37 protein-coding genes and 5 tRNA genes are annotated in these 43,952 nt (G+C 55.0%); 26 read left to right on the top strand and 16 right to left on the bottom strand.

Annotation, left to right across the window (positions count from 1 at the left end):
- Positions 1-219 precede the first annotated feature (219 nt).
- The gene (locus PUZ33_RS22545) at positions 220-2,250 is read right to left on the bottom strand and encodes an alpha-amylase (protein WP_058681636.1); all 2,031 of its coding nucleotides are present in this window, start codon (positions 2,248-2,250) and stop codon (positions 220-222) included.
- A gap of 314 nt (positions 2,251-2,564) precedes the next feature.
- Between PUZ33_RS22545 and PUZ33_RS22540 the strand changes: the two genes are divergently transcribed.
- On the top strand, positions 2,565-3,389 hold the full coding sequence (locus tag PUZ33_RS22540; RefSeq protein WP_014830204.1) for a protein bax: 825 nt from the start codon (positions 2,565-2,567) through the stop codon (positions 3,387-3,389).
- 37 nt (positions 3,390-3,426) lie between these two features.
- On the opposite strand, the gene xylR is transcribed toward PUZ33_RS22540, so the two are convergent.
- The 4 genes from xylR to xylF all read right to left on the bottom strand — a co-directional run bounded on the left by xylR (position 3,427) and on the right by xylF (position 8,404).
- Positions 3,427-4,605, bottom strand: coding sequence for a D-xylose utilization transcriptional activator XylR (gene xylR / locus PUZ33_RS22535; RefSeq protein WP_014830205.1), 1,179 nt, complete (start codon positions 4,603-4,605; stop codon positions 3,427-3,429).
- 33 nt (positions 4,606-4,638) lie between these two features.
- Complete coding sequence (gene xylH / locus PUZ33_RS22530; protein WP_020686536.1) at positions 4,639-5,820, bottom strand: xylose ABC transporter permease XylH; 1,182 nt, start codon at positions 5,818-5,820, stop codon at positions 4,639-4,641.
- Positions 5,798-7,339, bottom strand: coding sequence for a xylose ABC transporter ATP-binding protein (locus PUZ33_RS22525; RefSeq protein ID WP_013094962.1), 1,542 nt, complete (start codon positions 7,337-7,339; stop codon positions 5,798-5,800). Before PUZ33_RS22525 ends, xylH begins: the two co-directional genes overlap by 23 nt.
- A gap of 72 nt (positions 7,340-7,411) precedes the next feature.
- Positions 7,412-8,404, bottom strand: a complete 993-nt coding sequence (xylF, locus tag PUZ33_RS22520; protein WP_013094963.1) for a D-xylose ABC transporter substrate-binding protein — start codon at positions 8,402-8,404, stop codon at positions 7,412-7,414.
- Between the two features lie 370 nt (positions 8,405-8,774).
- Between xylF and xylA the strand changes: the two genes are divergently transcribed.
- The 4 genes from xylA (at position 8,775) to PUZ33_RS22500 (ending at position 13,174) form a co-directional block, all read left to right on the top strand.
- Positions 8,775-10,097 (top strand): xylose isomerase, encoded by a 1,323-nt coding sequence (gene xylA, locus PUZ33_RS22515; protein WP_014830210.1) that lies wholly within the window; start codon positions 8,775-8,777, stop codon positions 10,095-10,097.
- A gap of 59 nt (positions 10,098-10,156) precedes the next feature.
- The gene (xylB, locus tag PUZ33_RS22510; RefSeq protein WP_047024125.1) at positions 10,157-11,611 is read left to right on the top strand and encodes a xylulokinase; all 1,455 of its coding nucleotides are present in this window, start codon (positions 10,157-10,159) and stop codon (positions 11,609-11,611) included.
- 103 nt (positions 11,612-11,714) lie between these two features.
- A complete protein-coding gene (locus PUZ33_RS22505; protein ID WP_058681637.1) occupies positions 11,715-12,254 on the top strand; it encodes an isochorismatase family protein in 540 nt (179 codons plus the stop codon).
- Positions 12,254-13,174 carry a GlxA family transcriptional regulator gene (locus PUZ33_RS22500; RefSeq protein ID WP_058681638.1) on the top strand — a complete coding sequence of 307 codons (921 nt, stop codon included), beginning with the start codon at positions 12,254-12,256 and terminating at the stop codon, positions 13,172-13,174. Before PUZ33_RS22505 ends, PUZ33_RS22500 begins: the two co-directional genes overlap by 1 nt.
- On the opposite strand, the gene PUZ33_RS22495 is transcribed toward PUZ33_RS22500, so the two are convergent.
- Positions 13,167-14,162 carry an acyltransferase gene (locus PUZ33_RS22495; RefSeq protein ID WP_013094968.1) on the bottom strand — a complete coding sequence of 332 codons (996 nt, stop codon included), beginning with the start codon at positions 14,160-14,162 and terminating at the stop codon, positions 13,167-13,169. The two genes, PUZ33_RS22500 and PUZ33_RS22495, sit on opposite strands and share 8 nt — an antisense overlap.
- Positions 14,163-14,345: 183 nt before the next feature.
- Here PUZ33_RS22495 and PUZ33_RS22490 point away from each other — a divergent pair, with 183 nt between their 5' ends.
- The 4 genes from PUZ33_RS22490 to PUZ33_RS22475 all read left to right on the top strand — a co-directional run bounded on the left by PUZ33_RS22490 (position 14,346) and on the right by PUZ33_RS22475 (position 19,654).
- A complete protein-coding gene (locus PUZ33_RS22490; protein ID WP_023620070.1) occupies positions 14,346-14,651 on the top strand; it encodes a YsaB family lipoprotein in 306 nt (101 codons plus the stop codon).
- A 159-nt stretch (positions 14,652-14,810) separates the two neighbouring features.
- Positions 14,811-15,722, top strand: a complete 912-nt coding sequence (gene glyQ / locus PUZ33_RS22485; RefSeq protein ID WP_003860141.1) for a glycine--tRNA ligase subunit alpha — start codon at positions 14,811-14,813, stop codon at positions 15,720-15,722.
- A gap of 9 nt (positions 15,723-15,731) precedes the next feature.
- Positions 15,732-17,801: a glycine--tRNA ligase subunit beta gene (gene glyS, locus PUZ33_RS22480; RefSeq protein WP_013094970.1), complete on the top strand. Its 2,070-nt coding sequence runs from the start codon at positions 15,732-15,734 to the stop codon at positions 17,799-17,801.
- 233 nt (positions 17,802-18,034) lie between these two features.
- Positions 18,035-19,654, top strand: a complete 1,620-nt coding sequence (locus PUZ33_RS22475) for an ABC-F family ATP-binding cassette domain-containing protein (RefSeq protein WP_062676826.1) — start codon at positions 18,035-18,037, stop codon at positions 19,652-19,654.
- A 46-nt stretch (positions 19,655-19,700) separates the two neighbouring features.
- Here PUZ33_RS22475 and PUZ33_RS22470 read toward each other — a convergent pair whose 3' ends face one another.
- Positions 19,701-19,988, bottom strand: coding sequence for an HTH-type transcriptional regulator (locus PUZ33_RS22470; RefSeq protein ID WP_013094972.1), 288 nt, complete (start codon positions 19,986-19,988; stop codon positions 19,701-19,703).
- 331 nt (positions 19,989-20,319) lie between these two features.
- On the opposite strand from PUZ33_RS22470, the gene PUZ33_RS22465 reads away from it, so the two are divergent.
- Together PUZ33_RS22465 and cspE are read left to right on the top strand one after the other, a co-directional pair.
- The gene (locus PUZ33_RS22465) at positions 20,320-21,030 is read left to right on the top strand and encodes a DUF3053 domain-containing protein (RefSeq protein WP_013094974.1); all 711 of its coding nucleotides are present in this window, start codon (positions 20,320-20,322) and stop codon (positions 21,028-21,030) included.
- Positions 21,031-21,276: 246 nt separating this feature from the next.
- Positions 21,277-21,489 (top strand): transcription antiterminator/RNA stability regulator CspE, encoded by a 213-nt coding sequence (cspE, locus tag PUZ33_RS22460; protein WP_003860775.1) that lies wholly within the window; start codon positions 21,277-21,279, stop codon positions 21,487-21,489.
- Between the two features lie 58 nt (positions 21,490-21,547).
- On the opposite strand, the gene ghrB is transcribed toward cspE, so the two are convergent.
- The 6 genes from ghrB to PUZ33_RS22430 all read right to left on the bottom strand — a co-directional run bounded on the left by ghrB (position 21,548) and on the right by PUZ33_RS22430 (position 27,549).
- Positions 21,548-22,522, bottom strand: a complete 975-nt coding sequence (ghrB, locus tag PUZ33_RS22455) for a glyoxylate/hydroxypyruvate reductase GhrB (protein WP_058681640.1) — start codon at positions 22,520-22,522, stop codon at positions 21,548-21,550.
- A 26-nt stretch (positions 22,523-22,548) separates the two neighbouring features.
- Complete coding sequence (locus PUZ33_RS22450; RefSeq protein WP_013094976.1) at positions 22,549-23,829, bottom strand: MFS transporter; 1,281 nt, start codon at positions 23,827-23,829, stop codon at positions 22,549-22,551.
- Between the two features lie 115 nt (positions 23,830-23,944).
- Complete coding sequence (locus PUZ33_RS22445; protein WP_013094977.1) at positions 23,945-24,883, bottom strand: sugar kinase; 939 nt, start codon at positions 24,881-24,883, stop codon at positions 23,945-23,947.
- Between the two features lie 3 nt (positions 24,884-24,886).
- Positions 24,887-25,636: a sugar phosphate isomerase/epimerase family protein gene (locus PUZ33_RS22440; RefSeq protein ID WP_058681641.1), complete on the bottom strand. Its 750-nt coding sequence runs from the start codon at positions 25,634-25,636 to the stop codon at positions 24,887-24,889.
- 104 nt (positions 25,637-25,740) lie between these two features.
- Positions 25,741-26,757: a LacI family DNA-binding transcriptional regulator gene (locus PUZ33_RS22435; RefSeq protein ID WP_013094979.1), complete on the bottom strand. Its 1,017-nt coding sequence runs from the start codon at positions 26,755-26,757 to the stop codon at positions 25,741-25,743.
- A gap of 129 nt (positions 26,758-26,886) precedes the next feature.
- Entirely contained in the window at positions 26,887-27,549 is a 663-nt protein-coding gene (locus tag PUZ33_RS22430) for an OmpA family lipoprotein (protein ID WP_013094980.1), read from the bottom strand.
- Positions 27,550-27,713: 164 nt separating this feature from the next.
- On the opposite strand from PUZ33_RS22430, the gene PUZ33_RS22425 reads away from it, so the two are divergent.
- Positions 27,714-30,035 (top strand): molybdopterin guanine dinucleotide-containing S/N-oxide reductase, encoded by a 2,322-nt coding sequence (locus PUZ33_RS22425; RefSeq protein WP_072203710.1) that lies wholly within the window; start codon positions 27,714-27,716, stop codon positions 30,033-30,035.
- On the opposite strand, the gene PUZ33_RS22420 is transcribed toward PUZ33_RS22425, so the two are convergent.
- The gene (locus PUZ33_RS22420; RefSeq protein ID WP_058681642.1) at positions 29,998-30,444 is read right to left on the bottom strand and encodes an N-acetyltransferase; all 447 of its coding nucleotides are present in this window, start codon (positions 30,442-30,444) and stop codon (positions 29,998-30,000) included. The genes PUZ33_RS22425 and PUZ33_RS22420 overlap by 38 nt on opposite strands.
- The gene (gene tag, locus PUZ33_RS22415) at positions 30,422-31,003 is read right to left on the bottom strand and encodes a DNA-3-methyladenine glycosylase I (RefSeq protein WP_020686549.1); all 582 of its coding nucleotides are present in this window, start codon (positions 31,001-31,003) and stop codon (positions 30,422-30,424) included. Before tag ends, PUZ33_RS22420 begins: the two co-directional genes overlap by 23 nt.
- Before the next feature lie 159 nt (positions 31,004-31,162).
- On the opposite strand from tag, the gene PUZ33_RS22410 reads away from it, so the two are divergent.
- From PUZ33_RS22410 to dppF, 9 genes are all read left to right on the top strand, one after another.
- Complete coding sequence (locus PUZ33_RS22410) at positions 31,163-31,861, top strand: autotransporter domain-containing protein (RefSeq protein ID WP_023620076.1); 699 nt, start codon at positions 31,163-31,165, stop codon at positions 31,859-31,861.
- A gap of 238 nt (positions 31,862-32,099) precedes the next feature.
- Positions 32,100-33,302 carry an L-lactate MFS transporter gene (locus tag PUZ33_RS22405; RefSeq protein WP_058681643.1) on the top strand — a complete coding sequence of 401 codons (1,203 nt, stop codon included), beginning with the start codon at positions 32,100-32,102 and terminating at the stop codon, positions 33,300-33,302.
- Positions 33,303-33,559: 257 nt separating this feature from the next.
- On the top strand, positions 33,560-35,251 hold the full coding sequence (eptB, locus tag PUZ33_RS22400) for a kdo(2)-lipid A phosphoethanolamine 7''-transferase (protein ID WP_038418417.1): 1,692 nt from the start codon (positions 33,560-33,562) through the stop codon (positions 35,249-35,251).
- A 91-nt stretch (positions 35,252-35,342) separates the two neighbouring features.
- Positions 35,343-35,419: transfer RNA gene (locus tag PUZ33_RS22395), tRNA-Pro, on the top strand.
- A 620-nt stretch (positions 35,420-36,039) separates the two neighbouring features.
- Entirely contained in the window at positions 36,040-37,647 is a 1,608-nt protein-coding gene (gene dppA, locus PUZ33_RS22390) for a dipeptide ABC transporter periplasmic-binding protein DppA (RefSeq protein WP_058681644.1), read from the top strand.
- A gap of 161 nt (positions 37,648-37,808) precedes the next feature.
- Positions 37,809-38,828, top strand: a complete 1,020-nt coding sequence (dppB, locus tag PUZ33_RS22385) for a dipeptide ABC transporter permease DppB (protein WP_014830232.1) — start codon at positions 37,809-37,811, stop codon at positions 38,826-38,828.
- A 9-nt stretch (positions 38,829-38,837) separates the two neighbouring features.
- Positions 38,838-39,740: a dipeptide ABC transporter permease DppC gene (gene dppC, locus PUZ33_RS22380; RefSeq protein ID WP_020684504.1), complete on the top strand. Its 903-nt coding sequence runs from the start codon at positions 38,838-38,840 to the stop codon at positions 39,738-39,740.
- 10 nt (positions 39,741-39,750) lie between these two features.
- A complete protein-coding gene (dppD, locus tag PUZ33_RS22375; RefSeq protein ID WP_013094994.1) occupies positions 39,751-40,734 on the top strand; it encodes a dipeptide ABC transporter ATP-binding protein in 984 nt (327 codons plus the stop codon).
- Positions 40,731-41,744, top strand: a complete 1,014-nt coding sequence (dppF, locus tag PUZ33_RS22370) for a dipeptide ABC transporter ATP-binding subunit DppF (RefSeq protein ID WP_014830234.1) — start codon at positions 40,731-40,733, stop codon at positions 41,742-41,744. The genes dppD and dppF overlap by 4 nt, the downstream gene beginning before the upstream one ends.
- 43 nt (positions 41,745-41,787) lie before the next feature.
- Here the strand turns inward: dppF and coaA are convergent, their stop codons facing one another.
- Positions 41,788-42,738 carry a type I pantothenate kinase gene (gene coaA / locus PUZ33_RS22365; RefSeq protein WP_013094996.1) on the bottom strand — a complete coding sequence of 317 codons (951 nt, stop codon included), beginning with the start codon at positions 42,736-42,738 and terminating at the stop codon, positions 41,788-41,790.
- A gap of 317 nt (positions 42,739-43,055) precedes the next feature.
- Here coaA and PUZ33_RS22360 point away from each other — a divergent pair.
- The 5 genes from PUZ33_RS22360 to PUZ33_RS22340 form a co-directional block, all read left to right on the top strand.
- Positions 43,056-43,131 (top strand) — tRNA-Thr (locus PUZ33_RS22360).
- An 8-nt stretch (positions 43,132-43,139) separates the two neighbouring features.
- Positions 43,140-43,224, top strand: a tRNA-Tyr gene (locus tag PUZ33_RS22355).
- A gap of 119 nt (positions 43,225-43,343) precedes the next feature.
- Positions 43,344-43,418: transfer RNA gene (locus tag PUZ33_RS22350), tRNA-Gly, on the top strand.
- Positions 43,419-43,424: 6 nt separating this feature from the next.
- Positions 43,425-43,500, top strand: a tRNA-Thr gene (locus PUZ33_RS22345).
- Between the two features lie 118 nt (positions 43,501-43,618).
- Positions 43,619-43,952, top strand: a 334-nt coding sequence (locus PUZ33_RS22340; RefSeq protein WP_227647127.1) for a GTP-binding protein, incomplete at its 3' end; no start/stop codon positions are given.

The raw sequence follows: 43,952 nt of genomic DNA, 5'->3' as shown, positions 1-43,952 counted from the left end.
TATCGGGGACGGGCGGATGTAACGTCCCTGTAAAGCCGCCCTCTCGGCGCATCCATGCGCCTCGCCCCGGCCTGCAGGAAACGCCTCAGCGATTTACAGCCGGACCAGGGCGTCGCTGTAAGTCATTCATTTTCCTGAAGCAACATTCATCGCTTCCGGTAAAAAATTACTGGGGATGCCTCAGCCGTAAGGGAGAGGGAGAAAACCGCGATGAGGGGGCTATTGGTTCCCCGCCCAGACGACCATGACTTTATCGCCATCATGTTCACGTACGAATCCATACCCCTCTTTCAGTGAAAGCGTGGTTTGCTTGCCTTCACCTATCGCCGGATGGCGGGCGCGGAACTGACCCAGCGTTTGCCAGTGGGCGACGGTTAACGCCTGTTTGCCCGTCACATCCTGCCAGTTCATATCCGAGCGTGTTCCCTGCAGAGGGTCGGAACCCGTCGGCCCGAACGGACGCTCTGATTCATCCCCATAATAGATTTGTACGCTGCCTGGCGCTAACAGCAGCAGTTCTGCCGCGCGCTGGCCCCCTTCGCGGAACAGGCGGGTGTCATGCGAAGAGAGATAGCTCAGAACGTTAAAGCTTTGCAGTTTTTCCGCCATCTGCTGCCAGGTCAGATCGATATCGGCCAGGCAGTTCACCGCTTTTGCCGCCTGCTCCTGATAATCGAAGTTAATCATCGCATCGAAGCCGTGGCGGTAATAATCGCTCTGCATGACCCCGTGGCCCCAGGATTCACCCGTCATCCAGAACGGCGCATTGTCGAGTTTTTTGTCCGGGTGAGCACCTTTCCAGGCCGCCAGCGCCTGGCTTGCCTGGTCCTTCAACTGCTGCCAGGCCGCCAGTTCCACGTGTTTTGCCGTATCAACACGGAAACCGTCAATGCCATACTCGCGTACCCACTGGCTGAGCCAGTGGGTCAGGTAATCGCGCGGGGTGTATCCCGGGATAGCTTTTGCCTGGGTATCGGGCTTGTGCTGATAGAAGTTTGGCAAACCGGACGGCGTGGTGGATTCCGTTTTCAGGTCGGGTAAAAACGCCAGTGACATGGTCAGGTCGTCAAAGCCCGGGTTGTTGTAATCGCCAATATCGGTGCGGATCCATTTTTTACCCCACCATTTTTCCCATGCGGCTTTATCGCTGAAGTTGATGTAATCATTAAAGCTGTGCCAGCTTTGTCCCGTGCCCGGCTTCCAGTCGGTCCAGCGTTCACCCAGCGTCTTCTTCAGCTCATCATCCTGCAGATAGAGCGCGCCAAACTGGTACTCCTGCATGTCGGCAAGCGTTGCGTAACCCACATGGTTCATGACGATATCGAACAGAATGCGGATGCCGCGCTTGTGCGCTTCATCGACGAGATGACGTAAATCATCTTCGGTGCCCATATTGGCATCAAGCCTGGTCCAGTCCTGCGTGTAGTAACCATGGTAGGCGTAGTGGGGGAAATCCCCTTTAGTGCCACCGCCGACCCAGCCATGGATCTGCTCAAGCGGGGAGCTTATCCAGAGCGCGTTTACCCCTAGTTGCTGCAGATAATCAAGCTTGCTCGCAAGCCCTTTCAGATCGCCGCCGTGGAAAGTGCCAATCTCCTGCATGCCGTCTTTGTGGCGGCCATAGCTGTTGTCATTCGTGGGGTCACCATTCACGAAGCGGTCGGTCAGCACGAAATAGACCGTAGCGTTTTGCCAGCTAAACGGCGCGGGTTTGTCGGTTTCGGCGCGCTCAAGCAGCAGCAGGCCGTTGCTGTTGGCGGCAGGCTGAAGGGTAATTTTTCCCTGCTGCACCGTCGCGGTTTGTTTGCTGTAGAAATCTCGCACCACGGAGCCTTCCGGGAAGGTGTTTCCCACCTCCAGCGTCAGGGGTTTTCCATCCCATTTTGGGCACTGGCGGATAACGTCTGCCACCGGTTGTTCTGCTGCGCTCTTGATGGTCAGCATCAGGGTTGGCGTGCCGGAACGGGTATCGACACGCATCTGGTACTCTCCGTCGCGGAACAGACGCCACTGCGGCGGCGTGCCGTCACACGGTTTGAGCGACAGCATCTCGTTGAGTTTTATCGCTTCTGTTGGCTGCCAGCACGTGTTGTCAAAACTCACTGTTAAAGGACGCGTACCCTTCGCAAGCTTTGCCTGGCTGGTGAACATTCCGGTGCCTTCGGCGCTGAATGCGTTAAATCCCGGCGATGACCAGTCAGCGTGTGCCAGTGCGGGTAACATCAGAAAAGCTACGGCGGTGCGTTTCATTCCATCTTCCTGTCGCGGCATTTTTGACCAGTGTGCCATCAGGTGAGGCGTAAAAACTCATCCCCCGGCGCTTTCTACAAGGATGACGCGAGAGGATGAGTGATCCCGCGCAAAATTAGGCAGTTATCTGCGAGATCGCACACAAATTTTCAGAATTGATGCTTAAGTGAGCACGTTTAAGGTGACATAGTTTCGGAATTGGACTATTTCTATACGTGCTCTTGAAGTCTATTTTTGATATGATTTGAGATTCCGCTCTCAAATTTGTGAAAAAAATAAGGTGTTGGAATGTTTATATCCGACCAGGAGACCTAATGATATCGACTCCCATTCGACGATATGGGGCCGCGATACTCATGTTACTCACCACGACATTTTCGGGTGGGGTGCTTGCAAAGACGCACACGGATACAACGAGTAAGAAAGCCCACGTAATAAAGACGACAAGCAGTAAGGTTAGCAGTAAACAAGAGTATTCTCGCAATAGTGCAAAGAGTAGTTCACTTCCTGATTTGCGAAAATACCCTTCCGGAACACCAAGGAAAAAAGCGTTTCTCCGGACAGTAATGCCTTACATCACAAGTCAAAACGCCGCGATTACGGCAGATCGTAACTGGTTGATCGCCAAACAGTACGATAGCCGCTGGACGCCGTCCGAGCGCGCGCGCCTGAAAGATATCGCAAAGCGCTACAAGGTAAGCTGGAACGGTAACACCCGTCGTGTGCCGTGGAACTCGCTCCTTGAGCGTGTCGACATCATCCCGGGCAGCATGGTTGCGACAATGGCTGCAGCCGAAAGTGGCTGGGGCACCTCGAAGCTGGCACGCAACAACAACAACCTCTTCGGCATGAAGTGTGTGAAGGGGCGTTGTAAAAATGCGCCGGGCAAGGTGAAGGGCTACTCGCAGTTTGAATCGGTGAAAGACTCAGTAAATGCCTATGTGGTAAACCTGAACACCCATCCGGCCTACTCGTCGTTCCGTAAGTCACGCGCACAGCTGCGTAAAGCGGATCAGGAAGTGACGGCCAGTACGATGATCCACAAGCTGAAAGGTTATTCCACCCAGGGTCAGCGCTATAACAACTATCTGTTTGCGATGTACCAGGATAACCAGCGACTTATCGCCGCCCATATGTAATCCCAATAACGCCTTCCACTGGAAGGCGTTTTCTTTTCTACATCATGACTTCGCTGTGGCGTTCCCGATACTCTTTCGGCGTGTTGTCGTATTCTTTACGGAACACCGAATAAAAATACTGCAGCGACGGATAGCCGCACATCTGCGAGATTTCGTTGATCGACAGCGACGTGGAGATGAGCAAACTGCGCGCTTTCTCCAGCTTCTCTGCGTGAATGACCGCATGAATGGTTTCGCCCACTTCCTCTTTAAAACGCTTCTCCAGATTTGAACGGGAAATACCCACGGAATCCAGCACCTGATCGACCTTGATACCTTTGCAGGCGTGGTTGCGGATAAAGTGCATCGCCTGAATGACTGCCGGGTCGTTTAAGGAGCGGTAATCCGTTGAGCGACGTTCTACCACGCGGACCGGGGGAACCAGCAGGCGCTGAAGCGGCAGGGATTCGTTATCCAGCAGACGATGCAGTAATTTTGCGGCCTGATACCCCATCTGTCGGGTGCCCTGCGCCACTGAGGAAAGGGCCACGCGAGAAAGGTAGCGGGTCAGCTCTTCGTTATCGATGCCAATCACGCACAGCTTCTCCGGCACCGGAATGTGCAAATGCTCGCAGACCTGCAATACGTGACGCGCGCGAGCGTCCGTCACGGCAATAATGCCGGTTTGCGGCGGCAGCGTCTGCAGCCAGTCAGCCAGACGGTTTTGCGCGTGCTGCCAGTTTTCCGGCGCGGTTTCCAGCCCCTGATAGACCACGCCGCGGTACTTCTCCTGGGCGACAAGCTGACAAAAGGCGTGTTCGCGCTCAACGGCCCAGCGCTTGCCGCTGGAGGCTGGTAAACCATAGAACGCAAAGCGATGGACGCCTTTCTCCTTTAAATGCAGAAACGCGCTTTCAACCAGCGCATGGTTATCGGTGGCGATATAGTGGACGGGAGGATAGTGCTCGGGCGAATGGTAAGAGCCGCCGACGCCCACAATCGGGACGTCGACGTCAGTCAGTAACTGCTCAATGACCGGGTCGTCATAGTCAGCGATGACGCCATCGCCCAGCCAGTCTTTGATGTTCTCGAGTCGGGTGCGGAAATCCTCTTCGATAAAGATATCCCACTCAGATTGCGACGCCTGCAAATATTCACCAACGCCCTCTACCACCTGTCGGTCGTAAGCTTTGTTGGCATTGAATAACAACGTAATGCGGTGACGCTTTTCAAACATGGCTCGCTTCCCAAATAAGTCACAATACGGTTATCAGGTACGCCGCTTGGTGGCAGAGTCCATCCACACTGCCAGCAAAAGAATGGCCCCCTTGACGATATACTGCCAAAACGTCGGGACGTCCATCATACTCATCCCGTTATCCAACGAAGCCATGATAAATGCCCCCATCACCGCACCCGCCACGCTGCCGACACCGCCCGCGAGGCTGGTACCGCCAATGACACAGGCGGCGATAGCATCCAGTTCGGCAATGTTCCCGGCTGACGGGGAACCCGCCCCGAGACGCGAGCTGAGGATCAACCCGGCGATAGCAACCATCAGACCGTTAATGGCAAAGACCGCCAGTTTGGTGCGCTCTACGTTAATGCCCGACAGACGGGCGGCCTCAAGGTTACCGCCGATGGCGTAAATACGGCGGCCAAACGCGGTGCGCGTGGCCATAAACATGCCGCCCAGCAGCAGGAGGGCCAGCAGGAGAACTGGCGTAGGGACGCCGCGATAGTCATTCAGGAGCCAAATCGCGCCGAGCACGATCACCGCAGTCAGTGCCTGACGTCCCACCACGGATGTTGATGGGGAGGAGGCCAGCCCCAGCGACTGACGGCGCATACGGCCACGCCATTGCCAGGCCACGAACGCCAGCAGCCCGACCACGCCGATGGTAAAGCCCACGCTGTCCGAGAGGTAGCTCTGACCAATCTGCGACATGGCGGCGCTGGTGGGAGAGACGGTGGTGCCGTTGGTGATGCCAATCAATACGCCGCGGAAGGCCAGCATTCCTGCCAGAGTAACAATGAACGACGGGACCTTCCGGTAGGCAACCCACCAGCCGTTCCAGGCACCCAGCACCAGACCTAATACCAGCGTCACCGCCACGGTCAGCGGCAGCGGCCAGCCGAGCCAGACGTCAAAAATGGCCGCGACGCCGCCGAGCAGGCCCATCATCGACCCCACCGACAGGTCGATTTCCGCCGAAATAATGACGAAGACCATGCCCACGGCCAGAATGCCGGTGATGGCAGTCTGGCGCAGCAGGTTAGAGACGTTACGCGCGCTCAGGTAGGAGCCATCGGTCATCCAGGTAAAAAACAGCATGATGGCGATAATGGCCGCGATCATCACGAATACCTGCAGGTTCAGCGCTTTTAACCCCGCGAATGCGCCGGGCGTCTGAACAGCGACTTTGATATCAGACGGATTGCTTTTCGACATGACGTTCGCTCCTTAAAGCGGCTTCCATCACCTGCTCCTGCGTCAGGTTCTGGTTAATCAGATTGGCTTTCAGTTTGCCCTCGTGCATGACCAGCACACGGTCGCTCAGGCCGAGCACTTCGGGTAATTCAGAGGAGATGACAATGACGGCGATCCCTTGCTGTACAAGCTGATTAATCAGTTTGTAGATTTCGTACTTTGCACCGATATCAATGCCGCGCGTCGGCTCATCCAGGATCAAGATGCGTGGATTGAGGAGCAGACAGCGCGCCAGAATGGCTTTTTGCTGGTTGCCTCCGCTCAGGCGCCCAATGGCCAGTTCCGGTGAGGATGTTTTCACTTTGAGGCGGGCGAGAGATTGCAAAATGCACTGCTGCTCTGCGGCATCATCAAGGCTGCTCAGCGCGCCGGAGAACTGATCGAGTGCCGCGAGCGTGATGTTTTTACCCACCGCCATCACCGGCACGATGCCGTCTTTTTTGCGGTCTTCCGGCACCATGGCAATTCCGTGGGCAATTGCCTGCTGGCAGTTGTCGATTTTCACCGGCTTGCCATCAATATAAACCGTGCCTTCCCAGCGCCCTGGCCAGACGCCGAACAGGCACTGCACGGCTTCAGTACGTCCGGCGCCGACGAGCCCGGCAACACCGAGAATTTCACCCCGGTGCAGGGAAAAGGAGATGTTGTTTACGCGTTTGATATGGCGATTTACCGGGTGCCACGCGGTCAGGTTTTCTACGCGTAACACTTCATCACCCGTTGTGTGAGGTTCATTCGGGTAGAGCGCCGTCAGTTCGCGGCCCACCATCATGGTGATGATGTCATCCTCGCTCATGCCTTCGGCTTCGCGTGTGCCGATGTGTTGACCATCGCGGATCACGCAGATGGTGTCCGAAATGGCTTTGACCTCGTTGAGTTTGTGAGAAATGTAGATGCAGGCGATACCGTGATTTTGCAGATCGCGGATGATATCCAGCAGGACGGCCGTTTCCTGTTCGGTGAGAGAGGCCGTGGGTTCGTCGAGGATCAGCAGCCTGACCTGTTTGTTCAGCGCCTTAGCGATTTCAACCAGCTGTTGCTGCCCCAGACCCAGGTCTCCCACGCGGGTATCCGGCGAAATGGCCAGACTGACCTGCGCCAGCAGTTTTTCACAGCGTAGCGTCATGGTGTCGTAATCCAGCACGCCGTGGCGCGAAATTTCGGCCCCGAGGAAAATGTTCTCCAGCACGGTGAGATGCTTCACCAGCGCCAGCTCCTGGTGAATGATGGCGATACCCTTACGTTCAGTATCGCGAATGTGGGTGGCCTGAATGACCTCGCCGGCAAAGACAATTTCACCTTCGTAGCTGCCATGCGGATAGATCCCGCACAACACTTTCATAAGCGTCGACTTACCCGAACCGTTTTCGCCGCAGAGCGAAACCACTTCACCAGGATTTAGCCGCAGGCTCACGTTATCGACCGCTTTCACCGCGCCAAAACGCTTGGTGATGCTCTTCATTTCAAGTAAATAAGGCATAACTGCTCCACATGACCCGAGGTAAAAACAGTACAAGTCGATGCGCCCCCGCAGGGCAGGGGCTGCGCTGGATTACAGTTCACTCTTCTTGTGGAAACCGTCTTTGATAACGGTGGCGTCAATGTTCTCTTTATTGACTTCAATTGGCGTGAGCAGGCGTGCCGGCACATCTTTCAGACCGTTGTTCAGCGTCGCGTCGGCTTTCGGTTGTTTACCGTTCCCCAGCTCTACGGCGATCTCTGCAGCCGTGTTGGCCAGTTCAGTGATGGGCTTATACACTGTCATGGTCTGGGTGCCCGCAATGATGCGTTTTACACCGGCGAGATCCGCATCCTGGCCTGAAATGGCCACTTTCCCGGCCAGCCCCTGCGCGCTCAGCGCCTGAATGGCACCCCCGGCGGTGGCGTCGTTGGAGGCGACGACGGCATCAATTTTGTTGTTGTTCGCGGTTAGCGCGTTTTCCATAATTTTTAGCGCGTTTTCAGGCAACCAGCCGTCCGCCCATTGATCGCCAACCACTTTAATCTTGCCGCTGTCGATATACGGCTTGAGGACTTTCATCTGGCCTTCACGGAACAGTTTGGCGTTGTTATCCACCGGTGAGCCGCCCATCAGGAAATAATTGCCCTGCGGCACTTTATCGACCAGGCTTTTTGCCTGCAGTTCGCCCACTTTTTCATTGTCGAACGAAATATAATAATCAATGTCCGCATTATTAATCATGCGGTCATACGCCAGAACTTTAATCCCTTCTTGCTTCGCTTCTTTCACGACGTTACTTAATACCTGGCCGTTATAAGGGATAATGACCAGTACATCAACGCCACGGTTAATCATATTCTCAATTTGCGACATCTGCGTTTCTTCGTTGCCATTTGCAGACTGCACAAACACACTTGCGCCAAGTGATTCCGCTTTTTTTACAAAAATATCGCGATCTTTTTGCCAGCGCTCCAGACGCAGGTCGTCAATCGCCATGCCAATTTTGACCTCTTTGGCATGTCCTGCAAAGCTTGCAAGGAGGAGAGTAGTGCAGAGCGTTAGGGTAAGGTTCTTTATCTTCATAATTATTAGGCCTTTTGTAGGGGTATGTGTTGCTGAGATAAAAGAAACATTCACTGCTTAGACGCAGCAAATTTTTAACGCGGAAAGGCGGGCTGGCAATTACAGATTTTTATCTTCTCATTACGATATTTGGTTTATTTCTGAATTTATGACCGCGATCGGATTTTAAAATACGTAAGGTCTTAATTACATTTGATTATGGAATCTGCGCCGAAAAATAGTTTGCTTGCGCATTATTTTGCGAGCCAGCGCACAGTTGCGCATTCTCTCAATAGCAGTGTGAAATAACGTAATTGAGCAACCCAAAATGTCTATTCACTATTACTCCTGTATCAACGACTCGCCGCATACCCTGATTATGGAGCTCAATATGCAAGCTTATTTCGACCAACTCGATCGTGTTCGTTACGAAGGCCCGAAAACGACCAATCCTTTAGCATTTCGTCACTACAACCCGGATGAGCTGGTGCTGGGTAAGCGCATGGAAGATCATCTGCGCTTTGCCGCCTGTTACTGGCATACCTTCTGCTGGAACGGCGCCGATATGTTCGGTGTGGGTTCCTTTGACCGCCCGTGGCAACAGCCGGGAGAGGCTATCGAGCTGGCGAAGCGCAAAGCGGATGTGGCATTTGAATTCTTCCACAAGCTGAACGTGCCGTATTACTGCTTCCATGACGTGGATGTGTCGCCGGAAGGCGCATCGCTGAAAGAGTACCTGAACAACTTTGCGCAGATGGTGGATGTGCTGGCGGCGAAGCAGCAGCAAAGTGGCGTGAAGCTGCTGTGGGGCACGGCTAACTGCTTCACGAACCCTCGCTATGGTGCCGGGGCAGCAACAAACCCGGATCCAGAAGTATTTAGCTGGGCGGCCACGCAGGTCGTGACCGCAATGAACGCCACGCATCAGTTGGGCGGCGAGAACTATGTTCTGTGGGGCGGACGTGAGGGTTATGAAACCCTGCTGAATACCGATCTGCGTCAGGAGCGCGAGCAGATTGGCCGCTTCATGCAGATGGTGGTTGAGCATAAGCATAAAATCGGTTTCCGCGGCACGCTGCTGATTGAACCGAAGCCACAGGAACCAACCAAGCATCAGTACGATTACGACGTCGCGACCGTGTACGGCTTCCTGAAGCAGTTCGGCCTGGAAAAAGAGATTAAAGTTAACATTGAAGCCAACCATGCCACCCTGGCGGGTCACTCTTTCCATCACGAAATTGCGTCTGCCATTGCGCTGGGCATCTTCGGCTCGGTCGATGCTAACCGTGGTGATGCGCAGCTGGGCTGGGATACCGACCAGTTCCCGAACAGCGTGGAAGAGAATGCGCTGGTGATGTATGAAATCATCAAAGCGGGTGGTTTCACTACCGGCGGCCTGAACTTTGACGCCAAAGTGCGTCGTCAGAGCACCGATAAATACGATCTGTTCTACGGCCACATTGGCGCGATGGATACCATGGCGCTGGCGCTGAAAGTCGCTGCGCGCATGATTGAAGACGGTGAGCTGGATAAACGTGTCGCGAAGCGTTACAGCGGCTGGAACAGTGAGCTGGGCCAGCAAATTTTGAAAGGCCAGTTATCGCTTGCGGAAATCGCGAAGTACGCTGAACAACATCAGCTGGCGCCACAGCACCAGAGCGGACACCAGGAACTGCTGGAAAATCTGGTCAATCACTATTTGTTCGACAAGTAAAAACGTAGGCCCGGTAAGCGGAAGCGCCACCGGGCATTTCTGTCAAAGGAGCCACCACAATGTATATCGGGATTGATCTTGGCACATCGGGTGTGAAAGCCATCCTCTTAAGCGAGCAGGGTGACGTGTTGGCAACGCAGACTGAAAAACTGCAGGTTTCGCGTCCGCATCCGTTATGGTCGGAACAGGATCCGGAGCAGTGGTGGCAAGCGACGGATCGCGCAATCAAGGGGTTAGGTGAACAGCACAGTTTGCGTGAGGTCACCGCGCTGGGTATCGCCGGACAGATGCACGGCGCTACGCTGCTGGACAGCCAGCATCGCGTGCTGCGCCCTGCGATCCTCTGGAACGATGGCCGCTGTGCGGAAGAGTGCGCACTCCTTGAAGAGCGAGTGCCTGCGTCCCGTGACATCACCGGCAACCTGATGATGCCCGGCTTCACCGCGCCGAAGCTTCTCTGGGTGCAACGCCATGAGCCGGAGATTTTCCGTCAGGTGGCGAAGGTCTTACTGCCAAAAGATTATCTGCGTTTTCGCATGACGGGGGATTTTGCCAGCGACATGTCCGACGCCGCCGGCACCATGTGGCTCGACGTGGCGAAACGCGACTGGAGCGAGGCGATGCTGGATGCCTGTCATCTCACCCGTGAGCATATGCCCGCACTCTTTGAAGGCAGCGAAATTACCGGCACCTTACAGTCCGCCATAGCGGAACGCTGGAATATGCCTGCTGTGCCGGTGGTGGCTGGCGGCGGGGATAATGCGGCGGGCGCCGTGGGTGTCGGCATGGTTGATGCGGGCCAGGCCATGCTGTCTCTCGGCACCTCTGGCGTCTATTTTGCCGTCAGCGACGGATATCGCAGCAACCCGGAAAGCGCGGTGCACAGTTTTTGCCATGCGCTGCCAGGAAAATGGCATTTGATGTCGGTGATGCTCAGTGCAGCTTCTTGCCTGGACTGGGCGGCGAAGCTGACCGGGATGGCCGATGTTCCGGCATTGATTACCGCAGCACAGCAGGCGGATGAAAACGCTGGTACCGTCTGGTTTTTACCGTATCTCTCCGGTGAGCGTACACCGCACAACAACCCGGAAGCGAAAGGGGTATTTTTTGGCTTAACCCATCAGCACGGTCCTGCGGAACTGGCGCGTGCGGTTCTGGAAGGCGTGGGCTATGCGCTGGCGGATGGAATGGACGTGGTGCATGACTGCGGCCTGAAACCAGCAAGCATCACCCTGATCGGCGGCGGCGCACGCAGCAGCTACTGGCGCCAGATGCTCTCTGATATCAGTGGATTGCAGCTGGACTATCGTACCGGGGGCGATGTGGGCCCGGCGCTGGGTGCCGCGCGGCTGGCGCAGATAGCCATGAACCCGGAAAAACCGCTTTCGCAACTGTTGCCACAGCTCACGCTGGAACAGGCTCATCTGCCCGACGCAACTCGCCACGCGCGATATGCTGAAAGGCGCGATGTGTTCCGCAAAATCTATCAGCAGTTGCTGCCGCTGATGTCATAAGCGTGATTGTCTGTCAGAGGCATGAGGATGTCCTTTTTTGGTCTGTCCGCGTGCCTGTTTCCTCGCCAGTATGTATTTATACCCACTGGCGAGGAGCACCATCATGTCACGTATTGCATTAATCAACATCGATACCCAACAGTCTTTTCATCACCGCGATTACTGGCAGGAGCAAGATGTTTCGGCCTTTCAGCAGGCAATGCTGGGGCTGACAGAAGGCTGCCAGTCGCGCGGTATTCCCGTCGTTGATATTTTCCATGTGGATGAAAAAGGCCCTTTCTCACTGCAAAGCGGCTATGTCAAACCGATGGCCTTTTTACGTCATCAGCCGGATGTGGTTTTCCAGAAACATGTTCATAATGCCTTCACGGATACGGGCCTGGATCGCTGGCTGCGCGAGCGTGATATCAACCAGCTGATCCTATGCGGTATTCGCACTGAACAGTGCTGCGAAACCACCGCACGGGTGGCATCCGATCTGGGTTATGCTGTGACCTTTGTTAGCGAGGCAATGCTCACGTTTCCTATGACGTACAAGGGCGTAACCCTTAGCGCTGCGGAAATTCGTCATCGTACCGAAACGGTACTGTCAGGGCGATTTGCCGCGATTAAAACGGTAGCGGAGACGCTGGAGTCACTGTAATGCGCATCGACGTTTGGTTCGTTATGTTGCCCGGGGTGTTGTCATTAGACATGACTGGCCCGGCAGAAACCTTTGTCCTGGCAGGCGATGCGTTTCGTCTGCATTACATTGGCCCGCAACCTGAGGTGCAAACGTCGATTGGTTTGATGATGAGCGGTATCGCGCCATTACCGGAAAGGCTTCCGGAAGGGAGCCTGCTGGTTCTGCCTGGTGTAAGCGACTCCCGCGTTCAGTTTTCTACGCCGCAGGCGATGCAGATCCAGCACTGGCTGATGCGCCTGCAGCCAGCTATTCAGCGTCAGGATATCACCGTGATGTGCGTCTGCTCAGGGGCTTTGCTGGCAGCAAAATCAGGGTTGCTGAACAACCGGCAGTGCACAACGCATCATGAGGTTATCGACCGTTTACGCGCTGCCGCCCCCACGGCGACGATCAAAGAGAACCGGATATTCGTGCAGGATGAGAATGTCTGGACCAGCGCAGGGATCACCTCGGGTATCGACCTGGCGCTGCATATGATTAACCGTCTGTGCGGGCCAGAAAAGGCGCTGGCCGTGGCACGCGAGATGGTGGTCTGGTTCCGTCGGTCCGGGGACGATCCGCAGCTATCGCCATGGTTACGCTATCGCAATCATCTTCATCCGGCTATCCACCGTGCTCAGGATGCGCTCACCGCAGACCCGCAAAAAGCGTGGAACGTGCCGGATATTGCCGCGCTGGCGCATGTCAGCCCGCGCCATTTAACCCGTCTTTTCCAGACGCATTTGGGGATAAGCGTTCGCGATTACCTGGAGCAGCTGCGTCTGGCGGTGGCGGAGCAATGGCTATTGCAGGGGCGCGGCGTGGAGCAGGCCTCACTGGCGGCAGGGTTTTCCTCCCCGCGCCAGTTTCATCGGGCCCGACAGCGCGTCGTCAACTGACGAAGCGGCGGGTGTCTAGCTTCTGTAGCAGCATCGACAGCAACAGGCTCACGACCAGTGTGACGGAGAAAATCCAGACGATATCCAGCACTGGCCAGCTTTTGAGTTCAACGCCTCTCGTGCGTAGTGCGTGGATCACCAGCGCGTGAAAACCATAAATCCCCAGCGAGTGTCGCGAGATAAAACCCAGCACGGGAAGAGGGCGCGCGTTCAGGGTGTTTTTAACGAGCGTCAGCAGGGAAACGGCACAAATGAAGACCATCGGCCCGCAGTACAGATACCATGTATCGGCAAAATTGCCGCGCCATTGCAGCTCATGCAGCGTCCCGCGTGAAATGATAATCACCCCGATGATAAACAACGCGCCACATAGCCAGCTGATACCCCGCTTTTGGGTATCCATCATCCCGATGGCGCGCCCCAGCATGCCGTAGAGCACGTAGTAAAACGTATCGCCATTGATGTAGAGGTTTACCGGTAGCCACTCAAAACCGTCGATTTTTTGTGAGACGGTATTCGGGTTGGCGATGATGCCTATCACCACCATCAGCGCCAGGAGCATCTTTCCGCTGACGTTTTTTACCTGAATCAACGGTGATACCAGGTAGATAACGATAATGGCGAAGAAAAACCACAGGTGGTAAAACACCGGCTTTTGCAGCAGATATTTGAGTGACAGGCCGGGGCTAATGGAGGTAAACAGCGTGATGTAAATCAGCGCGACGGCGCTATAAAAGCCGAGACACGCGGCGATACGAATAAAATGTCGCGGTTGTGCGCTACGCTCGCCAAAAAAGAGAAAGCCGGAAATCATAAAGAACAGCGGAACGCTGACACGCGACGCGGAGTTGAGAATATTCGCGACATCCCAGTTAACAGGGCTGATACTGTGTGCGTTCGTAACATACCAGGTCGTCGTGTGGATCATCACCACCATCAGACACGCTATTCCTCGCAGATTATCAATCCAGCTAATTTTTGACTGCATCAGTTCCTCTTTTTCCCTGTAAATAGAGTGTGACTGCTATTGTGTAAAAGTCTTTCCTTGGAAAAATCTGAGTTTTATAACGCGGACTTGTCTGGCCATCGCGAGATTCGCAGAATGCCAGACCGTAATCTATAAAAGCTTTGCTACTAAAAATAACAGCCACTGACCGGGTCGGTAATAAAAATGATGATGAAGCGTGTGGGGTCACTCTTTCTGCTGGTGGTACTGGCCGGATGCAGTACGCCTCAGGAAGCACCTGCGCAAAAAGCGCAGCAGGGCAAAATGAGCCCGGAACGTTCGCTGAATATGGAACAGCTGTGTAAAGATCAGGCGGCTCACCGCTATAACCTGGATACCCAGAAAATTGATGTCACCGGCTTTGAGCGTTTTCAGGGCAGCTATGAGCTTCGGGGCCATACCTCTCGTAAAGAGGGCTTTGTCTGCTCGTTTGATGCGGACGGCCAGTTTTTACATCTCTCCATGCGCTAATCTGCTCGCATAATCGACAGCCAGACGCTCGCCGCGTTCTGGCTCGACGCTTATTTCCCAATTTTCCCTAAACAACCCCGTTTCGTACTGTATATCTTGCAGCCAGCGGGTATACTGGTCCCTTCCATTTAAAACCACACGTATCCAGCACGAAATACTATGCAAAAGTTTGATACCAAGACCTTCCAGGGCCTGATCCTGACCTTACAGGATTACTGGGCTCGCCAGGGCTGCACCATTGTTCAACCTTTGGACATGGAAGTCGGCGCAGGCACCTCACACCCGATGACCAGCTTACGCGCGTTGGGGCCAGAGCCAATGGCGACTGCTTATGTGCAGCCTTCCCGTCGTCCGACCGATGGCCGTTACGGCGAAAACCCAAACCGTCTGCAGCACTACTATCAGTTCCAGGTGGTCATTAAGCCATCGCCAGACAATATTCAGGAACTGTACCTTGGGTCACTGAAAGAGCTGGGTATGGATCCGACCATTCACGACATTCGTTTCGTGGAAGATAACTGGGAAAACCCAACGCTGGGTGCCTGGGGTCTGGGTTGGGAAGTGTGGCTGAACGGCATGGAAGTGACCCAGTTTACCTACTTCCAGCAGGTTGGCGGTCTGGAATGTAAGCCGATCACCGGTGAAATCACCTATGGTCTGGAACGTCTGGCAATGTACATTCAGGGCGTAGACAGCGTTTACGACCTGGTCTGGAGCGACGGCCCGCTGGGTAAAACCACTTACGGCGACGTGTTCCATCAGAACGAAGTGGAGCAATCCACCTATAACTTCGAATACGCGGATGTGGACTTCCTGTTCACCTGCTTCGAGCAGTACGAGAAAGAAGCGCAGCAACTGCTGGCGCTGGAGACTCCGCTGCCGCTGCCTGCCTACGAGCGTATTTTGAAGGCCGCCCACAGCTTCAACCTGCTGGACGCCCGCAAAGCGATCTCCGTGACTGAACGTCAGCGCTACATTCTGCGTATTCGTACCCTGACCAAAGCCGTTGCAGAAGCTTACTATGCGTCCCGTGAAGCCCTTGGCTTCCCGATGTGCAACCGAAACAAATAAGAGGCGGCCATGTCTGAGAAAACTTTCCTGGTGGAAATTGGCACCGAAGAGCTGCCACCAAAAGCCCTGCGCAGCCTGGCTGAATCTTTTGCTGCGAACGTGACTGCCGAGCTGGATAACGCTGGCCTGGCGCACGGTAAAATTGAGTGGTTTGCTGCTCCGCGTCGTCTGGCGCTGAAAGTGGCGAACCTGGCGGCGTCTCAGCCGGATCGTGAAGTGGAAAAACGTGGCCCGGCGATTGCCCAGGCGTTCGACGCGGAAGGCAAGCCAAGCAAAGCGGCAGAAGGCTGGGCGCGCGGTTGCGGTATTACCGTTGACCAGGCCGAGCGTCTGACCACTGACAAAGGCGAATGGCTGCTGTATCGCGCTCACGTAAAAGGTGAACGCGCCGAAGCACTGCTGCCAAACATGATCGCCACTTCGCTGGCTAAGCTGCCGATTCCTAAGCTGATGCGCTGGGGTGCGTCCGACGTACACTTCGTGCGTCCGGTTCACACCGTGACCCTGCTGCTGGGCGACACCGTTATTCCGGCGACCATTCTGGGCGTGGCGTCCGATCGCGTCATTCGCGGCCACCGCTTTATGGGCGAGCCAGAGTTCACCATCGACAATGCCGACCAGTATCCGCAGATCCTGCTGGAGCGCGGTAAAGTCATTGCTGACTACGAACAGCGTAAAGCTAAAATCAAAGCCGACGCTGAAGAGGCGGCGCGCAAGATTGGCGGTAACGCTGACCTGAGCGACAGCCTGCTGGAAGAGGTCACCTCGCTGGTGGAATGGCCGGTTGTGCTGACCGCGAAGTTCGAAGAGAAATTCCTCGCGGTTCCGGCAGAAGCGCTGGTGTACACCATGAAGGGTGACCAGAAATACTTCCCGGTTTATGCCAACGACGGCAAGCTGCTGCCAAACTTTATCTTCGTGGCGAACATCGAATCGAAAGATCCGCAGCAGATTATCTCCGGTAACGAGAAAGTGGTGCGTCCACGTCTGGCGGATGCGGAGTTCTTCTTCAATACCGACCGTAAAAAACGTCTGGAAGATAACCTGCCGCGCCTGCAGACCGTGCTGTTCCAGCAGCAGCTGGGTACGCTGCGCGACAAGACCGACCGTATCGCGGAGCTGTCCGGCTGGATCGCCCGTGAAATCGGCGCGGACGTTAACCATGCCACCCGTGCGGGTCTGCTCTCCAAGTGCGACCTGATGACCAACATGGTGTTCGAGTTTACCGACACCCAGGGCGTTATGGGTATGCACTACGCGCGTCACGATGGCGAAGCGGAAGATGTGGCGGTTGCCCTGAACGAACAGTATCAGCCGCGCTTTGCTGGCGATGAACTGCCGTCTAACCCGGTTGCCTGTGCGGTCGCGATTGCCGATAAAATGGATACCCTGGCGGGGATCTTCGGTATCGGCCAGCATCCAAAAGGCGACAAAGACCCGTTCGCGCTGCGTCGTGCGGCGCTGGGCGTGCTGCGTATCATCGTTGAGAAGAACCTGAACCTCGATCTGCAGACTCTGACTGAAGAAGCGGTGCGTCTGTACGGTGACAAGCTGACCAATGCCAACGTGGTGGATGACGTGATCGACTTTATGCTCGGTCGCTTCCGCGCGTGGTATCAGGACGAAGGTTACACCGTGGATACCATTCAGGCGGTGCTGGCGCGTCGTCCAACGCGTCCGGCTGACTTCGATGCGCGTATGAAGGCGGTTTCTCACTTCCGTACGCTGGAAGCGGCATCTGCCCTGGCGGCGGCGAACAAGCGTGTCTCCAACATTCTGGCGAAATCTGACGAAACGCTGAACGAGCGTGTGAACGCAGCGACGCTGAAAGAGCCGGAAGAGATCGCCCTGGCGATGCAGGTTGTGGTGCTGCGTGACAAGCTGGAGCCATACTTCGCAGAAGGCCGTTATCAGGAAGCGCTGGTAGAACTGGCGGAACTGCGTGACGTTATCGACGCCTTCTTCGAAAAAGTGATGGTCAACGTGGAAGATAAAGATCTGCGTATTAACCGTCTCTCTATGCTCGAAAAACTGCGTGAGCTGTTCCTGCGCGTGGCGGATATCTCGCTGCTGCAGTAATGTGCCCGCCGGGCATGTACAGGCTAAAAACCCGCTTCGGCGGGTTTTTTTTATGGCGTGCGGGTGAAAATTTAATCTTGAAATGGTCAACATATTACCGCTATCCTTATCGGCGTTAACTTTCTCCCTCAGGAGCGCATTCCGAAAATGAACAAACACGACTGATGAATTTCGATCCTTGCTAAACGCGACCGCGTCGGCAGGGGATGTTTTGATTTCATTCAGGAGTGCTTATGGCTCATTTTGCGCAGTCCCCTTCTTTTATTTTGCATCAGGTCACCTGTCAGTTTGCGACGGGCGATATTCTTTTTGGCCCGCTGAACCTCTCTCTGGAGACATCCCTGTGTGCGCTCGTTGGTCGTAATGGCAGCGGGAAAACGCGTCTGCTGCGCATGCTGGCGGGGCTGGATGAACCTGCCAGTGGTCATATTGAGCGTTTTGCCTCACATGTCTATGTGGCACAACAGCAGGATATCTCCCCACAGACAACGCTTGCTGAACTGCTTGGTTATGACGCGATTTTTGCAGCGCGTAAGCGCATCGATCGCGGCGATTACCAGCCTGACGATCTGGAGATGCTCGACGGCTACTGGGATTTAGCAGAACGCCTGAACGAGGCGTTTCTCCAGGCGAAACTGCCACCGTTTGACCCCGATAAACCTGCCGCCGAATTCAGCGGTGGCGAGCGGATCCGTGCCCTGTTGTGCGGTGCATTTACGGCTGAGGCGAATTTCCTGTTGCTGGATGAACCTACCAACCATCTGGATCGACAAGGCCGGGCGTGGTTTTACGACCAGTTGCGCCGTTATCAGGGCGGCGTGCTGGTTGCCTCTCACGATCGTGAGCTACTGGCGCAGGTGCCACGTATTCTTGAGCTGAGCGCCTCCGGGCTGCGCAGCTACGGCGGCAATTATGCAGACTATAAACAGCAACGGGATGCCGAACAGCAGGCTGCCCGCGCGGCGCTGGAGCATGCGGCAACGGAGCGCAAACGCACCCGCGCGCGAATGCAAAAAGAGCATGATGACAGCCAGCGGCGTTCGGCGAAGACCATACGCACGGTCGATACCCTGAATATCGCGTCGTTTGAGCGGGTCAAATATAAAGCGGCGGCAAAAGAGCGTATCGGCTCGTGGAAAAAACAGCACAGCGATCAAAACGATGCGCTGAATGCCGCGGTAAACAAGGCGCGGGAACGGGTTGAAGAAGACGCCCCGATCATGTTTACCCTGCCGGGAAGCCAGATTGCTGAGGGAAAACAGGTGCTGGTGCTGGAGGAACTGCAATTGCCGCATGTCTCACTTCCGCCAATGAACTGGCGGATGGACGGCCCGATGCGCGTGGCGCTCAGGGGGCCCAATGGCTGCGGTAAATCAACGCTGTTAAAAGTCATCCTCGGTGAAACCGCACCCCGTGCAGGCAGTTGTAAGGTATCGGTGACGTGTGCGTATCTCGATCAGCACCTGTCGCAGCTGGATCTGACGCAGTCGGTGATGGCACATCTCAATCTGAGCAATACGCCGCTGGAAGAGGGGACGCTGCGTACCCGCCTGGCACAGCTTCAACTGGGGGCGGATAAAGTCTCACTGCCGCTGGCAGAGTTGAGCGGAGGTGAGCGTCTGAAAGCCGCCCTGGCCTGCGTGTTGTGGCGCGAGCACGCCACGCAGCTTTTACTGCTTGATGAACCGACCAACCATCTGGACCTGGCATCGGTCCAGGTGATTGAAGCGGCGCTGGCCGGTTTCCCCGGAGCACTGCTGGTGGTGTCCCATGATGAAAGCTTTCTGCAAGGGTTGGCGTTAACGCATGAACTGGTGTGGGAGGAGACGGGCTGGCGTTATGAAGGCCTTTAAAACACAAACCCCCGCAAAGGCGGGGGCGGTAATTCACGGTACTGCATCACGCTATCTGTTTGCTGAGTGCAGGGTTGGCCTGAATCAGGCGCATCAGCTTTAACTCGGTTGGCGTGGGTTTCTCTCGTTTCGACTCCCACTCCAGCACCATCGCCACGCTGACACCCATCGCTCTGGCGAATTCATCTGTTTTTAAACCTGTCCCTTTGCGCAATTGCTCATATTCTGTAAAGGGATTGGATTTCTGTTGCAGGGTCACTGTCTGCGGTACATCTTTAAAAATAATCTGTTCCAGGCTGCTCAGCAGCTCAAACTCAGGATCTTTATATTCCATTGAGAACTCCTCTTAAATCACACACCGGGATCAAGAACATCAGAGAGCCCATTAAGAATAGTCCCTAATACAAACGAAGGATCATCACGCTTGTGATTAATCGTGCGGTAACGATCGCTTTATCCGTTTCAGCTATGCGGATAGTTATGCTAATTACCTGATTAACCATATGTCGGCTTCGCCAGGTATTTTTTTGTAAAGAGTAAGAAATAAAATGGCAATAGCCGTTTTGCATGAAAAGAGTATCTTGCAGCGCTGACCTGGACTATCCTTGTCAGCGTTGGGCACGCGTGTGCCGATGTGCGCTTTTTTGGGTGAAAGGAGTAATGAAATGGCGACAGGAAAGTCCTGCTCTCGCTGGTTTGCGCCTATTGCGGCGTTGTTGATGGTTGTTAGCCTGAGTGGGTGTTTTGATAAAGAAGGCGATCAGCGCAAAGCGTTTATCGATTTTCTGCAGAATACAGTGATGCGCAGCGGCGAGCGTTTGCCGACGCTGACTGCGGATCAGAAAAAACAGTTTGGCCCCTTCGTGTCTGATTACGCCATTCTGTATGGTTATTCACAGCAGGTAAGCCAGGCGATGGACTCCGGCATTCGTCCGGTTGTGGATAGCGTTAACGCCATCCGTGTCCCGCAGGATTATGTCACCCAACGTGAACCGCTTCGCCAGTCTAACGGTGCGCTCGGCGTGCTGAGCCAGCAATTGCAGAACGCGAAAATGCAGGCTGACGCGTCACGTTCCGCGCTGAAACAGGGCGACGATCTCAAACCGGTCTTCGACAAAGTGTATGAGAAAGTGGTGACCAAACCTTCGGATGCCCTGCAACCGCTGATCCCCGCCGCGCAGATCTTCACGCAGCAGCTGGTTCAGGTAGGGGATTTTATCTCCCAGCAGGGAACGCAGGTGAGCTTTGTTGCCAACGGTATTCAGTTCCCAACCTCGCAGCAGGCGAGTCAGTACAATACGCTGATTGGGCCGCTGGCCTCTCAGCACCAGGCCTTTAGCCAGGCGTGGAGCGCAGCCGTCGCTGCCACAGAATAAACCGAAAAAACCCCGCTTCAGGCGGGGTTTTTTACTTATGACTAAAATAACGCTTGTCATTCCTCTACCACATCGGTATAACTGTTCGCGTCGGTTTGTTACACAGACCTAAAGCAGTTTAGTAAAGCAGTCCAGATTGTTATCCATAGATACCCTTCGTAGTGACCCTTCCTTCATCGCTTAAAAATCTGTAACGCAACCCATCAAGCCGGAAGGCACAATATATTTGTTAATTAAGGTAATTCTATGTCTGCTAAAATGACTGGTCTGGTAAAATGGTTCAACGCTGATAAAGGTTTCGGCTTCATCACTCCTGACGATGGCTCTAAAGACGTGTTCGTACACTTCTCTGCTATCCAGAACGATGGCTACAAATCTCTGGACGAAGGTCAGAAAGTGTCCTTCACCATCGAAAGCGGCGCTAAAGGCCCAGCAGCTGGTAACGTTGTAAGCCTGTAAGCTTCCAACCCAGTAGCAAAGAATTTAAAAACCCGCCTTCTGGCGGGTTTTTTCGTTTCTACTGTTGAACCTGTGGATTGACGCAGTTTTTCTCCACGTTTCCGTTCAGCGCGGCGATCAGATTATCTACCGCGGTGGCCGCCATGTTGTAACGCGTCTCGTGCGTCGCAGAACCAATATGGGGCAGCGCGACCACGTTAGGCAGCGAAAGCAGCGGCGAATCCACCGGCAGCGGCTCCTGTTCAAACACGTCCAGACCGGCCGCATGGATCTCACCGTTTTGTAGCGCCTCAATTAACGCCTTCTCATCCACGACCGGGCCACGACCCGCATTGATGAAAATGGCGGATTTCTTCATCTTTTCAAACGCCGCTTTGCCAATCAGATGCCGGGTTTCGTCCGTCAGAGGCAGGATCAGACAGACAAAATCCGCTTCCTGCAACAGTGTATCCAACTCGCAATAGCGGGCGTTGAAGCGTTCTTCGGCTTCGCTGTGATGGCGACGCGCGTTATACAGAATCGGCATGTTAAAACCGAAATGCGCACGCTGCGCCAGCGCCAGGCCGATCCGGCCCATGCCAACAATCCCCAGCGTTTTGCCATGAACATCCACACCGAACCAGTCCGGGCCGATGCTTTTTGTCCACTCGCCCGCTTTGACGCGCTCGGCCACCTCCACCACGCGGCGGGCAGTGCTGAGCATCAGCGCCATCAGCGTGTCGGCCACGGTCTCCGTCAGGGCATGTGGCGTATGCATCAGCAGGATGTTGCGCGCGTTGAGGGCGTCCACGTCAAAATTGTCGTAACCCACGGAAACGGTTGAGGTAGCACGAAGCTTCGGCATTTTTTCCAGCAACGCGACATCCACTTTTTCGCTTGAACCCAGCAGGCCTTCGGCCCGGGCGAACGCCCCGGTGTGTTGTGCCACCGTCTCCGGGCTTAGGTTCTTCACCTGCGTGACGGTGAAGTGTTCTTCCAGGCGTTTTTGCAGATCATCAGGCAGTGCTTTATACAAAATGACGGACGGCTTCATGCTTATCTCCGTTGATTTTTAATGATTCAGGCGTGGCGTGCGCCGACGGGGAGTTGTTGATTATTAGCAGGCTTAACAATCAGAGTAAGCCATACTGAGGCGAAAAGCGCCACTCCCATGAAGATGTATGAGGCTGACGGGCTGCCGGTTGCACCGTTCAGGTAACCGACGAACCAGGAGCCGCAGAACGAACCGAGCGCACCCATACTGTTAATCAGTGCCATCGCGCCGCCTGCCACATTACGCGGCAGCATCTCCGGGATGATGGCGAAGAAGGGACCATACGGGGCGTACATCGCCGCACCGGCAATCACCAGCAGCGTATAGGAGACCCAGAAGTGGTTTGCGCCCACGGCCCAGGAGCCGATGAAAGCAAAGGCAGCGATCAGCAGCAGTGGCCAGACAAACAGCTTACGATTTTGCAGTTTGTCCGATGCCCAGGAGACGATGATCATCGCGATAGTTGCCGCCAGATAGGGCACGGAGGAGAGCCAGCCGACTTCCACCATACCGAGATTTTCCCCGCCGCTGCGGATAATTGACGGCAACCACAGTACGAAACCGTACACGCCGATACTCCAGGTAAAATACTGCGCGCACAGCAGGATCACGTTGCGGGAGCGGAAGGCTTCGCCATAGTTACGCACCGCCTTCAGCCCTTGCTGCTCTTTATCCAGCTGCGCCTGCAGTGCGGCTTTTTCATCTTCGGAGAGCCATTTCGCCTGAGCAGGCTTATCTTTTACCAGCACCCACCAGCAGAAGGCCCAGATGATTGCCGGCACCCCTTCGATGATAAACATCTCGCGCCAGCCGAACGACTGGATCAGGTAGCCGGATACCACTGACATCCACAGTACGGTGACCGGGTTACCGAGGATCAGGAAGGTGTTCGCACGGGAACGTTCTGATTTGGTAAACCAGTTGCTGATATAGATCAGCATTGCGGGCATCACCGCCGCCTCAACTACCCCAAGGATAAAGCGAATAGCGGCCAGGGCAGGGATATTATTGACCACGCCGGTAAGCGACGCGCAGGCGCCCCACAGGATCAGACAGACGAAGATCAGCTTACGCACGCTGCGGCGTTCGGCGTAGATCGCGCCGGGGATCTGGAAGAAGAAGTAGCCCAGGAAGAAAAGGGCGCCCAGCAGAGATGAAATACCTTTGGTGATCCCGAGGTCTTCCGTGATCCCCGCGGCGGATGCGAAACTGAAGTTGGCACGATCAAGGTACGCCAGGCTGTACGTGATAAACACGATTGGCATGATGTACCACCAGCGTTTTACTGCATTGGTCGAACTGTTCATAGGCTTGCCTCTGTTGTTGAGGTTGTTACCGCCGTTGTCTGTAGGGTACACGGTGGTTTAATTATATGTGCGGGTCGTTGCCCTCACCCTGGCCCTCTCCCACGGGAGAGGGGATTTACTCGTTAAGCTGCGCGCGCGTCGGCAATCCTTCACTGTCGCCCTGCACCTGAATGGCCAGCGAGCCGATCCAGTTGCCCCGGGCGATGGCCTGCGGCAGCGGTTTGCCTTCCAGCAGGGCGCTAATGACCCCGACGGCAAAGCCATCGCCCGCGCCGACGGTATCGACTACGTTCTCAACCTTTACTGCCGCGACCGCGCCCTGTTCACCATCCGCGGTTTTAAACCATGCGCCATCGGCACCGGTTTTCAGTACCACCGCTTTTACCCCTTTATTCAGGTAAAAATCGGCAATCCCTTCCGGCGTATTTTCACCGGTGAGGATCACGCCTTCTTTCACCCCCGGCAGAACCCAGTCCGCCTGGAATGCCAGACGGTTCAGCTTCTCGACCATCTCCGCCTCGCTTTTCCACAACACTGGGCGCAGGTTAGGATCGAAAGAGATCGTTTTCCCCTGAGCCTTCATGGTGGTCGCGGCATGATCGAGCAGCTCATACGAGCTGGCTGACAACGCGGCTGCCACACCGCTCAGGTGCAGATGGCGTGCACTCGCAAAGTAGTCGGCGTGATAATCTTCCACCGAGAGATGGCTTGCCGCCGACCCTTTGCGGAAGTATTCCACGATGGGATCGGTTCCATTTTCGACTTTAGATTTAAGCTGAAAGCCGGTCGGGAAGCGGCCATCGAGCGTCACGCCTGCGGCATCAATCCCCTCTTTTTTCAGCGAATCAAGAACGAAGTGACCAAAGCTGTCGTCACCCACGCGGCTGACCCAGCCTGTTTTCAGGCCGAGGCGTGCCAGCCCCGTTGCCACATTCAGCTCTGCGCCTGCCACGCGTTTGATAAAGTGCTCAACCGTGCTCAGCTCACCGGTTTCGGTAGCGACAAACATCGCCATGGCTTCACCGATAGTGATCACATCCAGTGTCTTGTGCATGGTTTATTCCTCGCGCAGCAGGTTAACGTAATGCCGGGTGACAGCGGTTAAGTCCGCCCCTTCCAGCGGGAACTCGATCCCGCGTGGGGCATCGGCAGGCAACTGACTGAGCAGGGCCAGCCAGCGCGCATCGGCGCGATCCGGCGCGACGGCGCGGAACTGTGCTTTATGCGGTACGGCGGCTTTCACATGGATATAGCTGACCGCCGGAGCCAGACGGGTTGCCGCTTCTTCCGGCGAGTCGCCGACCCACAGCCAGTTCCCCATGTCGAAGGTCAGCGTGACGGGGAGCGCCATTTCCCGGCAGGCGGCCTGGAAGCGCTGCATCGGCGCAAGCTGGCCGCAGTCGGTCTGGTCGTTTTCCACCACCAGTGCCATGCCGCTCTCATTGAGCAAAGTGCGCAGGGCGGTAAGCGGCCGGGTGCCGCTGAAATGACCCAGGGATACCTTCAGCCACAGCGCGTTGAGCGTGCTGGCTTCGGAAAGGTAGCGGGGAAGGTCGGGGTTGAGGGTACCGTCGGGCATAAACAGGGGGGCGGGGGCGGAATAACACGCCAGCAGGCCCAGCAGCTCAATGGATTCACCCAGCGCAGGCAGCGCCTGTAGCTCTTGGCTGTTGAACAGCTCCCGGCGGATCTCTACGCCGTCGGCACCCGCACCGGCAATCACGGGCAGCATCGCCCGTTGGCCGCCAGCCTGTCGCACCTGATCCGCACCATACGCGGCGGTGACCACCATTATTTTTCTGCCCATTCAGGAACTCCATCAAACGTACATCGATACTATTACGCTAGATGGAACCGGTTCCAAAGAAAAGTTCAGGATGTTGAATTTATGATCGTCATCACAAGGGGAAATTAACGGGCGGTGGAGCCGCGGACAATCAGCTCGCCGGAAAAGACCTGCTCGCGCACGGCATCGCTGATCCCTTCAATGCGACGAACCACTTGTTCAACAGCGGCATAGCCGATTTGCCAGGTCGGCTGTTTGAGCGTGGTGATGCCTACCCCGGCCAGTTCTGCCCACTCCAGTTCATCGAAGCCCAGCAGGCCGATATCGCTGCCCCAGTGCAGGCCAATGCGTTTGAGCGAGCGGGCGACCTGAAGCGTCAGCGCCCCATTGGCCGAAATCACAGCTTTGCGCATCCCGCGATGGCGCGTGTGGAACTGACGCAGGGTATTGTCGAGCTGGTCGGCTTCATGAAGCGGAGTTTCGGCGTTTTCGGCGATCACTCCGGGATAACGCTCCAGGGTGGCACGAAATGCATTCAGGCGCTCGCGACGGGTATTCACCATGCCCAGCGGCTCGCTCAGGAACAGAATTGCTTCGAAGCCCTGTTCGATCAGATGCTCGGTTGCAGTCGTGGCCGCCTGGGTATTATCCAGCCCGACAACGTCGCAGGCGAATTCCGGGATTTTACGATCGATGAGCACCATCGGCAGGGAAGACTGTTGCAGCCGGTTTAACCCTTCCTCGCGCATACCCACGGCATTGACCACGATACCTTCCACCTGGTAGCTGCGCAGCAGATCGAGATAATGCAGCTCCTGGTCCACCTCGTTGTTGGTGTTACAGACCAGCGGGGTAAAACCTTTCTCGCGACAGGCGGCTTCGATACCGCTCAGCACGTTTACCGAGTAGGGGTTGGTAATATCGGCGATGATAAGCCCGATAAGACGGGTACGGCCACGTTTAAGTCCGCGCGCCATGATGCTGGGGCGGTAGTCGAGATCGGCAATGGCCTGTTCAATACGTGCCAGCAGCGCATCGGAAAGCAGGTGTTTCTCGCCGTTGAGATAGCGTGAAATACTGGTTTTACCGGTTCTGGCGGCTTTCGCCACGTCGCTGATGGTGGCCCGCGTTGGTTTGCTCATCACTGAATTCCCTGACTTTAGTGAGAATACCTTAGCGGGAAAATCAACGATGGCAAGTGGTTCATGTCGGGGTGTGCGGTCTGATGCCCTCACCCCGACCCTCTCCCACGGGGAGAGGGGGAAATGCGATTACTGAATTGGACTCAACGTAATCTCAACGCGGCGGTTCTGCGCTTTGCCTTCCGCCGTGCTGTTGCTGGCGATAGGGTTTGCCGGGCCCATACCGCTGGTGCGGATACGGTTCGCTTCAACGCCCTGGGTGATCAGCGAGCTGGCCACGGAATCCGCACGCTGCTGAGACAGACGCATGTTCAGCTCCTGGCTGCCGGTGCTGTCGGTGTAGCCAATCACATTCACGGCGGTCTTGTTGTACTCTTTTAGCACCATCGCCACGCCGGTCAGGGTATTCGCACCGGCAGGTTTCAGCGTTGCGCTGCTGCTGTCGAAGGTCACGTTGTTAGGCATATTCAAGATGATGTTGTCACCGCTGCGCGTGACGCTCACGCCTGTGCCTTTCATTTTGTCGCGCAGCTTCGCTTCCTGCACATCCATATAATAACCCACGCCGCCGCCGAGCGCTGCGCCTGCCGCTGCGCCAATCAGCGCGCCTTTACCGCGGTCTTTTTTGGAGGAGGAGAGCGCACCTACACCCGCCCCGACCAGTGAACCGATACCCGCGCCGATGCCGGATTTACCCGCTTCGCGTTCACCGGTGTATGGGTTTGTTGTGCAGCCAGAAACCGCCAGTGCACCGCTCACCAGAGCGGCAATAACGAGTACGCGTTTTTTCATCTTCTTTCCTTAATCCTTTTTATTCTTTGCCACGACGGACGTGGCAGTTGATTATGACGTCCGGATACGGAGAAAATTCCGGGGATAACTCTGAAATTTGTGACAAACCATAAACGGCCTCAATAACAAGACCGTAAACCTGCACGCAACCAGGAGCACACGCTTTGAGCACCTCAACAAAAACCATTCTGACCGCCGCCCACTGGGGGCCGATGCTGGTCGAAACCGACGGCGAAAATGTCCTGTCTTCCCGTGGGGCATTGCCAACACAACACCCTAACTCTTTACAGACCGTCGTTCGCGATCAGGTGCACAGCAAAACCCGTGTGCGCTGGCCGATGGTGCGTAAAGGATTTCTGGCTTCGCCGGACAAGCCGCAGGGCATTCGTGGTCAGGATGAGTTTGTGCGTGTGAGCTGGGATGACGCGCTGGCGCTGATCCACGCCCAGCACAAGCGCATTCGCGACAGCTATGGGCCTGCATCCATTTTTGCCGGCTCTTACGGCTGGCGTTCTAACGGCGTACTGCATAAAGCATCGACATTGCTGCAGCGCTACATGAGCCTGGCCGGCGGCTACACGGGCCATCTGGGGGATTACTCCACCGGCGCGGCGCAGGCGATCATGCCGTACGTCGTCGGCGGTAATGAGGTTTATCAGCAGCAGACCAGCTGGCCGCTGGTACTGGAGCATACCGAGGTGGTGGTGCTGTGGAGTGCCAACCCTCTCAACACGCTGAAAATTGCCTGGAATGCTTCCGACGAGCAGGGTATTGGCTATTTTGATGCGCTGCGCAAGAGCGGTAAGCGCATCATCTGTATTGACCCCATGCGCTCTGAAACCCTGGATTTCTTTGGTGACAGTGCCGAATGGCTCGCCCCGCATATGGGTACTGACGTGGCGATGATGCTGGGTATCGCCCACACGCTGGTAGAGAAGGGCTGGCACGACGCCGACTTCCTCGCGCGTTGCACATCGGGCTTCGACAAATTCGCCGATTATCTGACGGGTAAAACGGATGGTGTTGCCAAAACGGCAGCGTGGGCAGCCGATATTTGTGGCATTCCGGCTGACAAGCTCCGTGAACTGGCCGCGTTGTTCCATGAAAACACCACGATGTTGATGTCCGGTTGGGGCATGCAGCGCCAGCAGTTTGGCGAGCAAAAACACTGGATGCTGGTGACGCTTGCCGCGATGCTCGGGCAAATTGGTACGCCGGGCGGCGGGTTTGGGCTCTCTTATCACTTCGCCAATGGCGGCAACCCCACCCGTAAAGCCGCCGTGCTGGCCTCCATGCAGGGATCGGTGAAGGGCGGCGTTGATGCTGTGGATAAAATTCCGGTGGCGCGTATTGTTGAAGCCCTGGAAAACCCGGGCGGGTTTTATCAGCATAACGGTCTGGACCGCCATTTCCCGGATATTAAGTTTGTCTGGTGGGCGGGCGGGGCGAATTTCACGCACCATCAGGATACCAATCGTCTGATCCGCGCCTGGCAGAAGCCGGAGCTGGTGGTGATTTCGGAATGCTTCTGGGCCGCCTCGGCCAAACATGCTGATATCGTGCTGCCGGCCACCACCTCGTATGAGCGTAACGATCTCACTATGACCGGTGACTACAGCAATCAGCATATGGTGCCAATGAAGCGCGTGGTGGCACCGCGTGATGAAGCGCGGGATGATTTTGACGTATTTGCGGAACTGAGCGAACGCTGGGAAGCGGGCGGTCGCGAGCGTTTCACCGAAGGGAAAACCGATCTTGAGTGGCTGGAAACGTTCTATCAGATTGCCGCTCAGCGCGGTGCGGCCCAGGGGGTGACGCTGCCGCCGTTTGCGGAGTTCTGGGAAGCGAACGCGATTTTCGAAATGCCGGAGAGCGAGCAGAACGCGCAGTTTGTCCGTTTCGCCGATTTCCGTCGCGACCCGGAGAACCATCCGCTGAAAACCGAGAGCGGAAAGATTGTGATTTACAGTGAGCGCATTGCCCGCTTTGGGTACGCGGATTGTCCTGCGCATCCCACATGGCTTGAACCGGATGAGTGGCACGGCAATGCCCAGCCGGAGCAGCTCCAGGTGTTATCCGCGCACCCCGCGCATCGTCTGCACAGCCAGCTTAACTATTCGTCGCTGCGCGAGCAGTATGCGGTCGCCGGGCGGGAGCCGATCACGCTTCATACTGCAGATGCGAAAGCGCGCGGGATTGCGGATGGCGATCTGGTGCGCGTCTGGAACCATCGTGGGCAGGTGTTGGCCGGAGCGGTGGTGAGCGACGGAATCAAACCAGGCGTGATCTGCATCCACCAGGGCGCGTGGCCGGACCTGGACGAGAGCGGTATTTGTAAAAACGGTGCCGTTAACGTACTGACCAAAGATCTCCCCAGCTCGAAGCTGGGGAATGGCTGCGCAGGCAACACGGCGCTGGCATGGGTTGAGAAATATCAGGGCCCCGAGCTTACTCTGACGGCGTTTGATCCGCCTGCCAGCTCATGATCCACGTCGGGTGTTGGGTGTCATCCTGCCAGGCACTGTCTTCGATGCGAAAGCCCTGAGCATGGTAGAAATTCACCGCCCGGACATTTTTTTGATACACCTCCAGGCTTAAATGCGGGAAGCGCTGTTGAACGTGGTTCAGCAGCGCGCGTCCGATGCCTTTGCCGATGTGCGCCGGTGCGACAAATAGTGCGCCGACAAACTGAGACTGCATCACGCTGATAAACCCGTAAGGTTCGCCATCCTGTTCCCAGACCCAGGTTTCGGCCGACGGCAGATAAACGTCCCGCACCATGGCTTCGTTCTCTTTCCAGTAGCTCGCCTCAATAAACGGATGCGCTTCCGTGGTACTTTCAAGCCATAGGCTCAACAGCGACGCGGTATTCTCACTTTGCCATTTGCGGATCATGATGGCCTCCCGGATGACAGAAGCAGCCGGTAACATGGTCATTGACCAGGCCACAGGCCTGCATAAAGGCGTAGCAGATGGTGGAGCCGACAAACTTAAAGCCGCGTTTTTTCAGCGCTTTCGAGAGTGCGTCCGAGGCCGGAGTCGAGGCGGGAATTTCCGCGAGCGTGGCGGCCTGCGTGATTTGCGGATCGTTATTCACAAACGTCCAGACAAACTCTGAGAACGATTCACCGTTTTGTTCCATTGCCAGGTAAGCGCGTGCGTTACCGATAATGGCCTGGATCTTACCGCGATGGCGGATGATGCCTGCATCCTGCACCAGTCGCTCCACGTCGTCGTCGGTCATCGCGGCGACCCGGACGGGATCGAACTGATGAAAGGCATTGCGGTAGTTTTCGCGTTTCTTCAATACCGTAATCCATGACAAACCCGCCTGCTGACCCTCCAGGCAGATCATCTCGAAAAGTTTTTTGCCGTCCGTTTCCGGCACGCCCCATTCCCGATCGTGATAGTCGATATAGAGCTGATCCTGGCTTACCCAACCGCAACGTTGCATCGGTTATCTCCCTTATGACACGGTTATCGCAAAAATTTCATTCCGTCAGGCTTGACGTGTGACCTGTAAAGACAATAGTTAATACAGGGCCATAAGCCCTAAAAACCTCTTCCTGAACAATGATAAAAATCGCCGAATTCGGCTCTCTCTGGAGTCGCTTTGATGATAAAAAAAATCAGTGGTCGCCATGCTGTTTCTGGCCTGGTGGGGATTTCAGCCTGTCTGCTTTCTGGTCACTCAGCATTTGCCTGGCAACAGGAATATATCGTTTCAGACCCGCAAAGTAATACGGCGGAACGCTATACATGGGATGCGGATCACCAACCGCGTTATGACGATATCCTGGCGGAGCGCATCCAGTCTTCGCAAAATGCGCCGGGGCTGGCTCTGAATCTGCCCTCTGGCTCGACCTCCGCGGGGGCGATGAGCGTCGGCTGGAATTTTCCGCTGGCGGGTCATGTCACGACCGGCCCGGTGGTGGCATGGCGTTATGACGGCACCACGCCCATGATGATTAATGAGTTTGGTGATAGCGTGACAACCCAGGCGCTGACCGATCCCCTGTGGCATGCCAGCGTGAGTACGCTAGGCTGGCGCGTGGATACGCAATATGGCGAACTTCGTCCCTGGGCGCAGATTAGCTATAACCAGCAGTATGGTGAAAATCAGTGGAAATCCCAGTTCGGGATGCCGCAAACGCCTGCCCCGGCTCAAAATGGCAACTGGATGGATGTCACCGTAGGCACCGATATTCCTTTCACCTCGCACATGGCGGCGTATGCTTCCTTAGCGCAAGGGGAGGACAGCACGACGGGAGAGCAGTTTTTGTACACGCTGGGCGTAAGTGCAAATTTCTAACGTTGTTACTATTTTAAACGTCACGTTAACATCTTGAATACAATAACCGTGGGGGTTGTAGCGATAGCGGGCACTAACATTCTGTCGCTTCATTCCCCGGCAAGGTCGTTCATTCCCGATTCCAGGCATTTCATTCCGTTTCTCCTGCATCTCATGCCGTTTTCCCCCAGCTGGATCAGGGTTTTGTTTATCGTTGTCCTCAGCAAATTCCCTTACTTTCTCTTGCAGGACAACTGCCATGAATACATCTTCCTACAATCGTACACGCTGGCTGACGCTCTTTGGCACCATCGTCACCCAGTTTGCGTTGGGCTCGGTCTATACCTGGAGCCTGTTTAACAGTGCCCTTTCCGACAAGCTCGGTGCGCCGATCAGTCAGGTGGCGTTCTCTTTCGGTTTGCTAAGCCTTGGGCTGGCACTGTCCTCTTCGGTTGCGGGCAAGTTGCAGGAGCGGTTCGGCGTGAAACGCGTCACGATGGCCTCGGGGATCCTGCTGGGATTGGGCTTTTTCCTGACGGCGTATTCAAACAACCTGATGATGCTCTGGCTGAGCGCCGGGGTATTGGTCGGTCTGGCGGACGGTGCCGGTTATCTGCTGACCCTGTCGAACTGCGTCAAATGGTTCCCGGAGCGTAAAGGGTTAATCTCCGCGTTTGCCATCGGTTCTTATGGCCTGGGCAGCCTCGGATTTAAATTTATCGACTCTCATCTGCTGGCGTCGGTTGGCCTCGAAAAAACCTTCATGATCTGGGGGGGTATCGTCCTGGTGATGATCCTGTTTGGCGCGACCCTGATGAAAGACGCACCGCAGCAGGAAGTGAAAACCGTTAACGGCGTGGTGGAGAATGACTTCACCCTGGCTCAATCCATGCGTAAACCCCAGTACTGGATGCTGGCGGTGATGTTCCTGACAGCCTGCATGAGTGGCCTGTATGTGATTGGTGTGGCGAAAGATATCGCGCAGGGCATGGTTAAACTGGATGCCATGACGGCGGCAAACGCGGTGACCGTGATCTCTATCGCTAACCTGTCTGGTCGTCTGGTGCTGGGTATCCTGTCCGATAAAATTGCCCGCATCCGCGTGATTACCCTTGGACAGGTGGTTTCACTGGTGGGTATGGCGGCTCTGCTGTTTGCGCCCCTGAATGAAGCGACTTTCTTTGCTGCGATTGCCTGCGTGGCCTTTAACTTCGGCGGCACCATCACGGTGTTCCCGTCACTGGTGAGCGAGTTCTTTGGTCTGAACAACCTGGCGAAAAATTACGGCGTGATTTACTTAGGCTTTGGCATCGGCAGCATTTGCGGCTCGTTAATTGCCTCGCTGTTCGGCGGATTCTATGTCACCTTCTGCGTGATATTCGCCCTGTTAATTATTTCGCTGGCCCTGTCGACGACGATTCGGCAGCCGCAGCGCGAAGTGTTTAATGAAGCACATGCCTGAAGATAAGACAAACGGCCGGGTATCCGGCCTTTTTCTTGTCTGAAAACCGGAACTTAAGTGATATCGTCTGTTTAAGGACTTTCTTTTTTGTAAAAAACTGTACCGATCACACTCTCTGTTGCCACTTTTCCGCTTCCCTGTGGTCTACTTACCACGCTTGTAGACGTTTCTTATAACGATTCCCTGAGCGAATATCTAAGCTGTCCATTTTTTAGTGAAGTGGACGGCGGTACTGTCCCTTTTTCCGGGTAGCTTGCATGAAATACATTAAATCGATGGCGCAACAAAAGCTCTGCTTTTTGCTGGCGTTGTACATCGGCCTTTTTATGAATGGCGCAGTTTTTTTCCGTCGGTTTGACGGTTACGCGCAAGATTTCACCGTCTGGAAAGGAATTGCAGCGGTTGTCGAATTGGTCGCTGCAGTACTGGTTACCTTCTTTTTATTACGTATTCTGACACTGTTTGGTCGCCGCGTGTGGCGTGTGCTGGCAACGTTCATCGTGCTTTGCTCAGCCGGTGCCAGCTATTACATGACGTTTATGAACGTCGTCATAGGATATGGCATTATTGCTTCCGTCATGACGACAGATATAGACCTTTCTAAAGAAGTCGTTGGGTTGCATTTTATCCTCTGGCTGGTGGCGGTAAGTGCTTTGCCGCTGTTGCTCATCTGGAGTAACCGCTGCCGGTATACGCTTGTGCACCAGATCCGCACGCCAGGTAAACGCCTCAGAAGTGTTGCACTGGTACTGCTGGCAGGTCTCATGGTCTGGGGGCCGATTCGCTTGCTTGAAGTCAAGCAGAGAAGTGATGAACGCACCTCTGGCGTGGATATGCCAAGCTACGGTGGTGTAGTCGCAAACTCTTACCTGCCTTCTAACTGGATCTCTGCTCTGGGGTTATATGCATGGGCGCAGGTGGACGAATCTTCTGATAACAAATCGCTTATGAACCCGGCGAAGAAGTTTACTTATGTAGCGCCGAAAGATATCGACGATACCTATGTCGTCTTTATCATTGGCGAGACGACGCGCTGGGATCATATGGGTATTCTTGGTTATGACCGTGATACCACGCCTGAATTGGCTCAGGAGAAAAACCTGATTGCCTATCGCGGCTACTCCTGTGATACCGCCACCAAGCTCTCCTTACGCTGTATGTTTGTTCGTGAAGGGGGGGCGAGCGATAATCCGCAGCGTACTTTGAAAGAACAGAATGTGTTTTCTGTGCTTCATCAACTCGGGTTTAGCGCTGACCTCTACGCTATGCAAAGCGAGATGTGGTTCTACAGCAACACCATGGCGAAGAACATCGCTTACCGTGAGCAAATTGGTGCGGAGCCGCGAAATCGTGGCAAGGCTGTCGATGATATGCTGCTGATCGATGAGATGAAAAACTCTCTTAATGGCAACCCGGATGGCAAGCATATGATCATCCTGCATACCAAAGGGTCTCACTATAACTATACCCAGCGTTATCCTCGCAGCTTTGCGAAATGGACGCCGGAATGTGTTGGCGTTGACAAAGACTGTACCAAAGAGCAGTTAATTAACTCTTACGACAACTCAGTGTTGTATGTGGATCATTTTATCGATTCGGTGATTGACCAGGTACGGGATAAGAAAGCGATCGTGTTCTATGCGGCTGACCATGGTGAATCCATCAATGATTATGAGCATCTGCACGGTACGCCACGCAAGATGGCACCACCAGAACAGTTCCGCGTGCCGATGATGGTGTGGATGTCTGATAAATATCTGGAAGATCCAGAGAAAGCCAAAATGTTTGCTCATCTGAAACAGCAGGCAGAAATTAAGGTACCGCGCCGTCACGTTGAGTTGTACGACACCATCATGGGGTGCCTGGGTTATACCTCTCCGGACGGGGGGATTAACGAAAATAACAACTGGTGCAAACTGCCTGAAACCAGCCAGAAAGCCGCGCAGTAGCTTGCCTGGCGAGTTTATCGCCAGTTGGATGGCTTTTTTAAATTAAGGGATTGACGGGGGCGCACCTCAGCAGTAAGATGCGCTCCGCATTCGGCGAGTAGCGCAGCTTGGTAGCGCAACTGGTTTGGGACCAGTGGGTCGGAGGTTCGAATCCTCTCTCGCCGACCACATTCAAAAAAGGGCTAACCGCAAGGTTAGCCCTTTTTGCATTAACGCTTTATTCGTCCAGATTAGCCAAAACACCTCTTAGTCCTGCTTCTTCCTGCCTGTTCGTGATTTTGTGACATAATCCATTGTATTTTTTTATATATAGATTGATCTTTTTTCGCGTTGCTTATGGATAACCTCAGCATTTTTCGCTGTGCGTTTTAACGTTCGCGGTATTTAGTGCTCAGATAATCACCGTTCTGCAAGAAAATTTACCCATTCTGAATAAAAGTTAATCACTGATTGTTGCGAAATATGAAGATATTTGTGCTGCAACATGACGAGTAGCATAAATTTCCCTGCTGAAAACTGGCGTACATAGTTTTTTTAATCTTTGTTTGCGGTTTCTCACACTCAGCGTAAATCCCCGTCACCTGTATTGACGTTTTCACATTCTGTTGACAGATTGTAGGGCACGAGGGGCATTTCAGGGACGATCTGCGCTGCAACTCCAACGCTCTTCTGAAAGGATTCTCCATCCCTTTAACGCCTTCGGGCATCACCGACCGGACCGGGTAAAAAATAAATAAAGGTCAGGCGGCGTAACACAACAAAGCAAAACATCACATTGGAGCAGAATAATGAGTATTTCCTTGAAGAAGTCAGGGATGCTGAAGCTTGGTCTGAGCCTGGTGGCTATGACCGTGGCAGCAAGCGTACAGGCAAAAACCCTGGTTTACTGTTCTGAAGGCTCGCCGGAAGGCTTTAACCCACAGCTCTTTACCTCTGGTACGACTTACGACGCAAGCTCTGTGCCGATCTATAACCGTCTGGTTGAATTCAAAACCGGCACCACGGAAGTGATTCCTGGCCTGGCGGAGAAGTGGGACGTCAGCGAAGACGGTAAAACCTATACCTTCCACCTGCGCCAGGGCGTGAAGTGGCAGGACAGCAAAGAATTCAAACCAACGCGCGACTTCAACGCCGATGACGTTGTGTTCTCCTTCGATCGTCAGAAAAACGCTCAGAACCCGTACCACAAAGTGTCCGGCGGCAGCTATGAGTACTTCGAAGGGATGGGTCTGCCAGACCTGATCGCTGAAGTGAAAAAAGTGGACGATAAAACCGTTCAGTTCGTGCTGACTCGCCCGGAAGCGCCATTCCTGGCGGACCTGGCCATGGACTTCGCCTCTATCCTCTCTAAAGAGTACGCGGACAACATGCTGAAAGCCGGCACGCCGGAAAAAGTGGACCTGAACCCAATCGGTACCGGTCCGTTCCAGCTGCTGCAGTACCAGAAAGACTCCCGTATTCTGTACAAAGCGTTCCCGGGCTACTGGGGTACCAAACCACAGATCGACCGTCTGGTCTTCTCCATCACGCCTGACGCGTCTGTGCGTTACGCAAAACTGCAGAAAAACGAATGCCAGGTTATTCCATACCCGAACCCGGCTGATATCGCCCGCATGAAGCAGGACAAGAATATCAACCTGATGGAACAGGCTGGCCTGAACGTGGGCTATCTCTCCTTCAACACCGAGAAGAAACCGTTTGATGACGTGAAAGTGCGTCAGGCGCTGACTTATGCGGTGAACAAAGAAGCGATCATCAAGGCCGTTTACCAGGGCGCCGGCGTTGCGGCTAAAAACCTGATCCCGCCAACCATGTGGGGCTATAACGATGACGTTAAAGACTACACCTACGACCCAGAGAAAGCGAAAGCGCTGCTGAAGGAAGCAGGGCAGGATAAAGGCTTTACCGTTGAACTGTGGGCGATGCCGGTACAGCGTCCGTACAACCCGAACGCACGCCGTATGGCTGAAATGGTTCAGGCTGACTGGGCGAAAATCGGCGTTCAGGCCAAGATTGTTACCTACGAGTGGGGCGAGTATCTGAAGCGCGCCAAAGCGGGTGAGCATCAGGCAGTGATGATGGGCTGGACCGGTGACAACGGGGATCCGGACAACTTCTTCGCCACCCTCTTCAGCTGTGCGGCGGCAAAAGACGGCTCTAACTACTCTCGCTGGTGTTACAAGCCGTTTGAAGACCTGATCCAGCCGGCACGTGCCACCGACGATCACAACAAACGTATTGAACTCTACAAGCAGGCACAGGTTGTTATGCACGATCAGGCTCCGGCTCTGATTGTTGCTCACTCCACCGTGTACGAGCCAGTGCGCAAAGAAGTGAAAGGCTACGTGGTTGATCCGCTGGGCAAACACCACTTCGAAAACGTATCTGTTGAATAATCAGTAGGGTGTTCTCCCTCTCCCTGTGGGAGAGGGCAGGGGTGAGGGGCGTGCCATGCTTGCCCTCACCCTAACCTTCTCCTGCGGGAGAGGGAATTTACATTTGTGAGCAATACAGACGCCACGCCACTGGTCGTGCGTCTTCAGAGAGAATCCGGGTTATGTTGCAGTTCATCCTCCGACGTCTGGGACTTGTCATCCCCACGTTTATCGGTATCACCCTTCTCACTTTTGCCTTCGTCCATATGATCCCCGGCGACCCGGTAATGATTATGGCGGGCGAGCGTGGTATTTCCCCTGAACGTCATGCGCAGCTGCTGGCTGAACTCGGCCTCGATAAGCCGATGTGGCAGCAGTACCTCCACTATATCTGGGGCGTTATGCACGGTGACTTAGGGATTTCACTGAAAAGCCGTCTTCCGGTGTGGGACGAGTTCGTGCCGCGTTTTAAAGCGACACTGGAGCTTGGCATCTGCGCCATGATTTTTGCCACTGCGGTGGGTATCCCTGTCGGGGTGCTGGCTGCCGTTAAACGTGGCTCTATTTTTGACCATACCGCCGTGGGCCTGGCGCTGACCGGCTACTCCATGCCGATCTTCTGGTGGGGCATGATGCTGATTATGCTGGTCTCGGTGCAGCTTAACCTGACGCCGGTCTCCGGACGCGTCAGCGATATGGTCTTCCTCGATGATTCCAACCCGTTGACCGGCTTCATGCTGATTGATACGGCGATATGGGGTGAAGAGGGCAACTTTATTGATGCGGTCGCGCATATGATCCTGCCGGCGATGGTGCTCGGCACGATCCCTCTGGCGGTAATCGTGCGTATGACCCGTTCGTCAATGCTGGAAGTGCTGGGCGAGGATTATATTCGTACCGCGCGTGCCAAGGGCCTGACGCGTATGCGAGTCATCATCGTTCATGCGCTGCGTAACGCCATGCTGCCGGTGGTGACCGTTATCGGTCTGCAGGTGGGTACGCTGCTGGCAGGGGCGATCCTGACCGAAACCATCTTCTCCTGGCCGGGCCTTGGCCGCTGGCTGATTGACGCGCTGCAACGCCGTGACTATCCGGTCGTGCAGGGCGGTGTATTGCTGGTCGCGACGATGATTATTCTCGTCAACCTGCTGGTCGATTTGCTGTACGGCGTGGTGAACCCGCGTATTCGTCATAAGAAGTAAGGGGCCATCATGTCACACGTTTCTGAAAATAAAGTGGTTGCTGCACCGGTTCCAATGACGCCGCTGCAGGAATTCTGGCACTACTTCAAGCGTAATAAAGGCGCGGTAGTGGGGCTGGTCTATGTCTCTGTCATGATCCTGATTGCCGTGTTTGCAAACGTGCTTGCACCGTATAACCCGGCGGATCAGTTCCGTGACGCGCTGCTGGCCCCCCCTGCATGGCAGGACGGCGGGAGCCTGGCTCACCTGTTGGGTACCGATGATGTAGGTCGCGACGTGTTGTCGCGTCTGATGTACGGCGCGCGTCTGTCGCTACTGGTGGGCTGCCTGGTGGTGGTGCTGTCCCTGATCATGGGGATCATCCTCGGCCTGGTTGCGGGTTATTTTGGCGGCATTGTTGATAACATCATCATGCGTATCGTCGACATCATGCTGGCGCTGCCAAGCCTGCTGCTGGCCCTGGTGCTGGTGGCGATATTTGGCCCGTCGATCGGTAACGCCGCGCTTGCGCTGACCTTCGTGGCACTCCCTCACTACGTGCGTTTAACCCGTGCGGCAGTGCTGGTGGAAGTGAACCGCGACTACGTCACCGCGTCCCGCGTGGCCGGTGCCGGTGCGATGCGCCAGATGTTCGTCAATATCTTCCCGAACTGCCTTGCGCCGCTGATTGTTCAGGCGTCGCTCGGTTTCTCTAACGCCATTCTTGATATGGCCGCTCTTGGCTTCCTGGGCATGGGTGCGCAGCCGCCAACACCGGAGTGGGGCACGATGCTCTCCGACGTGTTGCAGTTCGCACAAAGCGCCTGGTGGGTTGTCACCTTCCCGGGTCTGGCAATTCTGCTGACGGTGCTGGCATTTAACCTGATGGGTGATGGTCTGCGCGATGCACTTGATCCCAAACTGAAGCAGTAAGAGGCACGAGATGGCGTTATTAAATGTAGATAAATTATCGGTGCACTTCGGCGATGAAGGCACCCCGTTTCGCGCCGTGGACCGCATCAGCTACAGCGTAAATCAGGGCGAAGTGGTTGGCATTGTTGGGGAATCCGGTTCCGGTAAGTCCGTAAGCTCACTGGCGATTATGGGGCTGATCGATTATCCGGGCCGCGTGATGGCGGAAAACCTGCAGTTCAATGGTCAGGATCTGAAGCGCATTTCCGAGAAACAGCGCCGCCAGCTGGTGGGCGCGGAAGTGGCGATGATCTTCCAGGACCCGATGACCAGCCTGAACCCCTGCTACACCGTGGGCTTCCAGATTATGGAGGCGATCAAGGTCCACCAGGGCGGTAACAAGAAAACCCGTCGTCAGCGGGCGATCGACCTGCTGAACCAGGTGGGGATCCCTGACCCGGCATCGCGCCTTGATGTCTACCCGCATCAGCTTTCTGGCGGGATGAGTCAGCGTGTGATGATCGCAATGGCAATTGCTTGTCGGCCAAAACTGCTGATTGCCGATGAGCCGACCACAGCGCTGGACGTGACCATCCAGGCGCAAATCATTGAGCTGCTGCTGGAACTGCAGCAGAAAGAGAACATGGCGCTGGTGCTGATTACGCACGACCTGGCGCTGGTGGCTGAAGCTGCACACAAAATCATCGTGATGTATGCAGGACAGGTGGTGGAGACCGGAAGTTCGCACGATATCTTCCGCGCACCGCGTCATCCGTATACCCAGGCGCTTTTACGTGCGCTGCCGGAGTTTGCTCAGGATAAAGCGCGTCTGGCGTCGCTGCCGGGTGTGGTACCGGGTAAATATGACCGTCCGCAGGGCTGCCTGCTGAATCCGCGTTGCCCGTATGCGACGGATAAATGCCGTGCAGAAGAGCCTGAGCTGAACCAGCTGGCTGACGGTCGTCAGTCGAAATGCCACTACCCACTCGATGATGCCGGGAGGCCAACACTATGAGTACGCAACAGGCCACCACGCAACAACCGCTGTTGCAGGCTATCGACCTGAAAAAACACTACCCGGTGAAGAAGGGGATTTTTGCCCCTGAGCGCCTGGTGAAAGCGCTGGACGGCGTCTCCTTTACCCTCGAACGCGGTAAAACGCTGGCGGTGGTCGGGGAGTCGGGCTGCGGCAAATCAACCTTAGGCCGTCTGCTGACGATGATTGAAACGCCTACCGGCGGCGAACTCTATTATCAGGGGCAGGATCTGCTCAAGCACGATCCGCAGGCGCAGAAGCTGCGTCGCCAGAAAATCCAGATTGTGTTCCAGAACCCGTACGGTTCATTGAACCCGCGCAAGAAAGTGGGGCAGATTCTGGAAGAGCCGCTGCTGATTAACAGTAATCTCAGCAAAGAGCAGCGTCGTGAAAAAGCGCTGGCGATGATGGCGAAAGTCGGCCTGAAAACCGAGCATTACGATCGCTACCCGCATATGTTCTCTGGCGGTCAGCGCCAGCGTATCGCCATCGCCCGTGGTCTGATGCTCGACCCGGATGTCGTGATTGCCGATGAACCGGTCTCAGCGCTCGACGTTTCCGTGCGCGCACAGGTGCTGAATCTGATGATGGATCTGCAGCAGGAGCTGGGGCTGTCTTACGTATTTATCTCCCACGACCTGTCGGTGGTAGAGCATATCGCTGATGAAGTGATGGTGATGTATCTGGGGCGCTGCGTGGAGAAGGGGACGAAAGATCAGATCTTTAATAACCCTCGCCACCCGTACACCCAGGCGCTGCTCTCTGCGACACCGCGCCTGAACCCGGACGATCGTCGTGAGCGTATTAAGCTGACCGGTGAACTGCCAAGTCCGCTGAATCCACCTCCGGGATGTGCGTTCAACGCCCGCTGCAGTCGCCGCTTTGGCCCTTGCACCCAGCTACAGCCGCAGCTGAAAGATTATCGCGGTCAGCTGGTGGCCTGCTTTGCGGTCGATCAGGATGAAAACGGCGAAAAGCCTCAGGCGTAAACAAAAAAACCGGCGTTGAGCCGGTTTTTTTATGTCTGCTAACCTATTTCCGCAAACGAATCTGGTCCACGGCGTGTTTCTCGCTCTTGGTGAGGATCAGGCTCGCCCGCTCGCGGGTAGGGAGAATGTTCTCTTTCAGGTTTACGTAGTTGATCTCGTTCCACAGACCTGTCGCCACCTTCACCGCCTCTTCTTCAGAAAGCTGGGCATAGTGATGGAAATAGGAGTCCGGGTCAGTGAACGCCCCTTCGCGGAACTTCAGGAAGCGGTTGATATACCAGCTTTGCAGTAAATCTTCCGGTGCATCGACATAAATAGAGAAATCGACGAAGTCAGAGACAAACACGTGATGCGGATCGTGAGGATAATCCATCCCACTTTGCAGCACATTTAACCCTTCCAGAATCAGAATGTCTGGCTGCACCACCGTTTTGTCTCCGCCTGGAATGCGATCGTAGATCAGGTGCGAATAGACCGGCGCCGTGACGTTAGGCACGCCGGATTTCAGGTCAGAGACAAATTTCACCAGACGGTGCATGTCATAAGAGAGCGGGAAGCCCTTCTTCTTCATCAGCCCACGTTCTTTCAACACCTCATTGGGGTGCAGAAAGCCGTCGGTGGTGATCAGCTCCACGCTGCGGTGTTCTGGCCAGCGGCTCAGGAGAGCCTGCAAGACACGCGCGGTTGTGCTTTTACCTACCGCCACGCTGCCAGCAATACTGATGATATAAGGAATGCGTTGACCATTGGTTCCAAGGAACTGCTCCAGCACCGCCTGACGGCGCAGGTTGGAACTGATATAGAAGTTAAGCAAGCGTGAGAGGGGGAGATAAATTTCTGCCACTTCTTCCAGGGACAGATCTTCGTTTATCCCTTTTAACCGTGCGATTTCACCTTCCGTCAGCGTCATAGGGACGGAATCACGCAGGGCAGCCCACTGGCTGCGGTTAAAGTGAAGATAAGGCGTCATTAACGTTTGCTCTTTTTTGCTCATAAGCATGCTTCAGTGAGCCAGCATCACACTGCCGGATCATGGCTCATCACACAGTTAATTTTGGACAATGGGCAGGAGGTTAACACCAGATGACAGGAATAATAAGAAAAAAGATGGAAAGCGCTGCGTTACGCGGAAGCCGTCACGCTACGGTGTATGCGATGCAATTCGCTCATATATGTTGAATATTTGACCGTGAATGACTACTTTTACAGCGCTTGATGCGTGGTTAGCATAAAATGTGAGCGAAAGAACGTTTTATGCAAATTTTTAGTTGCATGACCGCGCAGGTATCCATAGAATGCGCGCTACTTGATGCCGACTTAGCTCAGTAGGTAGAGCAACTGACTTGTAATCAGTAGGTCACCAGTTCGATTCCGGTAGTCGGCACCATCAAGTCCGGTGGGGTTCCCGAGCGGCCAAAGGGAGCAGACTGTAAATCTGCCGTCACAGACTTCGAAGGTTCGAATCCTTCCCCCACCACCACTTTCTGGCAGCGTATAAATGCCGCCGGAGCTGGTTTAAAAGCTGAATCAGCTCGAACTTAAAAAGAGAGAAATCTCTTTTTTTGTTACAGAAAGAACTGGGTAGCCGAGTTTCAGGATGCGGGCATCGTATAATGGCTATTACCTCAGCCTTCCAAGCTGATGATGCGGGTTCGATTCCCGCTGCCCGCTCCAATACGTGCTGATATGGCTCAGTTGGTAGAGCGCACCCTTGGTAAGGGTGAGGTCCCCAGTTCGACTCTGGGTATCAGCACCACTTCACTTCTCCTTCCCGTTTCTCTCTGTTTCAATTTTACTTGATTCAACAGTTCAGGCATTTCGCCTGGTTGATGTGGTGATATCACCGATTTATCCGTGTCTTAGAGGGACAATCGATGTCTAAAGAAAAGTTTGAACGTACAAAACCGCACGTTAACGTCGGTACTATCGGCCACGTTGACCATGGTAAAACAACGCTGACCGCTGCAATCACTACCGTTCTGGCTAAAACCTACGGTGGTTCTGCTCGTGCATTCGACCAGATCGATAACGCACCAGAAGAAAAAGCTCGTGGTATCACCATCAACACCTCTCACGTTGAGTATGACACCCCGACTCGCCACTACGCACACGTAGACTGCCCAGGCCACGCCGACTATGTTAAAAACATGATCACCGGTGCTGCGCAGATGGACGGCGCGATCCTGGTAGTAGCTGCGACTGACGGCC

Source organism: Enterobacter cloacae complex sp. 2022EL-00981 (assembly GCF_028737495.1).
GTDB classification, from domain to species: Bacteria; Pseudomonadota; Gammaproteobacteria; order Enterobacterales; family Enterobacteriaceae; genus Enterobacter; species Enterobacter cloacae.
Note: the sequence above shows the minus strand (reverse complement) of the source record. Positions and strands in the feature narration are given on the sequence as shown.

Excerpts from the sequence above, each read along its gene's own strand:
- xylB (WP_047024125.1), top strand. The coding sequence starts at position 10,157 with ATGTATATCGGGATTGATCTTGGCACATCGGGTGTGAAAGCCATCCTC.
- xylF (WP_013094963.1), bottom strand. The coding sequence starts at position 8,404 with ATGAAGATAAAGAACCTTACCCTAACGCTCTGCACTACTCTCCTCCTT.
- dppD (WP_013094994.1), top strand. The coding sequence starts at position 39,751 with ATGGCGTTATTAAATGTAGATAAATTATCGGTGCACTTCGGCGATGAA.
- cspE (WP_003860775.1), top strand. The coding sequence starts at position 21,277 with ATGTCTGCTAAAATGACTGGTCTGGTAAAATGGTTCAACGCTGATAAA.
- PUZ33_RS22450 (WP_013094976.1), bottom strand. The coding sequence starts at position 23,829 with ATGAACAGTTCGACCAATGCAGTAAAACGCTGGTGGTACATCATGCCA.
- ghrB (WP_058681640.1), bottom strand. The coding sequence starts at position 22,522 with ATGAAGCCGTCCGTCATTTTGTATAAAGCACTGCCTGATGATCTGCAA.
- PUZ33_RS22445 (WP_013094977.1), bottom strand. The coding sequence starts at position 24,883 with ATGCACAAGACACTGGATGTGATCACTATCGGTGAAGCCATGGCGATG.
- PUZ33_RS22545 (WP_058681636.1), bottom strand. The coding sequence starts at position 2,250 with ATGAAACGCACCGCCGTAGCTTTTCTGATGTTACCCGCACTGGCACAC.
- PUZ33_RS22420 (WP_058681642.1), bottom strand. The coding sequence starts at position 30,444 with ATGATCCGCAAATGGCAAAGTGAGAATACCGCGTCGCTGTTGAGCCTA.
- PUZ33_RS22465 (WP_013094974.1), top strand. The coding sequence starts at position 20,320 with ATGGCGACAGGAAAGTCCTGCTCTCGCTGGTTTGCGCCTATTGCGGCG.
- PUZ33_RS22475 (WP_062676826.1), top strand. The coding sequence starts at position 18,035 with ATGGCTCATTTTGCGCAGTCCCCTTCTTTTATTTTGCATCAGGTCACC.
- xylH (WP_020686536.1), bottom strand. The coding sequence starts at position 5,820 with ATGTCGAAAAGCAATCCGTCTGATATCAAAGTCGCTGTTCAGACGCCC.
- PUZ33_RS22500 (WP_058681638.1), top strand. The coding sequence starts at position 12,254 with ATGCGCATCGACGTTTGGTTCGTTATGTTGCCCGGGGTGTTGTCATTA.
- dppF (WP_014830234.1), top strand. The coding sequence starts at position 40,731 with ATGAGTACGCAACAGGCCACCACGCAACAACCGCTGTTGCAGGCTATC.
- PUZ33_RS22525 (WP_013094962.1), bottom strand. The coding sequence starts at position 7,339 with ATGCCTTATTTACTTGAAATGAAGAGCATCACCAAGCGTTTTGGCGCG.
- PUZ33_RS22495 (WP_013094968.1), bottom strand. The coding sequence starts at position 14,162 with ATGCAGTCAAAAATTAGCTGGATTGATAATCTGCGAGGAATAGCGTGT.
- eptB (WP_038418417.1), top strand. The coding sequence starts at position 33,560 with ATGAAATACATTAAATCGATGGCGCAACAAAAGCTCTGCTTTTTGCTG.
- tag (WP_020686549.1), bottom strand. The coding sequence starts at position 31,003 with ATGCAACGTTGCGGTTGGGTAAGCCAGGATCAGCTCTATATCGACTAT.
- dppA (WP_058681644.1), top strand. The coding sequence starts at position 36,040 with ATGAGTATTTCCTTGAAGAAGTCAGGGATGCTGAAGCTTGGTCTGAGC.
- PUZ33_RS22405 (WP_058681643.1), top strand. The coding sequence starts at position 32,100 with ATGAATACATCTTCCTACAATCGTACACGCTGGCTGACGCTCTTTGGC.
- PUZ33_RS22470 (WP_013094972.1), bottom strand. The coding sequence starts at position 19,988 with ATGGAATATAAAGATCCTGAGTTTGAGCTGCTGAGCAGCCTGGAACAG.
- dppC (WP_020684504.1), top strand. The coding sequence starts at position 38,838 with ATGTCACACGTTTCTGAAAATAAAGTGGTTGCTGCACCGGTTCCAATG.
- PUZ33_RS22440 (WP_058681641.1), bottom strand. The coding sequence starts at position 25,636 with ATGGGCAGAAAAATAATGGTGGTCACCGCCGCGTATGGTGCGGATCAG.
- PUZ33_RS22505 (WP_058681637.1), top strand. The coding sequence starts at position 11,715 with ATGTCACGTATTGCATTAATCAACATCGATACCCAACAGTCTTTTCAT.
- xylA (WP_014830210.1), top strand. The coding sequence starts at position 8,775 with ATGCAAGCTTATTTCGACCAACTCGATCGTGTTCGTTACGAAGGCCCG.
- glyS (WP_013094970.1), top strand. The coding sequence starts at position 15,732 with ATGTCTGAGAAAACTTTCCTGGTGGAAATTGGCACCGAAGAGCTGCCA.
- PUZ33_RS22540 (WP_014830204.1), top strand. The coding sequence starts at position 2,565 with ATGATATCGACTCCCATTCGACGATATGGGGCCGCGATACTCATGTTA.
- glyQ (WP_003860141.1), top strand. The coding sequence starts at position 14,811 with ATGCAAAAGTTTGATACCAAGACCTTCCAGGGCCTGATCCTGACCTTA.
- coaA (WP_013094996.1), bottom strand. The coding sequence starts at position 42,738 with ATGAGCAAAAAAGAGCAAACGTTAATGACGCCTTATCTTCACTTTAAC.
- dppB (WP_014830232.1), top strand. The coding sequence starts at position 37,809 with ATGTTGCAGTTCATCCTCCGACGTCTGGGACTTGTCATCCCCACGTTT.
- PUZ33_RS22435 (WP_013094979.1), bottom strand. The coding sequence starts at position 26,757 with ATGAGCAAACCAACGCGGGCCACCATCAGCGACGTGGCGAAAGCCGCC.
- PUZ33_RS22490 (WP_023620070.1), top strand. The coding sequence starts at position 14,346 with ATGATGATGAAGCGTGTGGGGTCACTCTTTCTGCTGGTGGTACTGGCC.
- xylR (WP_014830205.1), bottom strand. The coding sequence starts at position 4,605 with ATGTTTGAAAAGCGTCACCGCATTACGTTGTTATTCAATGCCAACAAA.
- PUZ33_RS22430 (WP_013094980.1), bottom strand. The coding sequence starts at position 27,549 with ATGAAAAAACGCGTACTCGTTATTGCCGCTCTGGTGAGCGGTGCACTG.